Origin of the sequence: Paenarthrobacter sp. YIM B13468 (assembly GCF_042788025.1) — a bacterium.
Lineage (GTDB): Bacteria > Actinomycetota > Actinomycetes > Actinomycetales > Micrococcaceae > Arthrobacter > Arthrobacter aromaticivorans.
This window is the reverse complement of the sequence record NZ_JBHZPI010000029.1, coordinates 1-56496: the sequence shown is the minus strand read 5'-3', so window position 1 is coordinate 56496 and position 56496 is coordinate 1. Positions and strand designations below refer to the sequence as shown.

Genomic DNA, 56496 nt, shown 5'->3' with positions numbered 1-56496 from the left:
GCGTGAGGTCGGAACTCGCACTGTCGCGGGCGTTCTAACGATCGTCATCTTGGCTGTCCCTGGCCTGATCTACGCAGCCATCTTCGGACTGTTGACGCTTGGCCAGGTGATCCAGATTCTCATTGGCATCGGAGTGTTTGCCTTGATTCTGGCCGTATACATCGTAGTGCTACGGATGATACGTCGAAGAGAGAGCAAGAAGATTGCGCGCGCGCTGGCGGAGGACAAGTCACAGTCGGGAGCGATTCCTACGCCCGAGCAGCTCATGGGGTATTCCGAGGAGCTTAGAGCACAGATCATGTCCAAGCTCTCGCGAATCACTCAAGACGACATCAGCCAAGCAGAGAGGCGTGCCCGTCATTTGTCTATGTGGACAACGGTCGTGGGTTTGCTGCTGGGTATCCTCAGCTCTCTTCTTCCGCTGTGGTTCCGGTAGGGCATCACCCTGCATCCGGTCGAATCAGTCTGGTTGCCAGCGACACTTAACAGGGATGCGCTCAAGGATCCTTCACCGGACCACGCAAGTCAGTTGAGCTGTGGACCCCCGGCATCTATCAATGCCGACGCCAGAAGTGAAAGACTCCACACATGGCGAATGCTCGGGGTGGCGCGATGTCCAGTGAGCACGGAATCCATAAATACATCCTCGTTTTGCAGTGGCCAGCAACATCTGAGGCCGACTATGGTGCGCTCATCTCGATGGAGGAGGCCCTGCTTCGGTCGGATCTCCTGGATGCATACGGCGTCGTAGACGGGCACGACTTTGGCGCCGGCGAGATGAACATCTTCATCCACACCGACCGACCGCTAGAAGCCTTCCAGCACGCGATGACATCACTGAGTACTGACCGGCGATGGGCCAGCGTACGGGCGGCATATAGACCGATAAATGGAGAATGCTTTGTGATCGTTTGGCCGGAGGAGCTTCAAGTATTCTCAGTGTCGTGATGCCAGAGGTCCAGGGTGCCAAGTGAGTCCCGGACCAGTTCGAAGACTTGCAGCGTGAGGATCGATGCGTACCTGCTTTGGCGGCCGGTTTCTCTCTCCCCCGGGCTGAAGAGATTGCGCCCATTGTCCGGTTGCTCTCCGGACGCTCCAAGCGCCCGTTAGGGGATCCCTATCGCGCTGGGTACCAGTTTGGAGTGTTGCGTGCTGTGCTTAGAGTTGTTCAATAGCTCAACGGGGGGCAGCTATGCATTCAATTCGGGTCCTCGTGCCAGCGGTGTTGGCTGCTTTAGTGGCAGCCAATGGTTGCACTCCGAAACAATTGGATCCGGTCAGAGATACCGCCAGCCCACGGCTTCACCTTTCCTCCACATTGAATTGCGGAGATGCATGGAAGGCAGTCCTCCACCCGCACCTGAAGCTCCGACAGCCGAAGGCGTTTCCTCCCTTGCTTGGGAGGGCAGCCCTACCAGCCATTCCTGGCCCATCCGAGACGAGGTGAACGGGTATTCCTACGCGGACGGCGGAGGCACGAAATTTGGGGCCTGGAAGACCCCGATAACTGTGGCAGCGGGATCTGGGGAACGGACCATCACCATCGACGCTCCCGCAGATGCGCCACTCATTGTTTCTTCCGCAACAGAGTGGGAAACCAGCGAAGCGCTCCGACAAGGAGACCTCGACCTACCGAGCTCCTATACGGTCAGCGCATGTCAGGACCGGCCCACGCAGTTCCCGGGCATGACCTTGGTCCGAGGGCCAGCCTGTGTGGTTATCAGAGTGACCGAGACCGCAACCGGCAAATTCTCCACAGTTTCGGTGCCCATGTATGGGGGCACCTGCTCCTATCCACGTTAGGCGGCGGCGTACGGTAAAGGATCCCCGATCGCTACGCTATCTACATGAACCGCATTGGACAAATCACAAACATGCTCGTTGGCGAGACGATGCTGTCCACTCATTCCTCCTCCTACCTTCCCCTGCCATGATGAGGATCGGTGATTTTCTGCTCCGGGATTACGAGCTTCGCCAGCACACCCCGATGCCCGAGATGGACCCGCTGACGGAGGCAGGCGCGCTCCAAGAAGCGCAACTCCTCGGCGTTAAGTTCGACGTTCTGTCTGGCGTGGCGGGATTGTTGTTTGAGCTTCGGGTGGCCCTCCAATTGCGGGAGACGAACACCGGAGTCCTCATCGCCCATGGTGTCCGTGAGATGACGTGGTCGGGGCCCAGCCGGGACACTCCTTTGACGGCCTGGACTGTTGCGGGCTGCGAGCCGCAATCGATTGACGGACTCTTCGCGTTGCAGCTTGGAATATGGCCCGCTCCAGGTGCCCAGTTGTCGCTGAAGGCCGAGAGCGCAGCCTTTTTTACTGGGGATGTGCTGGGACTGACGGAGGCACCGCCCAACTACGCAAATCATGACCGCGAGACCCTTGGCTCCGAGGTCGCCGACTGGGACTCATTCTTCGAGCCCATCAGCGCCGTCTTTTTCGACGGTGCATCGGCAGGTCGTGGTGGTCTTGGCGGCGAATGAGCCATTGTCCCGTTGAAGGATCGGTATACGGGCACGTCTCCAGTTGCTCTGGCTGAGTGCTGACCCGAATGGAGGTCATTAACCGAATTCGATCTCGCTTATCCGCGTGCCTGGAGCGAGATTGATCGTGGCGAGACGAAGCTGGGCCATCAGAGACCAATAGCCCTCGATATCGCTGAGCTCAAGGTTGTGGATGGAGTCTTCGCCGCCTAGAAAAAGAGGGACTTTGTAGCCTGCACACTGATCGAAGGCCAAGTCTGTAGGGTTTTCGATCTTCCATTCATTGAAGAAGCCAACGCAGAGGCTGGGCTCCGGATCCCGTACTAGCTCGTCGTCGTGATAGGTCGAAAATTTCCTTGGAATCTCCAACGCTTCACCCGTTCCCGGTTCCAGAAGAAGGATCTCGGGATCAGCGTCACCGCTTCGCAGGTCAAGGACAAACTGACGGCCCAGCCAATCGAACGCGAAGGGAATCAGTGGAAAGCCGAACTCTGGGTGGGCCTCGGCTACCATAGCCGACGCTTTGCGAAATGATTCTGTTGAATGCACGCGATAGAGGCCGCCATTGAAGGTACAACCGCCGTAACGGCTGAATAAGTAGGCGACATTAATTCCGGCATTCTCGGGAGATCCAGGGATTCCATCCGTGACATCGAACCTTGTACCGAAGATCTCGAGCATGTGCACCATCATGCCTCACAAATTGAAGCGAGCGGCCCCCTGGCCAGCCACTCAGTTGTGTCTATGTACTTATGCCGAGCGCCTTATGGAGCTAGCGACTCATGAATCCTCGACGGCTAGCAGAAGCTTCCGGAACTCTTCAAGCGCCACCGTACTCTGGCGATCAACGTCAAACTCATCTTCAACTGTGACTGTGTCTGCTTCCGCGTCGAGCGGCACATTGAAGGCGTTGTACGTGAAGTATCGCCGCCCAGTTTGCAACTGTTCTATCGCCGTGAGGAGCTGAGCCCGGATATAGCCGTTCAACTCCCCAGTAAGGAACTCGTCAAGGGGTGGCCGTGGCATGTCGGCGATCACCAAGTCGTTTCCGTGTCAGAAGCACGCGTTGATTTAACCACAAGCGGTCGCGGAGAGTGCGCAGTCCGTCATTAAGAGCTGCGAAGTTCTCTCCACGCAAGTAGTTCATTAGTGTCCGCAGAAGGATCCCTTACCGGATGCTTCTGAGGTTTGGTGCCTGGTCGTTCACTGAAGTGCCTGACCAACGGCTCGCCAGACTCGCCCCGATGATCGCTTGAAGCAGACAAAGCGGTTCGGTGAGCATCGACACCACGACAACGACTTTGCACGGGGCGCAGATCGTGGTTGAGAACCACTGTCTGGGACGACAGCCTGCTATCCCCGACCTATGGGCATGACCACATTGGACCGAGCCGCGATGTAAGGGAAAGTCCGGTGCACCAATGAAGTGCCAGCTCCTAGAATGACTAGGTGGACCTGTCGCATCTCGGCGCACCGATCGGGCCGATGATTCGCGTCCACGGCGGGTTCGCCAACCGGATGTACCGACTCGACACCGACCAGGGGTCGTTCGCGGTGAAGGAGTTGAACCTTGTCGACCGCCCCTGGACCCATCCAGTCGAGGACGTGTTCAGGTTTGAACAGGCGGCCTTCGCTGCCGGGATTCCGATGCCAGAGCCGATCTCGGCCAGCCACGACATGCTTGTTCACCGGTGGGTCGAAGGCGAGAAGGTGCCCGAAGCGCCGGTGCCGGGGGCGTACGCGCGTGAGATCGGTGAGATCCTCGCGCGCATCCACGCGCTCGACGTCGCATGGAGCCATGTGTCGGTGGAGGACACGACGTCAAGGGACTGGGCCGGGCTCGCCGCGCGGGCGGCGGCGACCCGGCAACCGTGGGCCGACGAGCTCGCTTCCAATGTCGAGACGTTCCTCGCGATTGCCAACTTCGTCGAGACCTGCGAACGGCCCGGCCCCGTGGTGCTGACCCACAGGGACATCCAACCGTGGAACCTGCTTGCCCGAGAGGGTCGGCCGGTAGTGCTCGACTGGGAGCTCTCGGGGATGCTCGACCTGTCTGGCGAGCTCGGCTCGACCGCGCTGAGCCTCGCGAAGGGATCTGGCTTCGACGACATCAAGCCCGCAATTTTCCGCTCGGTTCTCGACGGCTACGTCGCGGGGGGCGGAGCGCTGCCGCCACCAGGTCCAAGCTGGTTTGTTTTCATGATCGGCGGCTGGCTGGGGCACACGAGGTGGAACATCCTCCGGTGCCTCGCCGGCGTCGAGGCGAGCACCGGCCCTGACCTCGCGCTGTCGCACGAGTCCGTGCGCAACGGGGTGCGCGGCCTCCCCGACCTGTTCAGCCGACTTCCGGAGCTCGAGGCGCTGCTCCTTGACAGTGACTCCGTCTAAGAAGCCAGCCGAAATCAGGCGTGCATGGAAAATTGCTGCATGTGCCCCGGACAAAGGAGTCTTGGGAGTGGCCGCCGAAGAGGCAGGTTTAAGCCTGCCCCCGCCCCGTCCGTAAGCCGATCGTCTTACGTGCGCCCGGTGCTATACCGAGCGATCACAGAACTCAATATATGGCGATCAAATCAATACCTTGGGGAAGTGTCCTGGTTCGATGGAATGGGGACACCACTAACCTCGATTGTGGGTGCGGCAAATCTGCGGACCTATCGGTGGGGACCAATAATACGAGGCAGGATACTGCCCGCTACACGCACTGCGGGCGATACGTTGGATCTGCGGGGCCGCTCTGGAGGAGCGCGTTGGAGACGAGGGACCACACGTTCGGATCGTTAGGAGATTGATCGTGTTCGAAAGTGTCGAGAGGACAGTAGTCCTGAAGCACAAGGTTGGATACTTGCTTCACCGGCCCAACGAGAGCTTGGCTCGTGTAAGGGGTTACGATCTCGTCGTAACGGGTCGAGATGACGGTGTAGGACGGGCCGGGTACGGTGTCGCCGATTGAGTTGAGCTCGGCCATGAACGCCGACCCGGCGTACTGGTCCGCGCAGGCCTGGCATAGGGTGCTGGTTGCGGTCGTGTTGAGAATCATCCCCGCGGGCGACGGCGCGATGAGGCCTTGAGTGCCATGGTTCGACGGCGCAATGCCGACGAGGTGGTGCACATACTTGGCGCCGCCGAGGAAGCCGATGTAGTACCGCGGCATCATCCCGCCTTGGCTGTGCCCGACCAGATCGACCTTCTTCGCACCCGTCGCGCCGAGAACTGATTTTACGAACGTCGCAAGCTCAGCTGCGGAGTTCCGAATTGCCCCGCTGGCGGGGAGATCGTTGGCCACCCCGTAGTTGAGCGCGAAGACGCAGTACCCCTGGTCCTTGAGCACTGGTGAAAGCAGCGCCCAGTTCTTGTACATTGTCTCGAACGTCCCCGGGACGAGGACTACCGGATATGGATGAACGCTCGACGGCTTGCACGTCCAGTCATTGGCTCCGGGCGGGTCTGGCGAGATCGAGTCCGCCTGAGCCGCGGGTGCGGCGAAGAGTCCAATCGTGAGCGCCGCAGCGGCGAGGACGGCGGTTAGTCGAAATTGGCGCATGGCCTGCCCTTCTCTTGGCCGCGAACCCCTATGTCCACGGCATCCCTAGTTACTTTGCAGTAACTTACCGGCGGGTTGCAATAGCGTGCCAAGATTTTGAGAAAACGTGCACCCCTCACGCGGACCTGGGCTGCCGCACAAGCGCTCGTAAGCCGATCTTCACTGGGCGGCGCAGCAATCAGCAGCGGACCAAGGTCCAGTAGAAGTCATTAGCGCCGGCCTCGGCGCACCAAGATCAAGGAAGCGAAGGCCATTGCGTAGGCTGCCAGGATGCCTCCCAGCATCGTGATGGTCCAAAGGCGAGCCCAGCTCTCCTCGTGGGTGGGCGCATGAGCGGAGCCTTAATCGATTTCGGTCATATCCCCCACCCCAGGCGTCCCCTCAACCAGGGCGTACCGCTGCATCACCGCACCCTTTGGCGAGGCGACCACCGGCTCAATAAGTTGAAGGCTCGTCGGCACCACCCCATCGGCGAACACCTTCTTCCCGCGGCCCAGGAGGATCGGATACACCCACAGATTCAGCCGGTCGAACAGCCGCTCAGCGAACAGAGTCTGCACAAAATCCAGACTGCCGATCACGTGAATGTTCTCATGCTTGCCACGGAGCTCGCGCAGCGAAGCCACCACGTCAGGACCAAGCTGGGAGGAGCCCTCCCACTCAAGCTTCAGCGACTGACGCGAGGCCACGTACTTCGGAATCCGGTTGAACAACTGAGCAATTCCACTGTCCTGGTGAGGCCAGTACGAAGCGAAGATGTCGTAGGTCCGGCGCCCGAGCAGCAAGGCGTCCATCCCCACCATCCCTGATTCGACCTGCTCGCCAACCGCATCGTCGAACAGAGGCGCCTGCCAGCCACCAAACTCGAAACCGCCCTCCGGATCTTCCTCAGGACCGCCGGGCGCCTGCGCGACGCCGTCCAGCGTAGTGAACAGGTCAATATGGATCAGTCCCATGTCGGGTTCCTTCCCTGCTGCCCGTCGTCACCCCGGCGACCGGATCATGACGAGGCTTCCACACGAACGCCCGCGAGGCAATGGGCACCAGAGAACATCGACGGCGAACCCCACCTGCCGCTCTCGCCGTGCCGAATAAGGCCTTTACCAAACCCCATTCATCAAATGTCAGACGAAATCACGGTGACCGAGGAGCCTTCTGACCCTGAAGCGAGTCTCGAGGCGAATCTTGACGGATGGGACCTATCGTTCGGATTAGTAGTGAACCCGAACATTCGGCCGTTCTCAACCATAGTCATGCGAGAACTCACAAGGGCCCGTCGGCTGCCAGGCTGTTCGGATGAATTCTCCCGGCGCTGTCGCAGTACTGGATCTTGTCCTGCAGCTCCATCTGGTTCATGAGAGAAGCTGAGGTGTGAGTATCATGCAACAGAAAGACCGAGAAATACCGCCATGCGCTTGGCATCAGACGTTTCTGCTCGGTCGAAGTCGTCAGCCGATTGCCTCAGGAAACCAACTCGTTCTCTGAGTAATTCTGCGTTCTCGGCGAGCAGCCTGGTGATTGCCACGCATAAAGGACACGGAATTCAGCGTTTGGGCCTCCGTCCGCTTGACTTGCCCATACAGTCATCATCACGGTTTTCACCAGACAGGAGCCAGTTGCGTACCTCGGCGAATTATCCAGCACGAGGCCAGCGTGGGAACCATTACGAAAAGATGCCTTAACCTTGCCCGACGCCGTAACCGTTTTTCCGGCCGTCAACTATTTCAACTATGCGGTTGGCTGCTTGCATCGCGTCTTCGTGCTCCCATACTCGCACGACCAGCCATCCGTGGGCTTGAAACAACAGGTCGGTACCTCTGTCGCGCGCTACGTTGGCACCGATCTTCGCGGACCAAAACTCGCGTCGGTTGGTCGCCGGCCTGTAGTGCTCAGGACACGCATGCCAAAAGCATCCATCAACCATAACTGCAACTCTGGCGCGTATGAAGACGATGTCCGCACTACGTCTGGATGACGGGACTGGCCGGAAGTTGACTCTGTATCCCCTACGGCCAAGAGCGCGCAGCGCTCTCCGAAGTACCAGCTCGGGACCGGTGCCTCGACTCTTGATACGAGACATTCTCCTGCTCACCACAGGGTCTGGTCCTAAATGCTGAACCTCCGCCAAGCGACACCTCCTCAGTGCATCTACACCTAGCATGCACCCGCGGACACGGTTCGCGATTCCAAGGTCGTACGTCTGAGTTCAGAGTCCTTGAATGCGGCACTGCCAATGCATGTATCGCTAGGTAACACCCTTATGCTTGGATTCAGCCGGCTTTGGGGAAGACCGAAGCTCTCTGTTTGAAAGTTGCAGCTTGTGGACATTACGCCCTCTCCCCGAATCCTCCGAGCACTGGGTGAAATTGAGTTCGCCGAGTGGCAGTGCATCGCCGAGCTCATCGACAATGCCTTTGACGATTTCACAGAGATCATGAAATCAGGAAAAGCCTGGCCTGGAGGCTTCAAGGTGAGCGTCAGCCTCCCCAATGCCAGAGGTCGTCTGGAAGACTCGGAGGTCTTGATTCAGGATACTGGCCAAGGTATGAGCCGAAGGTCTCTTGAGAACTCCGTCCGCGCGGGATGGTCCAGTAATGATAGGTGGGACAAGCTCGGCCTCTTTGGGATGGGTTTCAACGTGAGTACCGCCCGATTGGGCAACCGAACCCAGGTCTTTACGACACAGGCGGGAGACCCTGAATGGACTGGCGTTGAGATTGACCTAGGAGAGATCCGGCACGATTTTCAAGCAAAGGACCTATCAGAAGCCAAGACGGATTTAAGCGAACACGGGACCAGGATTATCATCAGCCAGTTGAAGCAACGACATGCTCAATGGCTGCAACGGAATGCCGCGCAGCTGCGGGAAGTCCTGGGACGAATTTACAGCTGGATCCTCGAGTCGTCTCCTGTTGAGCTCTGGGTGGGAGGCGTACGCGTGCAGCCGCGAAAAGCATGCATCTGGGGTGAAGACAGGTATGTGCTTTATGGTTCGGGCAAGAATGCTGAACAGATTCCAGCAGTTATCAAGATTGATCAGAAGTACAGTGCCGCTGACGCCTGCGGACAATGCGGCAACTGGCAAGAAACTGGGACGTCCGTCTGCCAAGAATGCGGTAGTGAAGACCTTCAGACACGTGAACGGCGGATCCATGGGTGGCTTGGAATTCAACGCCATCTCGATAAGAGAGATTTTGGAATAGATTTCCTCCGAAATGGGCGAAAAATCCTAAAGTTCGATAAGCGAATATTTGACTGGACGGATCCAAATGACCCTGTCGCCGGAACCGAAACCGAGTACCCAGTGGATCTCGCCCATCTCGGTGGTCGCATCGTAGGCGAGATCCACCTTGATCATGTGCCAGTTACTTACAGCAAGGATGCCTTCGAGTACAGCGACCGAAGCTGGCGGGGAGCATTAGATTACCTGCGGGGTACGGGACCATTGCTCCCAAGGTCCGCCGAACGACTAGGTTACCCGAGAAACACCAGCCCTCTTGCCCGTCTTGTTGAAGGATACAGACGCGTGGACGCCGGCCGCCGTAATCTCATTCCTGGCGACGGAAACGGCCCAATCCATGCACAAACCCGAGATTGGGCGAGGCGTTTTTGGGCGGGTGATCCCGAATACCAAACGGATGCAAAGTGGTGGGATGCGGTGGAAAGCCATGAAAGCCGCAAGAATGCTGAAAAAGTCAGGGCCGCCACGGAGAGTTCACCGAATCAAGCTGACGAGTTTGCTGTGCTCGCCGCCCTTGGGGCGGTAGATGTGGCACCAAACATTGCGCCTCCTGAATCAACCCCTAAGTCATCGAAAGACGGCCAAGTAACCGTTCAGGATCGTCTCGATCGGCTGGCCAACTCCGTAGCAATACCCGAGTTGTCGCGCACCTTCGGCATCCCTGACTTGGGAATTCTCGAGGTCGAGGCCTATGTCTCGGCCCTAACTCCCTTGACGGATGACCTAGGTAACCCGACTCCAGTCTGGCTGAAACTGGGAGCTGGAAGATCGGCCAAGGCGTACATTGACCCAAAGCATCAGCTCTTCTCGCAATTTGGCTGCACATTCGCGGATGCGCTTCTTATGGAGATTGCCCCACTCATGAAGGTCAGAGCACAAAGCAGTTTTAGCCATTCCCAAATTGCTTCCGAACTGCGGATCACGTGCCTCAAGGATACCGCCATCGATTTTGCGACCATTAAGGGACAAGCTCACGACTTAGTGCTCGAGATTAGAACTCTCGCGGCAAGGCAAGTGGAGGAGGAGCCGCAACGTGCTGTGCAGCACCTAACACCGGACGAACGCACAACAATTGAGAATGGCATCGTCTCCGAAGGTGGACAGTACACCGCCGACGTGTGGAAGGACGGGACTTTCCTTATGTACGCTCCACCGCTATACCTCGTGAAGCTCCTCGAATCCTGGCCGGAGGCATTCATGGATGGCAAAGTATTCCGTGGACCCTACTCTTCTCTGGCATCACCAGCGACCCAAAGATTGAGCGTCGCAAAAGTTGTTGGATACCTGAATGACCTCGCGACGGTGCTAACCGCGCAGACGACGCCCTCAACTGCTCAGCTACAGCGTACTCGCTGGAGCTGCGACTTATTGGCCGGCGAACTCTGCGAATGACCAATTTTCTTAGCGCGGGGGCACTGCTTGCAAGAGGACCAGATGGTCTGACGCTAGCTGTAGAACGCGCCCTCTGGCACCTAGGTTTTTCTGACGTTCGTGTAATTGACGGCGCCAACGACCACGGTGCGGACATCCTGGCTGTCCGCCAGCGTGAGCAGTGGGTCGTGCAATGCAAATGGTCGAGTCGCGGTCCCGTTGACCGCTCGGGGGTTGACGACATTGAACGTGCTAGAACCAGGTATGGCGCAGATCAGGCTGTCATTGCAACCAATACAAGTCTCAATCGGCCAGCCCGCGATCGTCTCGACGCCTTAGCCGGGGTAGGCCTCAACACGTTCGTGTGGCATGGAGCAACCCTCAGCAAAATATGGTCTCAGATGCCGGACCAAGTACCGCGAAAATACAAACTTCGTCCGTACCAAGAAGAAGCTGCTTCGGCTATCGAGCGCGACCTCGAGCGATCAGGACGGGCACTCCTAATCCTCGCCACAGGGCTCGGCAAGACTGTCGTGAGTGGCGAAATAATCCATCGCTACCTCGAAAAGAAACGAGATGCTCAAGTACTCGTAGTAGCCCACATGAAAGAACTTGTCGATCAACTCGAAAAGGCTCTTTGGGGGCATCTCAACAAGGCAACAGTCACTCAGACTCTCCACAGCGACAGCCGGTTATCCGCAACGTTACCGCTGCCCGGAATCACGATAGCAACCATAGATTCCGCTTTGACGGCCACTAAATTGGGATATGCGCCCGACCTAATAATGATCGATGAGACCCATCACGTTGGTGAATTTGGGATGTTTTCAGATTTGCTAGATAGATGCTCTGGGGCACCGCAGTTCGGAGTGACCGCGACACCATGGCGAGGTGATAAATTCGACATATCCGATAGATTCGGGCCCCCGTCGTACACGCTCGGTATAGCTGAGGGCATGACTGAAGGCTATCTCACAAAAATTGATTATCGAATGTTTGTGGATAATTTAGATTGGGACTTCGTTCGATTAGCTAGTGAACACGGGTACTCCATTGGCGAACTAAACCGTGCCCTATTCCTGCCACAGCGCGATGATCAGATTATTGATGAATTAAGAACCGCTTGGCAGCAAACATCAAATCCTCGGGCAATCCTCTTTTGTCAAACAATCGACCATGCCGAGCGGATCGCGCAGCTCCTTCGAACGTCAGATCCAGCCTGGCAAAATGCCGCATTTTTACATAGTGGTCTAACCCGTCAGAAACGTCAAATTCTACTAAATGCGTTTAGGATGGGCCGCGTTCCGATTATTACATGCGTGGATGTATTCAACGAAGGCGTAGATGTTCCCGATGTCAACCTTATTGGCTTTCTGCGAGTTACGCATAGTCGAAGAATCTTCGTTCAGCAATTGGGAAGAGGACTGAGACTGCGGGAAGGAAAAGACTCACTCAAAGTATTGGACTTCGTTACGGATATCCGTAGAGTGGCAGCAACTCTGAATCTAAAAAGGGCTCTTGGAACACTCCGACAGGAAGAGCTCGAACTCCCACAAGGCTCGTCAATTACGTTTAACGACAGCACTGCAGGCAGCCTCTTAGATTACTGGATCAAGGATGCCGCAAGTCTGGAAACCGCCGCAGACGAGGTTCGCCTGAATTTTCCGTCACCTATCGGATTGGACTGATAATGACTACTCTAGTTCCCACGGCCGTAGAACTCAAAGTAGTGAAACATCTTTTCTCGGAGGCAGAACGTCTCGACTGGCCGAGCATGAATCTCTCCGAGCGTTCCCGCCAATACAACGTTTGGCTGCAAGACGCCCAAATCGGTGGTGCCCTCCGCCAATTCATGGCTAGTGAGCAGGCCCGTGTTTGGATTAAAGATGGACCGATGAAGGAGTATGTTCGCGCCCTCCACGGCCATGGAAAATACGCAGGGTTAATACAAGAGCCCGCGCCCCCCGTGCAAGAAATCGTTTCGCGAGCTCTAGGCGGGGGCTGGGAACTGGTTGACGGTAGTCAAAGAGTCAAACCACTGCGAGTTGCAATCCGCAAGGGCGACGAAACTGCCGTCTTCGCATGGGGACTCGTTCGCGACTACAAGCATCTACTTTGGGCCGCCCTGTCCGCTACTGCCGAAAATGACTCGAAAAATTGGGTACTCTGTCTTACCTCTTCATTCACTAATCCAATCCCGAGAAATGTCGAGCTCCATAATTCACGTATAGCTAGACGATGCGGCCTAAGGGTCATACACCTTTCCTTGTAAGGTGTAATTGATGATGAGTCAGGAAGCTAAGCGCAGCGGAGACGTTGTCGAAAGTATATGGTTGGGGCTTGATGAGCGTCTAGGCCACATCCTTGCCTTACGGCAAGATGGTTTCACGCTTGAGTCAATAGCAAATCAATTGCACGTCACTCGTGAACGGATCCGCCAATTAGAAAATCAGGGTCGTCGGCAACTTAGTGTGGCATTTGCCCTAGCCTTACCCTATGCTGCAGAGACTTTCGAATCTTTAACTAACGAGTCCACACTGCTCGATATAGGCGAAGCGCAACGAGCAATCCGATCGGAGTGTCGACCGGGGACATTATCGCTTCTTCTTCATCTCGGGTTCAGTTTCTGCAAGGTTTGGGGTGAGCCAGTTGAAGGCTGGTGGACTAATGACCACAAAGCTTTCCTCCAACGTCTCATGACTGTCATAGCATCCGCACCATTTCTCCATGAAGACATGGCCGACATTAGCGCGATGGCTGGAATTCCGGCACACTTCCCCATTAGCGACGTCCTCGGGAGGCAATCTTCGGGAGTTCTCAAGGACATTAACGGCGACTGGATTCGAAGATCCTCCAAAAGTGCCGACTCTGCTTTTTTGTTGCTCACTAGAAAAGTGGAACCCATGGCAGCAGAGGAAATTGCTGCAGGCATCGGTGCCGTGTCTGCCAGAGCGTTGTCTGAGGCGTTGCGGAGAAGCCCTGACCGGTTCACCCAGTTAAGGCCAGAGGGAACCTGGGCTCTCAAAGACTGGCAGCATGTTGACGGTACCACGTACCGAGACGCCACCGAGGCAGTCATCGCTGCCGTCACGGACGCAGGACCGCTGAGCTTGCAACAACTCGTCTCTGAGACCATTAGGCGCTATCCGGTAACGGCCTGGCGCGTCGGACAATGCATCTTTAGTCGCGAAATCGGCAAAGTCGAAGGCGGCCTTTTCGACTTAGTTACTCGAGGCGCTCTTCCGGTCCCAGCCCAAGAACCTACCAGGCCGGCGCACATGGCTGACTCGGGCAATCTTCTAGGACTTCGCCTCGGAGTTACCCGTGACGTTCTCCGTGGTAGTGGCATAGGCGTAAGCACGTGGCTGACATGGAAGCTCGGCCTTCATTACTATCCGTCGCAGATTGAGTTCGATGGTGACTACCCGGTGATTGTGCGGCGTCATTCGAGCGGCGCAAGTATCTCAAGCCTGCGCTCTTTCGTTGTGGATTCAGGACTGCGGGAAGACTGCACAATCTTTGTAGTGCTCGATCGTCATCTGATGCAGGCACGGCTCCGGCACGGGCGCGACAAGCAATGTGAGCCCAGCTGATCCTAACGCCGCCGATCTCAGGGCTGCGATCGAGCACCACTAAAGGGCTGCTCGTGTCAACTGGCGTGCTAGGCCAGTCGGCGGAAGGCCAGAAATGGGAGCGAGACGGTGGTCCTGACAAACTTCCGTAAGAAGTCGGGCTAAGATCAAGGGATGCGTTCTGTCGAACTTTTTGCTGGTGCCGGTGGGCTTGCGTTGGGATGTGAACTGGCAGGTTTCAAGTCAATTAGAACTGTCGAATGGGATAAGTGGGCTTGCGACACCATCCGAGAAAATAAAGCGAACAACTATTCGCTCGTTCGCAATTGGAACGTCGTAGAGTCTGACGTGCGGAACGTCGACTGGTCTGATATCGGTGATATTGATTTAGTCGCTGGCGGTCCTCCCTGCCAGCCCTTCAGCATGGGTGGCAAAGCGCGTGCAGCGGATGACAAACGCGATATGTTTCCTGCGGCGATAGATGTCATTCGAAAGTTACGTCCTCGGGCCTTCATACTTGAAAATGTACGCGGCCTGACCCGATCAGCTTTCAGCAATTACTTTTCCTACATCCAGCTAAGACTTGCCCATCCCTTGATCACTGCAAGGGATGGTGAAATATGGTCTGATCATTATGCTCGGCTTCAGGCCGAACATACCTCGGGCCACAGTGACGAACTTGAATATCACGTTATTCCGACCCTGGTGAATGCGGCCGATTATGGAGTTCCCCAGCAGCGTCACCGCGTCTTCCTAGTCGGCTTTCGTGCCGATCAGCAAGCTGAATGGTCGTTTCCCGCACCAACGCATTCTTACGACTCCTTGCTGCATTCGCAGTGGATCTCAGGCTCTTACTGGGAACGCCACAAAGTTCCTCCAATAAAAAGGCCGGTATTGTCGGATCGAGATAATCGTAGAGTAAAAATACTTGGGGAGCTCCAGACTGCCGACACGGACCTTCTTGCTTGGCAAACAGTCCGCGACGCGCTCGTTGGTCTTGAGGAGCCAGCAGCTAACGGCTCAAAGAAGCATCTGAATCATGTTCTGCAGTCAGGGGCAAAGTCCTATCCCGGACATACCGGCAGCCCTCTTGACCTGCCGGCTAAGACGCTTAAAGCTGGTGGCCACGGCGTCCCGGGGGGAGAGAACATGCTGCGCAGGATCGATGGGTCTGTCCGCTATTTCACAATCCGAGAGAGTGCCAGGCTCCAAACGTTCCCGGATAGGTACGAACTTCACGGTTCCTGGGGTGAAGCTATGCGCCAGCTCGGCAATGCTGTACCAGTCAGGTTAGGACAAATCGTGGCTGCTAGTGTTGCTGAGCATCTCTTGAAGGCCGGATTCCGTTCGCAAGCCGACGCCCATATTTTGCGAGAGCTCTCCGCGATATGATCAATGTAGATATCCTTCAATTGGACGACCTCAAATTCTCAATACATTGCTATCCTGCGATATATCATCTGGACTAACATCAAGGAGGCACTTAAATTGGCGCGCATTCGATCGATAGAAAACGGTAAATCAACCGTCCATCCGCACCCTACAGAGGCTCACTGCACATGGCATATTGCATATGCGGACGATGGCTCTCGTTTGCTCACCTTGAATACGTATGGATCACTCGATAGGAAAATTGCTGGGAAACTTAGTCAGACCCTGCAATTCGATCAAGAGTCGGCCGCTACGCTCCTTGAGTTGATCTTGCAAACGTACCCAAGCCTAGGGAAGGAAGTGCGTTCTCCGTCGCAGAAATGACGTAAAGCGCATGCGACCAGAGCGACGGCACCACATCATTATCGTCCGGCGAAAATGTCAAGCGCTGATACGTGGAGTCCGGTCGCCCTTGAACAATCGACTCGGGGTCAGTCGTAGGCCAGCGTATGCATCGCCGATGGTATCCTCCTAGCCTGAGGTCCACAGTTCATCACTGCCTTGTACGGCGCTACTGCCATGCACGGCGCTCGGTCCGCCTGAGCAGGCAAGACCTTAAGTGGTTTCCTCTGTCGAGTACTTTTTTGACTACAATCGCTCCGAAGTCAGGACTGCTGGCGAGCACCAGCGAGCCGATAAAGTGTGAAGACTTCGGAGCGCACACAATGGAGCGCTCCAGCTCAACAATGTCCGCCCATAATTGCTCAAGCTGCTTTTTCCCAAAGAGTAGACACGCTGGTAGAGCGGAATCTGGTACTGCATCCTACGCTCCAAAACGCCGGCTAGCGTTCCATTCTCCACGTGAACCATTCATGCTTTCTTGAGTGTTGGTCGTAATGTGATGACATTACAACCCGATGCCAATGCTTATACAGGGCGGTAGCCCACGGCTTTGGCACGCGCTCGTTATACATCCGTCTTCGAAACCTCCGGATGTAAGGCTGGGGATCGCGGGCACACCGGTCATGGCGTGGTAGAAGATGCGCGACGCACAGGCGAAGGTTTTGTCGTAGATGTACTGCCCTGCTGACCATCAGCCCTCGCCCGCTGCACCAAAAACACCGACCCCAGCACCAGCACCGCCCCAACCAGCTGCCACACCGACAACGCCTCCCCCAGGAACACGAACCCAAGCACGGTAGCCACAAGCGGGCTCAGGAATCCCAAGAATGAGACCACCATCGTCGGCAGCCGTTGGATCCCCCGGAACCACACGGCATAGGCGACCAGCGCCCCGATGACGCTGAGGTAGGCGAAGCCCCCAAGATTGGACGCAGAAACCGATCCCGGTAGTCCTTCAATCAGCAGCGTCACCGGCACGAGCAGGACCCCGCCCATAGCAAGCTGCATCCCGGTGAACCCAAGCAGCCCCACGCCGTCGGGCCTCCCCCACCGTTTGGTGAGGACGATTCCGGCAGCCATGCTCAGCGCACCCGCTATCCCGGCAAGCACACCAATCACGGTCAGCGTCGCGTCGGAGCGCAAGACGAGCAACCCGACCCCGGCGGCTCCAACAGCGCAGGCAACCACGTGCGTCATACGGATCCTCTCCCCCAACAGCGGCACGCCAAGGAGCAGCACGAACAGTGGCTGAATCGACCCGACCAAGGCTGCCAGCCCACCCGGAAGCTGGTACGCGGTGAAGAACAGGAGGAAGAAGAACAGCCCGATGTTAAGTGCGCCCAGCGCCGCGGCCTTGAACCACCAAGTTCCCCGGGGCCACGTTCGGGTGACGAGCATGAGCACAATACCCGCCGGTAGGGCCCTCACTGTGGCGGCCAGGAGTGGCCGGTCGGCAGGGAGGAACTGCGTGGTCACCAGATAGGTGGAACCCCAAACCATCGGCGCGAGAGCGGTGATGAAGAGGTCACGAGGAGAGGCCTTAGCCATTGTTCACTTCCATACATTTCGATCTCGAACTATTTAACATAAGACAATCTAGGTGCTGTACTGTTTGAGGTCAAGCATGGGAGGGCAATGAACCGCGACGCAGTGGACACGATTCTTGACCAGTGGAACAGGGAGCGCCCCGATCTGGACGTCAGTTCCATGGGCGTCTTGGGCCGGCTCAGCAGGGCGAGTCGCCTGGCGTCACTCGATGTCCAGAAATTCATGAACCAGTTCGGGCTGGAGCCGTGGGAGTTCGACGTCCTGGCAACACTGCGTCGGTCGGCGGCTGAGGCTCCGCTGACGCCCGGCCGACTGGCGAGCCTGACCATGGTCGGCTCCGCAGCCATGACCAATCGTGTGGACCGCCTCGTAAACCGCGGCCTGATTCACCGCGAGACCAACCCTGAGAACCGCCGTCAGCTCCTCGTCAGCCTAACGCCCGAAGGACTAGCCCTCGTTGACGAGGTGGTTGAGCATCATGTGGAGAATCAACAGCGAATGCTGGAGGGGCTATCCAAGACAGAACAGGCACAGCTGGCGAACCTCTTGCGCAAGTTCCTGCTGTCAAACAACGACGGCGAGCCAAGTTAGCCACAAAGCAGAGTGGGACCCGCTTCTCCAAGCGGGTCCCACACCTTTCCTACTTCAAACAGCCGACAGGAATCACCCCAGCCCCACCGGCAAGTTTCCCACCGCCATATCCATGATGTTCAGCCCCTCGTCCACCAGGGCACTCCCCTGCGGCAGCGTAACGCTCGCCACCTCGAACGCCGGCGGAATGTCGATCTTCGTGGCGAACACGCGAGCGGGCTCGTCCACCCGCACCACCGTCGACGGCCCACCGATGTAGGCCTGCGTGTGCCTCTGGTGATAGGCCGACGAAGCAACCACAACGCTGGTATCCGAAGCGACTCCGGAGAGCCAGTTCGGCAGAGAAAGCGTCACCTGCCGGCTCTGCCCATTAGTGAAGTGCACGGTCGCGACGCCCGAGGACACGTTGCCGGTGGAGAACCCCGTCACCAGCAAGGTCCGCCCCTTGCCGGACACAGCAACTTCCTGCCCTGCAGCCTTCAAAGTATCCGGAGTCCCCACCGCCGTCGGATGCCAAACGGATGACACCCCAAACGCCGAATACCGCTCGCCCGAGCCAAGTCCAGCCGCAGCCAAAGCCTCCTCCGAGAACGTCCGCCGGTCAGCCGTAACAGCGCCATTCCGCGGGTTGGCCGCATTCGCCACCGACGTCTGGTTCACCGAAGAACCGAAAGGCAGCGCAGCAGGCGCAACCCCGGGGCCCTGGTAAGCGCCGATGTTCGGAGCCCCAACAGAAGAGGCACCAGAGGTGGGGTTACCGAAGAAGTCCCTGCCGCCGTCGTCGTTAATCTGCACACCGGCACCAAGCAGCGGCGACCCGGAAAGCAGCCGATACCCCGGAACAGAAAGCGTAGTCTGCCCACTCCCGCCAGCAACCAACCGAGGGTCACCCAGCACCGAACCAGTCTCGCCCGCGAGCGGCAAGATACCGCCGAAGTACGCGTTGTTCGCATATACAGCCGACGCGACTTTCAAACCACCGCCCGGTGCCACGAAGAGGTTGTTGCGGACCTCGCGCGGGCCGGTCATGTCGTCCAGGAAGGCGCGCGACGGGCAGTAGAAGGTGTTGTTGTAGATGTAGTGCTTGCCCGTTCCGCTGCTGCTGCCGCCCAACCGACAGTCGTCCTGGGCGATGTTGTACCGCAGCACCACGTTCGCCGCGGTGGCACCGCCGCCGCAGTTCGAGACGCAGTTCAGGTAGAAGCCGCCCGCGTTCCCGTACGAGTAGTTGTACTGGAAGAGGCAGGTTCCCACGATCTTCATGTCGCAGTCCCAGGCCGTGGAGTCGTACACAGAGGTGGTGCTGTTGCCCACAACGTTGAACTGGAATACAGGGTTCTTGGAGTTGTACGGCCACATGCCGGCGAAGTTGCCGCCTTCATAGGGGTGTGCGCCTTGGCCGAGGTTGAGTCCGCTGTTGTATTCGATGAGCGGCGCGTCGGAGTTGTGGAACACGATCGCGTCGCCGCCCACGTCGTGGATCTTGTTGCGCGCGACGTAGACCTTGGTGTTGTAGCGCTCGGTCGTGTCGGGAGCGGAGATCTTCACGCCACCGCCAGCGGCATCGTTCACCTCGTTGTCAGTGATGGTGATGCCGTCCACGGAGCCCTTGCCCCAGGTGCGCACCATGATGCCGGCCGACTGGGCAAACCCAGCGCCGTTCGTAGCCTTGTTGCGCCAGCCGGCTACGTCTTCCACATGGTTTCCAGTGACCACGATTCCGGCGGTCTGTGCCGTTCCGCTGTTCTCGAAGAGGATGCCCACCCTGCGCACGGGAGTGTCCGACGGGTTCACCACATGCAGTCCGCTGACCGTCCAGTGGCTGGCATTGGTGATCTGGATGGCCGCCACCGCGCCATTGCCGTTGATGGTGGGCTTACCGCCATCGCCATAAGAGGACAGTGTGATCGGGTGTTCCGCGACGCCGGTGCCCGCCGGCGTGAGCGCGCCTGTGCAGTCCGTGCCGGCCCGGAAGAGGACCGATTCGCCGGCGTTGAACGCGCCGTGGCCGTTGAGTTGGGCGATCGAGTTGAACGGGCTGGTCTGGGTGCCATCACCGGGAGTAGCGGCTGAGCAGTCCACGTAGAACTTGGCATCGCTGATCTGCACAATCAGCGCCCCGATCCTGCCCGTGGTGGACACATCAAACGGGCCAGTGCCGGTGGCGACCAGCTCCGTCGACCCGCCTGCGGCACCAGCAGGCACCACGAAGGTGATGGTCGCAACGCCGGTGTCGTCAGCAAGGGCGTCGGCCACGTTTTCGTCCCGGAGGGTCAGGCTAACGGGGCTCAACGGCTGCAGGTCACGAACGACGACGGTAGCCGGGGTCCCAGGGACAAGCGAGTTGAGGTTCGTCCCGGCTGAGCCCTCGACACGCAGCGGCGCGGCGAGGAATGCGTCGGAGCAGTTGATCTTGGCATCAGCCCAGTCGGCGTGATCGTTTCCGTTCCCTTCCGGGCCGGCCTCCACCTTCAGCTGCAGCGTGGTGCCGCCCCTGAGATCCACGTTGACGGGCAGGGCTCCGTCGGTTCCCTTCCGCTCCCCCGCGAAACGCTCCACGCCGTCCACCAGGACCTTGAAGTCCACACGGCCGCGGTCACCCTGGGTATCGTCCACACCCACCTGGGCGAGGAACTGCCGGCACTGCCCGCCGAGGTTATACGTAATGGACGACGCCGCGTGGGTGCCAAGACCCTTCGCATACACGGTGCCGCCGATGGTCAGCGGTGCGCGGCTGGCGTCCGCGAGCGCTTGGCCGCCGTTGCTCATGTCCAGTTCAGCGGGACCCCAGCCGTTGGTCATGCTTGACCATGGAACGTCGCTGGCATAGGCGACGCCGGTGGGCGGCGGAGGCAGTTCGGCTCCGGTTGCGGCAGGGCTGGCTGCGACTCCAGCGGTTACCAGCGTGGCGGCTGCCAGTACCGCGGATGCGGTGGTTGAGGCCAGACGCCTGGCCAAGGGTTGTGGGTGCAAGTGAGGCTCCTCATTGAGTGGGTTTCCTCAAGGAGTCTCTTGTGGTGGCACTGCGAAGAGCAACGAAATGCACAGGACTGAACACGCGGTCTCAGCGCCCTTAAAGCCTCACCTTGTAGACGTGGTGGGTGGATTCAACCGGGAAGTCATCCGTGAACTTCCCGTCTTTCACGGCGATGGTGCGGTTCTCGTTCACCACCTCAATCGTCTTGGGAGTGACACCCGTTGGCAGGGTGAACGTCCGCTGCCCGGTTTGCGCGTCCTGCGTCATCGCGAAAATGTAGGCGTCCCCGTTGTAGCTTTTCAGCATGGTGTCCAGCCCATCACCGAAGTTCCACACATAGCTCTGCGTGTTCAGAACCGGCGCCAAAGCCTTCACTTCCGCGTTGACCTCACCCATGGCTTGCACCTGATCCCGGGAGCACGCGGTGTTGTGAATGCGGACATCGGCGAGCGCATCTCCGGACATGCACGGGTTGTCGTCCCCACCCCCAGGTGACTGCGTGAACCACACGATTCCGCGCGACTCGTGGATGAGCATCGCCCACACCTGGGCCTTTACCCGGTCCGGCGTCATCTGGTCGGAGAGGTCATGCTCCCCTTCAGGACTAAGCACGGTGGGGACCATCCAGATGGGCGTGTAGACACCCCTGGCGGCGTTGACCTCCTGCATCACCTGCATGGCTTTCGCGTACGCGGACGACGTCTGGCAAGTGGCCGTCGTCGTCGGGTTGTATCCCTGGGGTGTGCGGAGCCGCCAATCGCGGCAGGCACCTGCGTAGTAGTAGTTGGACGTCGAGGACACGTCCACGGTCTCCCAATAACGCTTGGTGATGTCCATCGGTGCGTCGTAGCTGATGAGGGATGGAGTCCAGTTGGCGTAGGTAAACCGGCCCTCTTCCTTGGCCTTCAAGTCTTTGATCGTCTGGTTCATGTGGGCAACGCCCTCGTCCCAACCGAACCTGCCGTCCACCTCGTCGTCAACGTAGTTACCTGGTAGTTGCGCCCAGTTGTCGGGTGCGTTCTTTGGTTTCATCAGCGAGAACATGCCGTGCTGATCGAACAGGGCATAGTCAGTGTCCGGGTTGAACTGGACGTAGAAGTTGATGCCATGCGCTTTGTCGAACTGCATCTGTTCACCATTCGCGGATGCGTACCAAACTCCGATGGGGAAGAAGTTGGGATCATCCCACCCTGCGGCGTCGGCCTTGCTGAACTTCTTATAGAAATCAGGACCACCGTCCCAGGGAATCCTAGGGAGTTTGGCCAACACCGCCGGGGGCGTTGCGGATGGCGAGCCTGTGGATGACGCGGGCGCCGTGCCTGTGGGGATTGCTGACGGGCTCGACGGCGGGGCGCTGGGATCTGCTGTTCCGGTGCAGCCGGTGAGTAACAGGACGGCAACCGCTGCTGCCGCTGTGAAGTAGCGAACCCGCCTCATTGCTCCTCGATTCCGTCCCGATCGTGAAACCTGTCTATAGGATGACAGGGCTTTCCTCCAGCCCCTAACAAAACTTCGGCGATCCGGCTAAGCTCCGGTCCATCGCGTGATGGCTATGTTGCTAATGGGGGTAACGGTGATGTTCCGATCAAGGTGGACTACTGATGCGCAGCTCAAAGCGAGAAAGGCCCGACGTCGGCGACGCCCACTTTTCGTGGCCACGGCCTTGGCAACTGCCGCGGTTGTGGTTGCCGGGCTAACAAACGTTCCTGCCCAGGCAGACATGTCCGCCACCCGGGCTTTGAGCGTCCCCAGCAACAACTGGGATTACGTCACCATCAATACCAGCTACTTTCACGACGTTCTTGCCCGAGACACAGCAGGCGATCTGTGGGTGTATCCGGGTGACGGCCTTGGCGGCTGGAAGAAGCCGCGTTTCAAGATGGGCGAGGGCTGGAATGTCATGACCGCAATCGTCGGTCCGGGCAAGTTCCAAAGCGAGTTCACGGATGACCTCCTGGCCCGGGATGCCAATGGCGATTTGTGGCTCTACCCTGGCACTGGCGCTGGAATTCTCAAGCCGCGCATGCAGGTGGGCGTCGGCTGGAACGTCATGACTGCGCTCGTGGGACCTGGGGACTTCAACGGCGACTACATGGCAGATCTCATGGCCCGTGATGCCGAGGGGCGCCTCTGGCTGTATCCAGGAGATCACCAAGGCGGGTGGCTCCCCCGGTTCCAAATCGGCGAAGGCTGGAACGTGATGACGGCCCTTATCGGTCGCGGCGATTTCAACGAGGACCGGAAAATGGACCTCCTTGCCCGGGACACCAGCGGCGGCCTTTGGCTTTACCCCGGAAACGGAACCGGCGGGTGGCTCCCGCGGATGCAAGTCGGCGAAGGCTGGAACACCATGACAGCAATCATCGCCACCGGCAACTTCGACAACAATTACGAGGGATACGCGCAGATCATCGCCCGGGATACCAACGGCATACTCTGGCTCTATGCCGGGATTGGAAGCCGTCACCTGGAGCCGCGGAAACAGATCGGAGAAGGCTGGAACATCATGACGGCACTGGTCTGATCCCACTTCGCGTTTCGCTCGCAGCCCGACTGGGCTTGTCATTTCGGAAATTTCCGACATATCATCGTCGAGTGCTTCCTGACGTCTTCGGCGCCCTCGCGAACCCTTCGAGGCGTACCATCCTCGACAGCCTCCGCGAGGGCCCATTGACGGCGGGCGATCTCACTGGCCGCCTGGACCTCAGCCGCTCTACAGCGTCCGAGCATTTGGCGGTCCTGCGGGAAGCCGGCCTGATCCGGGAAGAACGGCAAGGCCGAAACAGGATCTACCACCTCGAGGCCGCGGGCCTGCGGGATGCCAGCAATTGGCTGAAGAACTACGAGCAATCTTGGAACCAGCGGCTCGACGCCCTGGCCGAACTACTTGATGAGGAAAATACCCCATGACCGAGAACGCCATCCGTCTTGAACGCACCTTTCCCCACTCCCGCGAGTCCGTCTGGGCTGCGCTGACAACGCCTGAACTCCTCGCCCGCTGGTGGGCTGCCGGCGACATCGCACCCGTGGTGGGCCACCGCTTCACCATGGACATGGGCGGTTGGGGTCAGCAGCAATGCGAAGTCACCGCCGTCGAACCCGGCACCTCCATCACATTCGTCTTCGCAGAGGGCGTCTTGGACACCACCATCACCTGGACCTTGGAAGCCACCGAAACCGGCACCGTCCTTCACTTCGAGCACGCCGGCTTCAACCTGGACACCCCCATGGGGCGGCAAGCCATTGAAGGCATGGGCAATGGCTGGCCAGGCCTCCTGGCCCGCATCGACCAAGTGTTGGTCAGCGTTAGTTAAGGCTCTTCCAGGAAGGCTTTGGTACGGCCCCAAAGATAATTTCTCGATAATGCGAAATGATCCGTAACTATTTGCCTGGTGACAAGGTGATTTCTTGTATTTGTGCTAGGAAAGCCTGTTTCAGTGGTCGATCCCCAAGGATATGTTGCCTATGGACACTAGAACTAAATTGATTTGACTAACCCTAAATGGACCCCATAAGTTAGCAATGCACTCAAAATGAGTGCATTGCTAAGAGGTTTCATGAATTCACCGATGAGTGGCATCGTCCTCACGAGCAATAATCAAGAGAATTGGCTCAGAACGGACTAGCGCGCAATTATGACCCTGAGACTGGATAACATCTCGAAGTCATTCGGAAACATTAAGGCCGTCCACGAGTTGAGCTTTAGCTGCGCTCCAGGGACGATTACCGGGTTCATCGGGCCAAATGGGTCCGGGAAATCCACCACGCTCAGAATGATCGCGGGCCTGACCCGGCCGGATGCCGGCAGCATTACGATTGCTGGCTCGCCCTTCCACGAACTGCTGAACCCAGGGGAACAGATAGGCTTCCTGCTCGATCCTTCGGCGCACCATCCCGGCAGGTCGGCCCGCGAAACAGTCACTTTGACTGCCGCAATGATGGGGCTACCCAGGCAAAGGGTGGATGCAGTTCTTGAGTCGGTAGGTCTTGCCAGTGCGGGTCGTAGAAAAGTACGCTCCCTGTCCCTGGGCATGCGCCAACGCCTTAGTTTGGCCATCGCACTTCTGGGAAATCCCAAGTACCTCGTCCTGGACGAACCAGCCAACGGGTTGGACGTCGAGGGAATGAGCTGGCTTAAGGCATCCATCCGGCGCTTCGCCGCAGACGGTGGGGCGGTTCTCATCTCAAGCCATTTGCTGAATGAGCTTGAGTCCTACGTAGATCGCGTAGTCATCATTAACCGCGGCCGCGTGATCTCCAACTCCTCCATAGGAGACCTGGGAGGAACGGAAGTCACTGAAGTCGATGGCCCTCAGAGGTCTGAAATCAGGCGGGTCCTACAGGCCGAGGGAATTGCACTGGCCGAGGCCCCTCATTCCGCGAATGAGCGAATCTCAGTTATGTCGTCCCCTGAGCACGTCGGTGAAATCCTTTGGAGGAATGGCATCCAAGTGAGCCTACTGCACAGAAAGCCCGTGGAATCGTTGGAAAGTTACTACAGTGTACTGACTTCCCCGGAGTTTGCAGCGGTCTCCAGGACGGAGGAGGGGAAATGAGCGGCATCAGCAGTCCGGTATCGAACCCCATCGGCGTTGCCGTCTACGTCGAAATGCGAAAACTCATCAATACCCGCAGCTCACGATGGCTTCTCTTCAGCATGACGCTTCTCGGCATCCTGATGATCGTCGCGTTCGTGGCCGTCTCAGCAAGCCGCAATGAGCCGATTGACATGTCCATGATGCTTGCAGCGTTGGCCTTGCCCGCTGGCATAGGTGCGCCAATTATTTCGATTCTCGCGATTACCTCCGACTGGCAGCACCGGGACAACGTGAAGTTCTTCGTATTGCAGCCAAGGCGGGGAGTGTTGCTTCTGGCAAAGTACATCGCTGTGGCCATCTTTGGTCTCGCCACAATGCTGGTGATATGTGCTGTGGCATTTGCCGTGTCGGCAGGCTTCTCCGTTTTCACGAGCTCGGACATCATGTTCGGAAGCCTGAGCAGGAGTGTCTGGCTACTGGTTTGTGCCACCCTGGTTGGCGTCATGTCCGGGGCTGCGGTCGCTTCCGCGCTCCTGTCTACGCCACTCGCCATTGTCTTTGTGCTGTTTCAGTCTTTTGTGTTCGACTCGTTGATTGGCCTGGTCGCTGGCGACGCCACGCCATTTCTTCAGTCTGCCACGTTCACCAACGTTCTGACTGAAGGTGGCAACGCTGCAGCTGCTGCATCTTCAGCTGTCTTATGGATTCTTATTCCTTGTGTGATCGGTATCTGGAGAAACCGAACCAAGGATGTTGTCTAATTCGTGTTACGCGGGAATGGAGTAAGTCGATGGAAACCAGCGCACAACAAGATCGTGTGATCGCCGAGGCTCAGACCTAATTGCCTCGGCTCTAGCTAACAGGAAGTCTGACGCTAAGGGCTTTCATTCCGGGCCGTATTCTTCTTCGAGTTCGGCGAGAACCTCAGCGGCCGTCCGGCTTCCGCCGTCGGCGAGGCGTCGAAGTTCCTCAACATCGCCACGTTCTGAGGCAAGCTCGATGAGGAGGTCCACGGCGTCGGTACTCCCCCGCGCGGCAAAACGACGCAGTTCCTCAAGGTCACCCCGCTCAGCGGCCAGTTCCACAAGCTGGTCTATGGCGTCCTGGCTGCCTTGGTCTGCCTGCGCCCGAAGTTCAGTCAACTCATCGTCGGTCATGGTGTGAACATTCCACATTTGCCTGCCGTCCGGAAGGCCGCGTTGCCATATGCAGGCTGACGATTTGGATACTGGTGGGCCGCGCCATTTCACAATGAGCCGGACCCGAGGTTGCGGTAGCCGTGCTGGTGGATGAACCCGAGGAGCTAGAAAGCAAGGGGCTGTCGGCCCTGTTCGGGCCGACAGCCAAGGTATTGCTTAGAGGGTGGTCAGCAGTTGCTGCATCTCCTTGATTTCGGCTTCCTGCGCCGTAACGATGTCTTTGGCCAATTGCACCGCATCAGCATTTTGCCCGCCGGTGGTTTCGGTCTGGGCCATCACCACTGCACCCTTGTGGTGGGCGATCATCTGGGTCAGGAACAGCTTTGCGGCGTCTGCACCTTGGGCTGCTTGGAGTTTCGCCATGTCGTCAGCGCCCATCATGCCTTCCATGCTGTGGCCGCCGGGCATCTGCGTCGACTGGTTCCAGCCGGACAACCAAGAGGTCATTTTCTCGATCTCCGGTCCCTGAGCGTTTTTAATACGGGTGGCGAGGGCGCTGACTTCGTTGGGAATGCCCTGCTTGGCCAGGATCATGTCGCTCATTTCCACGGCCTGCGCATGGTGGGGAATCATCATCTGGGCGAACATCACGTCCGCTGCATTGTGGTCGCCCACAGCTTGGGAGGACTCAGACGCAGCGGGGCTGGAGGAGCTCATGGCGCCGTGATCCATCCCCGGCATGGAGGTCGCGGACGATCCGGGGGTTCCGGTACTGCAACCGGCAAGGGCCAAAGCCGCCGCGAGGGCAACTGCAGACAGGGGCAAGAGCTTTCGGGTGTTCATAAATGGTCCTTCACAAGGAGGGGTGGGCGTCGAGGCGCCCACGCGAAAAGTTTTGGTGATGCCCAGCAGAATCCGCTGGGCAGTGGCTGCCTGCGGGCAGCAGAAGAGCAGGCCCGGTCATCCGGGCAGCCCAACCATGCGGGCAGCCTGTCATCGGGCGTGAGGTGCCCGTTTATGTCCTGCTGATCGACAATTCACCCGGTGAAGGACTTCCGGGCAGGTAAGACCACAGTGTGCCGGAAGACTCGGCCTGGAACTGGAAGGTGGAAGGCGCTGTGGTTGTGTTGTCCCGAAGCGGCGCAGCCAGACCACCGGTCCCGACTGATGGGATGCACGAACCGCCCGCCACATGCGCCGTTGGGCAGTTCCCGGAGCAGGAACACTGCGCCAGCGGCACCGTGCCTGATTCTCCGCCCATGAACTGCGCCGCGCCCATATGACCGGTGTGAGCGGCGGCATCTCCAGTGGCGGCGACGGCCGTAGGGGCCGAGTCCGCCGCGGTGGTGATGACGCCCGTGTGCATGGAGTGGGGGCCGATCATGATGTGCATACCCAGCAAACCGGCGATCAACGCCAGCACTGCGGCCAGAAGGCCTGCCCTGAGGAAGAATCTGGTTATGGCCGGATGTGGTTCCACAGCAGTCCTTCCTTGTCCGTGACGAGTCAACGATGGTGCCGAGTCAACGATGGCCGGTTTCAGCCTACCGGTCCATGGCAGCCCGCCCTGTGCAGGGTGCCGGGGCCGGTGGCTCTGCTAACGAACCTCGGAGGGGTTCAGTTTCACCCGGCGCAGCAGCTGGGCGTTCAATGCAACCACGATCGTGGAGACCGACATCAGTACCGCCCCGGCGGCGGGAGATAGGACGATCCCCGCGAAGGCCAGCACGCCTGCAGCCAGTGGTACGGCGATGATGTTGTACCCGGTTGCCCACACCAGGTTCTGCCACATCTTGGTGTAACTAGCCTTGGACAGATCCACCATGGACAGGACGGCACGTGGGTCGTTTCCGGCGAGGATCACTCCGGCCGATTCCATGGCCACGTCCGTGCCGGCTCCGATGGCGATGCCAACCTCAGCCCGGGCCAAGGCGGGAGAGTCGTTCACGCCATCGCCGACCATCGCGACCTTCAATCCACGGGACTGCAGTTCGGCGACTTTCTTGTCCTTGTCCGCCGGGAGGACTTCAGCGAAAACTTCGTCAATGTTCAATTCGGATCCAACGGCGTCGGCCACCTGTTTGGCGTCACCAGTGATCATGCCAACTCTCACGCCCCGGCTTTGCAGGGCCTGGACCGCCTGCCGGGATTCCCAGCGGATCGCGTCTTCCAGGCTGACCGCGCCCAAGATACGGCCCTCGTCAACCACGTGCAACACGGCGGCGCCCCTATCCATCCAGGCCCGGGTCGCGGCGCTGAGCCATTCAGGTTCAGTGAGGCCCAGTTCCCGGAGCAGGGCCGGACCGCCTACCTGGACAGTCCGGCCGTCAACGGTTGCCCGCACGCCCCTGCCGGTCATTGAGCTGAAACCCGTCGCTGCCGGCTGCTGAAGTCCCTTCGCGTTCGCGGCCCGAACGATCGCGCGGGCCACAGGGTGTTCGCTATCGGACTCCACGGCCGCGGCCAGAGCCAGCAGCTCCTCGACGGTGGTGCCTTCAGCGGCGACGGCGTCCTTGAGTGCGGGCTCGCCCTCGGTCAGGGTTCCGGTCTTGTCGAACAGGACGACGTCGATGGTGCGCATCCGTTCCAGGGCCATCCGGTTCTTGATCAAGACCCCGGCACGTGCGGCCTGTTCGGTTGAAATCGCGATGACCAGCGGGATCGCCAATCCCAGGGCGTGAGGGCAGGCGATCACGAGCACGGTGACGGTGCGGGTAACGGCTTCCGGCAGGTTGCCCATCAGGAACCATGCAATGAAGGTGATGACACCTGCGATGGTCGCGAAATAGAACAGGAATGCCGCTGCCCTGTCCGCCAGCGCCTGAGCCTTGGACGATGAGGCCTGCGCTTCAGCCACAAGACGCTGGATCCCAGCGAGTGCGGTGTCATCCCCGACGGCGGTGACCTGGACCCTGACAGGGTTGTCGGTGGCGACAGTTCCGGCAACCACAGAGTCCCCTGCCACCCGGAGGACGGTCTTGGATTCCCCGGTGATCATGGATTCGTCGAATTCGGCCTGTCCGTCGACTACTGTGCCATCGGCCGGCAAGCGGGCTCCGGAGCGTACCAGTACAACGTCACCAGCTTGCAGGGCTGCGACGGGCACGGTTTCCAGGCCCGCTCCAGTGATGCGTTCGGCCTCGTCCGGCAGCAGGGCCGCGAGTGCATCCAACGCGCCTTGGGCGGAACCGAGGGCTCGCATCTCGATCCAGTGTCCGAGCAGCATGATGGCTACCAGCAACGCCAGTTCCCACCAGAAATCCAAGTCGAAGTTTCCGATCCGCAGGCTGGTTGCCCACGAAGCGACGAACGCGACGCTAATGGCCATGGCAATCAGCAGCATCATGCCGGGTTTGCGGGACTTCAGCTCGCTGAGTCCTCCCCTAAGGAACGGCTGGCCCCCGTAGAGGAAGATTACAGTGCCCAGTACCGGTGGAATCCAGGCGGATCCGGGGAACTCCGGAGGCATGTAGCCCAGAAGGTGGGCGAACATCGGGCTGAAAAACACCACTGGGACGGATAGGGCCAGAGTCAGCCAGAAGCGGTCCTTGAACATGGCCGTGCTGTGCCCGGCGTGCTGGCCGTGGCTATGCACTGCGTGGTCGTCCTGACCCCGCGCAGCGCCGTGGCCTTCATGGCCACCATGGCCACCGGAATGGTCCTGATGTTCGCTGTGTTCTCCCGAGGTAGCTCCGGGTTGCTGGTGATGGTGGTTGGTGTGGTTGTGGTCGGCTTCGCTGACCGGTGAAGCCGGATGGATGTGCTCTTTCATGTGTGCTCCTCCAGAAACGATGGCACGCATCGCCCTCTCAGGCCGCGATGCGTGGACTAGCGGGTGACCGTGAAACCGGCATCCCTGACAGCGTCATGGACCGCAGCCAATTCGTGGGATCCGGTTATCAGCAGGCGGGAGACTCCGCCGGCGACGAGCTCGATCGCGGCGGCGTCAACGCCGTCCACGTCCTTGACCGCGCTCTCGAGGCGGCCGACGCAGCCTCCACAGGTCAGCCCTTCTACGCCGAGTTCAACATCCGTTGAAGTGGGCGGAGCGACGCGCGCTTCCGTGGAGCAGCAACCGCAGCCGGAGGAGGAGGAGGACGTCGCGGTCAGCGGCAATTCAGTGCGGGAGGATATTTGCATGTCAGTTCCATTCCTTTGCAGATTTGCGATGGAGTGCTGGGGTTGAACGGCTGTGAAAGAGGGAGAACCCTCCGGGACATACCACTTCACTGACAACACCATGAATATACCCCTAGGGGGTATATTCATGCAAGGTTCCCCAAGCGTGATACGCCTCTCTCCCAAGAGCCGCTTTGAACACGCCCGTCCTGCGGCCCTTGAGCAGGTGCAGCCTTGGAGGCATCCTTGGAGGGAGAACGTGTTGGAGGCTGCGATGGACTCGTCAGACACAGGCGCACAGCCGGTGACACCCGCCGGGTTGCTGGCCTCGCTGGCTTATGTCGACAACGTTGGATTCCATGGGATCGCAACGACTCTCACCGGCCCGGACCCAAAGATCGACCGGAACTGGGCTGCATTAATCCGCAACGCACACATCGCCGTCGCAGCGACTACTTGGCCGGTGGACCTTCAGGCCGCTGCCAGCCGGTTCACGCGTGCGGCCGACGAGTTGATCGCTGTTCTTGAAAGGCGTGACACGGCGGCCGTTGCCGAGCCTGCCAAGGAACTCCACATCGCCTACCATGCGCTGAGCGACGCAGGCTGGAGCCATCTTGCAGCGGCTGCGGGAATGAAGACCGAAGGCGACCACGACCACCACGGACACGGGCACTCCCACTAAAGACCGCCCCTGCGGCAGCTAGCTTCGGGTGGCCAAAACTGCGTTGATCTGATCGCGGATCTCATCTCCGACTTGCTCATCGGTGAGACCACTATTGGCGGAAGAGCTCATGCTGACGAACATGATCGCCGAGATGACGCGGGCAATTTTCCCTGGGTCCCGAGCCGTCAATTGCTCATCCCGGTCCAACACCTCCGCGATCGCGGCTTCCGTGCGGATGGTCAGCGCAAGTGCCTCCGCATGGTGGGGTTCGGTCGGATCGCCGAAGACGATCTCTTTCAGGTAGGTCCGGCCGTTCTCGATCTGGACCCGGTTGCATTTGATGATGGGCCGGATGATCGCCATGATCCCGTCAAGGACAGCTTCTTCCTGTTCCGCGGCGGCGACGCCCGAGTTGAGCGCTTCGGCGTATTTGACGTTGTGGACCAGGAGAAGCAGCTCCGCCTTCGTCTTGGCGTACAAGAACAAGGTTCCCGATCCGACGTCGGCCTTTTCCGCCACTTGCTGGGTGGTGACCTCGTCTACGCCGTACTGGGTGAAGAGCTCGCGGGCCGCGGTGGTAATGCGGTCAAGCTTTTCCTGCTTATTCCGCTCACGTCGGCCAAGGGTCTGGGGCACAGCCTGCATTCAAATACCGTATCAGCGGCCCAGGAATTCGAGGGCGACGGGGACGAACTCCTGGTGGTACTGGAAGATGCCGCCATGCCCTGAATCCGGGTAGATGACCAGCTCACTGCCCGGAATCCGGAGATGCATATCGTCGGAGAGCCGGGACGGAACCATGCGGTCATTGTCGCCGTTGGCGATGAGTGTCGGCTGGGTGATGGCGCCCAGGTTGGCCGGTTCCGCGCGGCCCCACTTCTTGATGGCCTTCAGTTGCGTCTGGAAAGCCTTGGTTTTGATCGGCGCGTCCCGGTTGGCGGTGCGCTCGTTGAGGCGCTGGATAAATGCCCTCGCGGCAGACTTGCCTGCGGCATTGCGGTTGAAGAACAGGAATTCCTTGGGGTCCTGCCGGGTCAGTGTGGCTCGCAGGACGTCGTAGTAGGTAACGCGAGCCACCTTGTCGATGCCCTTCCCACCTGCAGGACCAGTGCCGGCAAGGACGAGCTTGCGCACCAGCTCCGGGTATTTGACCACCAAAGCCTGGGCAATCATGCCTCCGAGCGAGAATCCAAAGAGGTCTACTTTCCCGTATCCGATCGCCTTGATGAAGGTTGCAGCGTCCTCAGCCATCTCCTCGATGGTGCCCGGAACGTTGCCGGTTGTGGCACCGACACCACGGTTGCTGAAGGTGATTACGTGGTGCTTCTCTGCGATGGGATCGATGATGCGCGGATCCCAGTTATCCATCGTCGCGGCGAGGTGGACCAGGAAAACGACGGGGATTCCACCCTTCTGGCCCAGCTCACGGTAACTGTAGGTGACGCCGCCAGCGGTGACTGTGCGGACCGGTGCGTCCTTGTAGGCGGTGATGACGTTGCTCATGATGTTTGTTCCTGACTAGTTGAGTATTCGGTTTGATCAGTGGCTGACGACTGTTTTGCCGCGAACGCCGCCCTTGTCCAGCTCGGCAAGGACGTCCGGCGTCTGGTCGAACGGGACTACCCGGCCGACGACGGGACGGATTTCCCCGGCGTCGATAAGCGAGGCAATCTCCCGGAGCTGGCTGCCGTTGGCGCGCATGAAGAGGAACTCGTAGGTAACGCCGAGACGACGGGCTTTACGCCGGATGCCGGCACTAATGAGCGCCACAGCGCCCTTCATCACGGCGTTTGCTCCGAGCTCTTGGGCAAAGCCGGAATCCGGCGGGCCTGAGATGCCGATGGCCTTACCGCCCGGCTTGAGGACCTTCAGCGACCGCTCCAGATTCTCGCCGCCGAGGCTATCCAGAACGAGGTCGTAGCCCTGGAGGATCTCCGCAAAATCCTCCGTCCGGTAATCAATCACCACGTCCGCCCCGAGCTCGCGGACAAAGTCCGCGTTTCCGGCGCTGACCGTCGTGGCAACGGTGGCCCCTAGGTACTTGGCCAGCTGGATCGCGATGGAGCCCACTCCCCCGGCTCCCGCATGGATCAGGACCTTCTGGCCCGGGCCAACTTTGCCGCGTTCAACGAGCGCCTGCCAGGCGGTCAAGGCCACCAGTGGAAGTGATCCAGCCTCGTCCATGCTGATCGACGCCGGCTTGATGGCAAGGTCCGCCTCGGCCACAGCGATCCGCTCAGCAAACGTGCCGATGCGGTCCTTGTCCGGACGGGCGAACACCTCATCCCCCGGCTTGAAGGACCGTACTTTGGCACCAACACCGACCACGACTCCGGCGAGGTCATTGCCAAGGATCAGCGGCAGCCTGTACGGGAGAACCTGCTTGAACTCCCCTTGCCGGATCTTCTCGTCCAACTGGTTCAGGCCGGCTGCCTTCACCTGCACCAGCACGTCATGTTCGCCGACTCCGGGCTCCGGAACGTCAACCTCTTGCAGGGGTTCTTTGTATTTGTGGAGGACGAAGGCTCTCATTGGTGCTCTCCTGATTAGATAACTGAGTTGACTCAATTCTGAGTGCACTCAGTTCTTAAGTCAAGAGCACCTCCTGACCTGCTTTGGGTTGGCCGCGGGCCCTTTGCAGCTGATTGGGGTTGATTTTGGGCCACCCTGATCCAAAGAGGGTCGTGAATCCACGGGCGCCTGGGTTAATAGGGCTGCCCGGCAAAAGGCACGAAAAAGGAGACACGTTGTGCCTCCTCACTTTCAATCTATACGGCACTGGGGGGCTTGCCGCAAGGCCCGGGGGTTGCTGCAAAATTGAGAGCCGACGCCGGGAGTACGCGCTGTTTCAGACGCGCGGTTCCGGCGCCATCAGCCCAGAAAGGAGCTGACAGCGTGCCTCTTACAACCAGCGCATTCAACCTTCCCGAGCACCTCGCCCCCAAAGCAGATCCAGCCCTGATTGCTGCCGATGAGCAGCACTTCGCAGCCATCGCTGAAAGCCTTGAGCAGACCATCTCCGAGCTGTCCGATCAGCTCGATGCCATACGCAAAGCCCCAAGCCGCTTCGGTCAGGAGGCCGTGGAGAAGGACGTTGAAACCCGGCGGCTGACGGGGAGGCTGCGTGCACTGCGTCGCTTCGGACTCGACCTTTGCCTGGGTCGTGTTGTCCCTGCCGGCGACACAGAACCGCTCTACATTGGGCGACTCGGCCTCACGGACGGTGACGGCCGCAGGCTGCTTGTCGACTGGCGCTCCCCCGCCGCCGAGCCGTTCTTCGGAGCCACCCACGCCAACCCCATGGGCCTGGCAGCCCGACGTCGTTATCGCTGGACCCGCGGCAGGATCACCGACTACTGGGACGAGGCTTTCACCGCGGACCCGGCCACGGCAGAACTGCCCGGCGGCACCGCGGCGCTTGAGGATCTTTCGGCGTTCATCGCCAGCCTTGGCAGCAGCCGCTCTGCGCGGATGCGGGACGTGCTGGGCACCATCCAAGCGGACCAGGACGCTATTATCCGCGCATCTTCCCGGGGTGCGTTAGTGGTCGACGGCGGTCCCGGTACAGGTAAGACTGTGGTCGCCTTGCACCGCGCCGCGTATCTCCTCTACGCGGACCCCCGGCTCGGTCACCGCAGGGGCGGCGTGCTGTTCGTCGGCCCTCACCGACCGTTCCTGGCATACGTTGCAGATGTCCTCCCCAGCCTTGGTGAAGAGGGCGTGCAGACCTGCACCCTGCGGGACCTCGTGCCTGAGGGCGCCGACGCTGCCCTCGAGGACAACGAGGTTGCCGGCCTGAAATCTTCGGCGAATCTGGTGAAGGCGATCGAGCCGGCGGTGAGGTTCTACGAGTCACCGCCGAAGGAGGGCATGGAAGTCGAGACGCCCTGGGCCGACGTCTGGCTGAGCGCAGATGACTGGGCGGAGGCGTTCGACGTGCCAACACCAGGCACTCCCCACAATGAGGCGCGCGAGGAAGTCTGGGAGGAACTGCTCACCATCTTGGTGGACAAGTTCGGTACGGACGAAGTTCCCGAGGACTTGCTTCGGCGGTCCTTTGCGCAGAATCCGGATCTGGTGGAAGCGTTCAGCCGGGCATGGCCGCTCCTTCATTACACGGATCTCGTGGCCGACCTCTGGCGGGCGCCGGCGTACCTGCGTCTGTGCGCCCCTGGGCTCAGTGCCGATGAACTGGGAAAGCTTCAGCGGGCCGATCCGAACGCCTGGACTGTGTCGGATTTGCCCCTCCTGGACGCAGCCCGCCAACGGCTGGGCGATCCTGAGGCGTCCAAGCGAAGGCGACGCCAGACGGCGGAAGCCGCTGCCGAGCGTGAGCTCATGGACCGCGTGGTGGAAGACCTCGTGGCTGCTGACGATTCGGAAATGCTGGTCATGTCCATGCTGCGCGGCGAGGACATGCAGGAGAAGCTCCTGGACGAGTCAGTGTTGATCGCGGACCCGGACCAGCTCGCGGGACCGTTCGCCCATGTGGTGGTGGACGAGGCCCAAGAACTGACCGACGCCCAGTGGCAGATGCTCCTGCAACGCTGCCCGTCCCGGAGCTTCACGATCGTCGGTGACCGCGCGCAGGCCAGGCACGGATTCACTGAGTCCTGGCAGGAACGGCTGGACCGCGTCGGGCTGAGCAACGTGAACCTGACCCATCTCAGCATCAACTACCGCACGCCCGAGGAAGTCATGGCCGAGGCTGAACCCGTTATCAAGGCCGCCCTCCCCGACGCCAACGTCCCCACGTCCATCCGGAGCAGCGACCTCCCGGTCATCCACGGATCCGTTGCAGACCTGGACTCAATCCTCACCACGTGGCTCGATGCGCACGCCGAAGGAATCGCTTGCGTCATCAGCAAGAACGACGCCGGACACAGCTCGCTCCCAGCGTCGCCACGCCTCCGCTTGCTTGCACCGGAACTATCTAAGGGACTGGAGTTCGACCTCGTAGTCCTCATTGATCCGGAGGATTTCGGTACGGGCATCGAAGGAGCCGTGGACCGCTATGTCGCGATGACCAGGGCCACCCAGCAGCTGATCATCCTCACTACGGCTGAGCGGACCCACGGCACCCGCTGAGGAACGCGAGCTACATTCCGGGGATCTCCTGCGCTTCGTGGACTTCGATCTCGCAGCCACCGGGCATGTTCAGGTGCGGGTGGACTTTGGCGAGCTCGACGGCGGCATCCATGTTGTCGGCTTCGATGATGCTGTAGCCCGCCACTTCACGCTGGCTGGGCGACGTGCTGCCATCGGAGGCCACGCGGACTCCGTTGGCCAGCGGCGTGCCGAAGTCCACCAGGCGATCGCCCACCTTGGCACCCCAGGCGTTCCACTCCCCCATGACGGCTGCCATGTCATCCGGTGACGGCGGGGCGGCCTCTGCGGGGGTCATGGGTGCGTGATAGATGAAAACGAACTTGGACATGATGGTCCTTCTTTCCTGCTTTTGTTCTTGGGTTGAGGAGGGTTTAGAGAGTGACAGTGCGGCCGGTGAAGGCTACGAGCCGTTCCAGGCTGCTGGCTGTCTCCGCCGTCGGCTGCTCTGGCGCGAAGCTGCCGCCGGAGCGGACCTGCTCGGAGATGGTCTGCCGGGCAAGTTCCGTCACGTAATCGCTGACGACGTCGGACACCTCCACTTGCTGTCCCGTCGCCTTGGCGAAGTCCCAGGCATGGACGAGCAGTTCGAGGTTCAGGATTCCGGCAACCGTGGTTGCCGGCAATTCGGCGAAGCCCATATCGACGGTGCCTTCAAGGCCGCAGTTGCTGAAAGCTTCCAGCGCGGGCTGGGCCAGCTCAGCAATCCGCACCTCCGGGGACTCTTCCCTAGGGTCCACGGGTGCCGCACCGAGCGCACGGCCGATGCCCTTCAGCGATCCTGCCAAGTGGTCCAGCAACTCGCTGACGTTGAAGTCCTCGCATGGCGTTGCCTTCGCTGTGTCTTCGGGAGTGACGTTGCGCAGAACGCCAAGAAGGATCGCCAAGGATGCATCAGCCGAGCTCAGCTGGTTGATGGGATCGGGTGCCCATGCCCACTCGTCGCGGCCAGCGCCGTCCTTCGCTGAAGCCTCAGCCAGCAGACGATCCAGGTAGTGGTTCCAGCCCATCGCGTGGGATGTTTCCTGCTCCTCGGTGAGTCCCTCATGCAGGAAACGGAGGGAAGTACCGTCGGCGTCGGGCTCCAAAGTGATGCTAACGGTGGAGGCACCTGGCGGCAGATCTCCTCCGCCTTCCCAGCCCCACGTGAAGACGACGCGCTTGCCCGGTTCGATTTCCTGGAAGGTTCCGGAGGCATTGTGGCCGGGAGTAACGGTCCAGCGGAAATCCCCACCGATTCGGAGGTCCACCCGGGCTGCGACCGTTTGCCAGCGCCGTAGTCGTTCCGGCTGGGTGATGAGGGCGAAGGCCTCGTCGGCTGTGACCGGCAGGTGGATGGTTTTATCGAAACTCATGTGCGTCCTCGCCTTGGAAGTGATTAGTGGTCGGGCTGTTGTTGATGCTGGTTGCCCCGCCGTTGGGCAAGAGCGGCAGCGTCGGATGCAAGGAGGTCCAGTTCGTTGGTCCAGAACTGGGAAACAAGATCACGGAGTCTGCCCATCCCCTGGGGATCGAGCTTGTAGTACCTGTTTCTCCCTTCCTTGCGGGCCATCACCAGGCCCGCTTTCTCCAACAACAACAGGTGCTGTGAAACCGCGGATCGGCTGACGTCGAAATGAGCCGCCAAATCGCTGACCGCCTGTTCGTTGCCCGCCAGAAGGTGAAGCAGCCGACGCCGATTCGGCTCGGCAGCTATCTCCAGGGCATCCAACACAAGTAATACGTTAGTGATCACTAACGTATTAAGCAAGGGGTGTTGACCTTGTGGGCGGCCAGCAGCATGAACTGGGCAAGGTTCTGCCGCAAACCAAGCACAGCCCTTGTCGAACCGGTGGTGTGGCGGGGAAATGTTCTGCCGGGCATTGCGGGCATGTAGGAGGCCCGGGCAGGAGGGGATCCTGCCCGGGCGGTCTTGAGGTTTACGTGCCTGGTTAGGCTGCGGGGACGCTGTTCTTCCACGCGCTCCAGGCTGCGTAGCTGCCGTCGAGTTCGACGACGTCGTACCCGGCGCGGCGCAGGGCGCTGGCGGCCACGGAGTTACGGACGCCCGACTGACAGTACGTCACGATGGTGCCCTCGGCGGGGAGCTTGTCCAGGTGCCACATCACGCGGCCGCCACTGAGCTGGTAGGAGCCGGGGATGTTGCCCCCGATGTGCTCGCTGCGGTTGCGCACATCCAGAACCATGGCCGGGTCGAAATCCTTGAGGTCCTCGGCCTGGATTAGCTTGGGCGTGAACGCGGGAAGGCCCTGGATGCCGGTGACGTAGCCGGCGACGTTGTCGATGCCCACGCGTATCAGGTGGTCCCACATGTCGTGCGCCTGTTCCTGATCCCGGGCCAGCAGCACGAGAGGGTTATTGTCCGTCTCCGGGTTGACGACCCAGGCGCCGAAGCTGGCAACGGACTTGCCGGCAGGAACGTTCAGGGACCGGACGACAGTGCCTTCGTGGACCTCGCTGTTGGAGCGGGTGTCGATGAAGGTCAGAGTGTCAGCAGCCAGCCCCGCTGCGACGGTGTCGGTTGACAGCTCAGGCAACGGGGAGCGTTCGCCCATAACGGCAGGGCCTTCACGGTTTTCGCGCTTCATCCGGCCGAAGTAGGCGTGCGCGTCGGGCTGGCCGTCGAGGAGTTCGTCGATGAAGCCCTGTTCATCGTTGGCGGCGAGGTATGGGCCCCACCAGGCGTAGAGACGTTCGTAGCCCACGGTGGATGACGGAATGGCGCCGAGGGCCTTGCCACAGGCACTGCCTGCGCCGTGGGCGGGGTGGACCTGGACGTAATCCGGAAGGGTCAGGAACTTTTCCCGCAGGCTGGCGAAGAGCTGCTTGGCCCCTTCGAAGCGCGTGTCGATGCCGCCGGCTGCTTCGTCCAGCAGGTCCGGCCGGCCAAGGTCGCCGGAGAACACGAAGTCGCCGGAGAGCAGGTAGCCGGGCTGGTCGCTGAACGCGCCGTCGGTCACCAGGAAGGACAGGTGTTCCGGGGTGTGCCCGGGGGTGTGGAGGGCCTTGATGCTGATGTTGCCCAGGGTGATGGTGTCGCCTTCGTAGAGCCGCTCGCCGTCGAACCCGTACTGCCAGTCCGCGCCGCCCTCGCCGGAAACATAGATAGTGGCGCCGGTGGCTGCGGCCAGTTCGCGGGTGCCGGAGAGGTAGTCGGCGTGGATGTGGGTTTCGGTGACGGCCACGATCTTCATGCCGTTCTTCGCGGCCAGGTCCTGGTAGACGGCGATGTCGCGGCGGCCGTCCACCACGATGGCTTCACCTTTGGCCTGGCAGCCAATGACGTAGCTGGCCTGCGCGAGGTCTTCGTCGTAAATGCGCTCGATAAGCATCTGGTGCTCTCCTTCAGTGAAAGGGGATTTGGAGGTTGTTCTGAAACGAGTTTGGATATCCTGCGGGGTCTCATGTAGCGGGAGCTATGGGCATGCTCGACCCAGGGGTCAGGTGTGCTCGTGGCCAGCACCGGCGCGGAGCTTGTGGTTTCGTTGTGGGTTGTTAGCGGACGGGTTCGCCGGCTTGGCGCCAAGCGGCCATGCCGCCGCGCACGGAGTAGGCGTCGTACCCCTTGTCGGCGAGGAGCCGGGCGGCGGACGCGGAGCGTACGCCGGAGGCGCAGATGGCTATGACCGGTCCGGTCTTCTGGATCCCGGAGGTGTTGGTTTGCAGCCGGTCCAGGGGAATGTGCTTGGCCTGCGGCGCCCGGCCGGTCCGCCACTCCTGGGTAGACCTGACGTCGAGGAGTGTGGCGCCAGCGGTCAGGAGTTCTTTGGCCTGCGCCACCGAAATGGTCTTGTATGGCTTGTTGAAGGCCTTCTTGAGGGAGTCGATCAGTCCCATGGTGTTCTCCTATCGGGTTGAGTCAGGCGGTGACGGTGCCGGCGGTGACCCATGCCGCGACGGCGAAGATGAGTACCGCGAATGAGATGCGGATGTGTTTGTCGTGCAGCCGACGGGCGAACCGGGCCGCGACGATGGACCCCAGGACAGCAGGGACCGCGAATGCCAGGGTGGTGGCCCAGTCGATGGTGTAGCCGGCGGCGTGAGCGCTAAAGCCGGCGGCGGAGTTGACGACGATGATTGCCAGCGAGGTGCCGATCGCCTGTTTCATGCGCAGACCCAGGAAGATGGTCAGTGCGGGTGTGATGAGGAAGCCGCCGCCCACGCCGAGCAGTCCAGTCAGGAACCCGACAAGCAGGCCCACTCCCACGGCCTTCGGGGCGCAGGACCGGAACGCCCGGTCTGGCCCGGTGCTGCAGGATCCCTCAGTTTCGCGGGATTTCATGAGCATACGGATGCCCGCGGCCACCATGATCACGGCGAACGCCAGCATCAGGATGTTGGGATCCAGCAGCTTGCCCACGGCCGCGCCGGTCCAGGCTGCCGGGATCCCGGCAGCCCCGACCAGCGCGATCACGGGCCAGTTCAGGCCCTCGCGGATGCGGGGCAGCAGGGCGGCAAGCGAGGATACGCCCACTACTACCAGCGAGGTGGGAATGGCCTGGGCGGGGATCATGCCCACGCCGTACACCAGGGCCGGCACGGCGATGATGGACCCGCCACCGCCCACTACACCCAGTACGACGCCGACGACGAGCCCCAGACCCAGGGCCGGGATCATGCCGCGGCGTCCTCTACGGCCGTCTGTGCGGGAAGTTGCAGGATGGCGCTTTCGCGAGTGGGTTCCTTGGTTGCCTTGTTCCATGGCAATGCTGAGATGGCTTTGCCCATGGCGCAGGTGTTGGTCGCGGCCGAGAAGGTCAGGCCGGCGCCGATAACGCCGGCAACCGTCCTGATTCTTGGGGAGACGAACCGGCCGCCGGCAAGGCCCAGCATTACGAGGGAGCCTGCCATCAGGCGGACCTGTCGTTCGAGGTCCCAGCGGCCCTTGCCCTTGACCACGTCACCGCCGGCAGCAGCGAACCCGGGTGCCCCGCCGGTGAGCACGTAGGCGGTGTCGATTCCGGCCGAGGCGAGGCGTTGGCGTGCCTGCTCGGCGCGGACGCCGGACTGGCACACCAGGACAACACGGGAGCCCAGCCGGGCTGCGAGTTCGTCGGTGTGCTCGGACAGCAGCGGAAGCGGCACGTTGTAGGAGCCGCGGATGTGCATGGACTCGAATTCGGCAGCGGAGCGGACATCAATGACCACGAGATCCTGGTGTTCTTTGATCCAGGACTGCAGAGCTTCGGGAGCGAGTGCGGTAACGGCTGACGCCGGGTAAGAAGAAGTCATGACTGGCCTCTCGAAAGGGGTCGGGTGGATACCCCACCGAGTATTACAGATACCCCCGGGGGTAGTCAAAACACCCACGGGGGTATAGGCTGGAGTGAAAGCTTCAGACGCCCCCCTCCTTGGAGAGACCCATGCAACTCAATCCCTCAGAAATGACCCCCGTCATCAACCGACTCAAGCGCGCACAGGGGCAGCTCGCCGCCGTGACCCGCATGCTCGAAGAAGGCCGGGACTGCAAAGACGTCGTCACCCAGCTCGCCGCCGTATCCAAGGCACTCGACCGGGCGGGGTTTGCAGTTATCGCCACCGGGCTTGAGCAATGCATCGTCCAGCAGGACGCGACCATGGACAAGAAAGAACTGGAAAAACTCTTCCTATCCCTGGCCTGACCACCCCCGCCGGGGCAACGCTTTACCGTCACCAGCGGGCCCTCGCCGACCGCGAGAGCACGACGATGTAGCCGGGTTCATAGATGGCGCAGAGCGGTGTCGGATCTTTCGGTGCACGTCGAAGATCAGATCCCCCTCGCCGAGCTGGCGCGGGGCGGTCCAGGGGGCAGCAGAAACCATCGCGTTCATCGAGCGCATGAAACCGGACCGTCCACGCATTAAGCAAGGGGTGTTGACCTAGTGCCTGCCCTGGGACAACTCCCGTTTGCGGGAGCTGCGATGCCGCGGCCCCCTCCCACGCCGTCGTCGTTGCAACAAGGCAGAGAGTGGCAAAGCCAAGCGGGAAACCACAACAGCGGCGAGAGCCACCAGAGTCACCAGAATGGCGATGGTAACCAGCAGCAGCCACAGTTCCGGCACGGGCGAGCCACTAAGAATTTCCGGGGTATTTTCGAGTCCAAGCATCTACTTCTCCTGCAATCCGGGGCGTAACTATTGCAGTGGTGAGTACGAGTGAATGCCGGAACGTGTCGCGGAAGGCCAGATTCTTTGCGTCGGTTGTCTTATCGTGTGTCCGCCGTGGGCTTCCGCCACATCACGGCGAGCACCAACACCAGCACGTTCAGGCCCAGCATCACCAGGACCATGAGTCCCCAGTTCGCTTGGTTCACGCCCGAGCCATATAGAACGCCAATCAGCACAGTGGCAGTGATCGCTCCGAGGTAGCGGCACGTCTGGAAGATTCCGGCAGCTACACCTCGTTCTTCCGGGCGGGCCGAAACGTAGAGCCCTTGGTTCGAGGCCGTGCTCACCATTCCGTAGGGTATGCCCATCATTGCAGTAAGCACGAACACCAACGGCGCCCACAGCGACAACGTGAGCGCACCAAGACCCGCTGCGGCAACAGTCAGAACCAGCACGCCTGTGATCAGGACGGAACGCACGCCGAAACGCTCCATCAGCCGCACCGTCAGTGGCGTCACCACAACCGACAACGCCGCAAGGGGCAGCATGAGCAGGCCCACCACACCGGCGTCGTAATGACCTGCCTCCTGCAGCAACTGCGGCAGTCCGAAGAAGGCAAAGTAGTAGACGCCGCTGAAAACGATGAACAGCAAATACACCAGCAGCACCGGCCGGTTCCTGCCCAGCAGGCGGAGGTCCAGGAACGGAGGCCGGAAGCGCAGCTCGCGCCAGGCAAAAAGTGCGCCGATCAATGTCGCAGCGCCCAGGAGCCACCAGCGGTAGGCCGGCATCACGTTGAGCAGCGCCATCATCGCGAGCATGAGCGACGTAACAAATGCGAGGATGCCGGGGATGTCGGAGTCGCGGATCAGCGCCGATAGCTTGCCCGTTTCGCGGCCGGAGTCAGCTGGCGCAGCCTTGTGCACCACAACGAGTGCAACCAGCGCGATTGGCACGTTGATCGCGAACAAGGCCTGCCAGCCGACCAGGCTCACCAACAAACCGCCCACCACCGGACCCACGGCAGCGGCCGACGTGTTTGCCATCTGGATCCTGCCCAGCGGCCTCGTCGACGGCAAATTGGCGAGCTTGCTCAGCTGGGTGACCATCACGACGGCCGAGGGATATGCGGTCGCAGTCCCCACAGCCATCAGCGCGCGGGCCACACACACCAGGGCGAAGCTGGGAAGGAACGGTGCGATCGCGCAGGTGACCGCCACCAGGGCCATGCCGAACGTGAACAACCGGCGAGGGCCGAAGCGGTCAGCGAGCCTGCCCATGAGCGGCTGTCCGGCCGCGGAGGCGAGGTAAAACGACGTGATCACCCAGGTGACGGTGGCGACGTCGAGCGCGAAATCCTCCCGCAGGACCACCAACGCCACCGCAATCATGGACGAGTTCAGCGGGTTCAGCGCCGTCCCGAGGCTCAGTGCAGCAATCGCGAGGCCGGGCCGGGGTCTATTCGTCGTCACTCACCCAAGTTTGCTCCATAGTTGCTTCGGGTTACGAAACGCGTTCGCGGGGCGGACATTCCAGGCGGGCCCTACTCCTCGAAGTGCGTCGTAACCTTCCCCGAGGACACGGCGGCGATGATCGACTGGGCCAAATGCCGCAGCTTGATGTTCCGGTTGCTGGAGGCAGTCCTCAGGATGGTGAACGCTTCTTCCTGGCTGCAGTGGTTCTGCGCCATGATCGCACCCACCGCCAGGTCGATCACGGTGCGCGATTGCATAGCAGCGGCAAGATCATTCCGCGCATCGCTGAGTTGCGCGATCTTCAGCGCGAGGCGTAGCGACTTGGCGGCGTGCGATGCGAATACCTCGGCGCGTTCCACGTCATCGTCGCTGAATGCATGGGTCCGCTCTGAGTAGAGGTTCAGGGCAGCTCGGGTATCGCCCTCGACCAGCAGCGGCACGCTCAGGATGGACCGAAGCCCCTGATGGGAGGCGGCCTGCACATATTCGGGCCAACGGTGTTCGCGAAGAAGGTCCGGGACCAGCACGGAGGTCAGCTTGTCCATGGCCGTAAGACACGGCCCTTCGAAGGCGTTTTGGAGTTCGTCCATGACGCGGGCCCGGTCATCGCTGCTTGCGGCCGTGGCTGACTTCTTGCGCCGAAGGACCGTGATGCCGCAATAAACAGCGGTGTTGCGGTGTGAGAGGCTCTCTGCCGAGAAAGAAGCCAGATCGCCGAGAAAAGCCTCGACGTCTTCGCTACCCAGGACGAGGTCCAGAAAATATCCATTCTGGAGAGCTTCCTGCTCGGGGCGGGGGTTGACCATGTGGCACGTTCCTACTGACTGAAAAGCGTCCCCAGCAGACAGCAAAGGAGCGAATATCGCCGCCCTCTGCAAAACGGTCTGAAGACACCATATCGTTCAACGATCAACGGTACAAAGTGCGGCACGACATGCGTTAACCAGCAGATTCATGAACCAAATCGGACCCGGTTTGTCAATCCGGGCAGGGTGTCACATCGAACAGAAAGTAAGTAGGCTTACTTTATTATCCGAGTCCGGCCACCGGACGATTCGTGCAAAGGAGAACATCTGATGGGCGTTGAAGACAGCATCCGCAAAGCCGCCGAAAACGCGATGGAAGACCTGGCTAGCACGTCTGACCCCGTTGACAAAGGGCAGGTTCCGGAGCCGAACGAGAAGGATGACGACATCCAGGTCCACTCCTCCATCAGCGAAGGTTCCAACGCGATGGACTCCGAATCGCCTGACAAGGCTGCTGAGACAACGCAGCGTCACAATGCGACCGCAAGCGACGCCGGCGAACGCCAGAACGAGCCAGGACTCGACGCCGGTGCTGGCCAAGGCATGGAAACCGACGATGACCTTCCGGCCTCCACGGGCGACGTCCCCGGACCCGCAGGTCTGCCGGATGGCACCCCGGATGAACTCAGGGCAGACCCCTCCGAAGGTGACCAGGACCCGTCGACGAGCATGGGTCGAGGCTAATCAGGGGTGCGCTCATTGGCCTAGCCCTGTGGCTTCCTGACCTTGTTCGGGCCGAGTTCAACTCTTCTGCAGCCTATTTGGGGTGCAAAACGGCCGCCTTGGATTCAAAGAAGGTCGGGAAGCCACAGTCTTGCGCTCAGGGCCGCGGGGACGCCGTGGAACCCCGCACTACAAGCTCCGTTCCGAGCTCGATCCGCTGCGGCAACTCCTCGTCGCCTTCAAGATGCCGTAGTAGCGCCCGCATAGCTGTCTCAGCCATCTGCACCACGGGCTGACGGACCGTGGTTAGCCCGGGTTCGACCCATTCAGCGGCAGGGATATCGTCGAAGCCGATGATCGAGAGATCTTCCGGGATCCGCAGCCCGGCAGAACGAGCGGCACGGTAGGCACCGAGGGCTTGGGCGTCGTTGCCGGTGAAGATGGCTGTGGGCCGGTTATCCAGGGCCAGGAGAGTCTCAGTTCCCCGGGCGCCGGATTCCGTGGAGAAATCACCGGGCACCATCAACGAAGAATCCGCGTCGACACCGGCCCGGCGGAGCGCAGCCAAATAGCCGTCCTCGCGGGCTCCGCTGCACTGAAGGTCCTCGCGGCCGCCGATCATGCCAATACGCTTGTGGCCGAGTTTCAAGAGGTGCTGGGTTGCCGAGAAGGCACCGTCCCAGTTTGCAGCACCAACAGTCGTGAGGTCCGGGCCTGGCTGGCCTACGGGATCGATTAGGATCACGGGGATTCCGAGCGCCTTGATGCGCTGGATCTGCTTCGAGTCCAGTTCGTAAACCGCCAGTATCACGCCGTCGGACTTCCGCTCGGCGAGGTTCGCCAGCCACGGCCGAATCCGCGATCCGTCCAGGGACAGGCTGCTGACCACAGTGCCGTATCCGGCTTCCTGGGCAACGCGCTCAACGCCCTCAATGATTTCGCACGCCCATTCCGAAGCCATGCCTGGGAACACAAGATCCACCAGACCGGCCTTCTTGCTCCTTTTGGCCGGGCGACGGGCGTAGTCCCGCTTGGCGATGATTTCTTCCACCCGGGCGCGCGTTGCCGCGGCGACATGGGCATGCCCGTTCAGGACTTTGGAAACCGTGGGTACGGACACTCCGGCTTCCCGGGCGATCTCGCCGATCGTCGCCCGCCCAGAGTCCTGCTTGGTCACCATGGAACGCACCCCTTTCGGCCGGGATCACCTCCCCGCAGCAATAGTTTCGGAAAGGTCCCAGGCTTGGATTCGGCCGCACATGCCGTAAATCCTGCGGGTTTTCCGTTCGCCTATCGTAGTCCTCGAGTCCTGCAAGTAGAAACTTTCCATCGACTCGATAGAGTCCAAGTTGTCCTTGGTGAGCCCGGCCTGCCGCGCCGCTCCATCGTCCACATAGCCGCGCCACGTTCCGGCCCTGCCACTCACCAATCGAACAGCCGCGGCATGAAACCCGGCCAGTGCGGAAACTCCGGATGTGATGACACCATGCTTCAACTCCAGATAGCCCTCCAAAGCCAGGTCACGACGACGACGCGCAGCCGCCTCGGCAGCCGCATCACCGCCGTCGGCGTCCCTTGACGGAAGCGAAGCGGCGCGCGAGTACGCGTCGACGTCCACTAAATGCTCTGGCGGGAACGTCATCACCGCATCGCCGTTTTCAGGCAGCCCGGCATTCTGCATGACAATGAGCACCCTGAGGTTCCCGGAATCGTTGATGGCGCGGTGCACAGTTCCGGGCGTGAACCAGACCACCACGCCTGGCGTCAGCGGCGTAACGGTGAAGCCGCGCGAATCCAGGGTCTCCAGACGGCCGGTTCCTTCCACAACTACGTATGCCTCCGTCGACGCCGTGTGCACGTGAGGGGATCCGCCGGCCATGCCGTCCTGACTTGGCCAGTTGTAGATGCTCACTTCTGACACTGCAGTCGCGCCGGGAAATGAAGTCCACACTAGGCCCAACCATCCAGTGCGTCGCGAGCTGCGCCGGCGAGCGCACTGGCCGAGTCTGCATCGATATCGCCGGCGGAGATCACGACGGCGTACCTGTACTTGAGCGGTTCGCCGACCTTTAGCGGGACTACTTCGCTGAAGAACGGAGCCGAACCCAGACAAGCGAACATCGATGAGCGGGCGAACCATTGGTTGGGCGCACCCGCGTTGGATTGGTCCTCCACGAACATGACGGTTGACTTCCGGCAGGTGACGTCGTGTTGGCCGGTGAACGCGATCCATGGTGATCGCGTGCCCATGAACTCGTCGGCTCCGGTGCCGGCTTCAGAGCGGAACTCCCCGCCTGTGAAGGACCTCGGACCGCGCCAGAACAGACCGCCGTACCCGGCGTTGTCCCTGCCTTCCGTGGTGGGGCTTCCGAGACCGATCTCAGCGCCCGAAACGTTGGTCATCTCCGTTTCGAATAGGAGCGCCCACGAGTTTCCGGATGGCAGCAATTGGATGGCGAAGCGGCGCTGCTCGCGGATGAGTGGCGTGCCTTGTTGGCCCGGTTCTGTTGGCTGTGAAGTCCAGAGCAAATCCTCAGCGGCGGTAATCGTAGACGCCGATTCCTCGATGTAACTGAAGGCTTCATGGTTCATGGCCCCGTTGTTGTCCAGGTTCGCGTAGCCGGTCTCGCGGGTGTAGGTCGCACCACCCCAGAAGTTGTGCTCGCCCACATTCGGCAACGCCCAAGAGAGTCCCTTGTGCCAGACGTGGTCCCATGGACGGGAGATGGTGACCTCATCGCCCTCCAAGGTGGTGAGGGGATGGAAGAAGGGACGCGGGCTTTCGTACTGCTCATCCGTGGGGCGGTATGTGTAGCTTGCAATGTCCTGGCCGCCTGCCGTGAATGTCAGGGAACGGCCGTCGTCGGCATAACTGAGGGTGGTGGTCTGGGCGGTCTGGGCTGAGGTGGTCATGGGTTCTCCGTTGATTCGGTGCGGGTTCAGGAGCGGGCTGTGGAGGCCAGGACGCGGCTGCCGCGGCCCTCTCCATCCATGCCTGCGTAGAAAGCGTGGCCGGGAACGATCTCGCCGCGCCGCACCGGCTTTCCGGTGAACGCGGAGGCGTAAATTGCGGCAGCGAACTCAAGTGTCTGCCTCGCTGAGTCCGCGCCCGCTGGAAGCGGGAGTCCGGCGTCGAGCGCGTCATACATGGCCAGGAATTGTGCCGAGTGGCCGCTGCCTCGTTCCAAAGGTTCGGCAGTCCAAGCAGCCGTCACTTGGTCCTCATGGCCGGGTGCCGCAGTGATGGTCCAGTCCTTGGTGCCGTAGCCGTACAGGTGACTGAGCTCGATGGTGGCGAACGCGCAGTCGACGCGGATATCCGAGGTTTCCCGGGGCGAGAGCAGGGAGTTGATGACCGTTGCAGCAGCGCCATTTTCGAAGCGAACCAAGGCAGCTGAGAGGTCCTCGGTTGACGTTGCCCGGGCCTGGCGCGAGGCGATGGCAGTGACTTCTTCCCACGGGCCAAGCAGGTGCAGGAGGAGATCGAACTGATGGATGCCGTGGCCCATGGTCGGACCGCCGCCTTCGGCCTTCCAAGTGCCGCGCCATGGCAGGTCGAAATACTCATCCGGCCGGTACCAGAGGGTATCGCAGCGGGCAACGAGCGGACGTCCAAAGGCGCTTCCACCGATCAAGGCACGTGCTGCGGCCGAGGCATCACCAAAGCGGTGTTGGAATACGCAGGAGAACTGCGCGCCGCCTTGGGCTTCGGCGTTGTTGAGGCGGTCGAAGTCCGCAAGGCTGAGGGCCGGCGGCTTCTCGGACAGGACATGCACACCTGCTTCGAGGCATTCGATGGCTTGATCGATGTGCATCATCGGCGGAGTACAAAGGTGCACGATGTCCGGTTTGGCTTCGGCGAGCAGGTCCGTGAGGCTCTGGTATCGGCCAGCGATTCCATGTTCATTGGCAAAAGCCTGCAGCCGCGCGTCGTCGACGTCGCATGCAGCCACCAGCTCTGCCCTGTTTTCGGTGCGGGCCAGGTTGGATGCGTGCACAGCCGCGATCCCACCCGTTCCCACGATGGCCACTCTGTACGTCTGCATATGAGGGTTCTCCCATAGTTTTTGGCTTAGATAATGTCCGAAAGTTTCTGATCTATTGTGGTGCAAACTACCCGCTTGCGCACCGCACTTCGTCAACGCTATGAAGAATCTGCTCGTAAATCAACACATTTCCACCCTAGAAACTAATCAGAAGTTTCTGATAGTTTCTAAAAATCGCCAATCAACCCAAGGAGAAGCCTGTGAGCAGCGGCGCCGCTGAACAGCAAGCACTTGCCCGCGTCCCCGATCCGGACGTCGTGGAACACCTCATCAGCGAAATGACCTTGGAAGAAAAGCTCGCTCAACTGGTAGGCGTTTGGGTCAACGCTTCCAGCGACGGCGATTCCGTGGCACCCCTGCAGAGCCAGATGGCAGGCGATACGCGTTCCTGGGACGAGGTCATCTCCCACGGGCTGGGCCAGATCACGCGCATGTACGGCACCGTCCCAGTGGACCCATCCGAAGGCGGCCGGCGACTTGCCGCCGCACAGGAACAGATCATTTCAGCCTCCCGATTCGGCATCCCTGCGCAGATGCATGAGGAATGCCTGGCCGGTTTGGCGGCGTGGAAGGCAACAGCTTTCCCGGTCCCACTGGCGTGGGGTGCCACGTTCAACCCAACTTTGGTCCGTGAAATGGCAGTCAGAATTGGCTCATCGATGCGGAGCCTGGGCGTCCATCAAGGCCTTGCACCCGTGCTCGACGTCGTCCGCGATTTCCGGTGGGGCCGCGTTGAGGAAACCATCGGCGAGGACCCCTACCTGGTGGGCACGATCGCTACCACTTACGTCCAGGGGCTCGAATCCGCCGGTATTGTCGCCACCCTCAAGCACTTCGTGGGCTACTCGGCGTCCCAGGCAGGCCGCAACCACGCCCCCGTCTCGATGGGCCCGCGCGAACTCGCCGACGTTATGCTGCCGCCGTTTGAAATGGCGATCCGCCACGGCGGGGCCCGTTCCGTAATGCACGCATATACCGACGTCGACGGCGTACCTGCCGCCGCGAACCACGCCCTCCTCACTGGGCTGCTTCGTGAGGAGTGGGGTTTTGCCGGCACGGTAGTGGCCGACTACTTTGGGGTCGCGTTCCTGGACGTCACGCACGGTGTGGCGGCCGATTCCGGTGACGCCGCGGTGCTGGCGCTGCGGGCCGGCGTCGACGTTGAACTTCCAACTGTCAATTGCTTTGGCGAGCCGCTGGCCGCACGCGTTCGCGAGGGTGCCGTGGACGAATCGGTTGTTGACTTGGCGCTTCGACGAGTTCTTACCCAGAAGGCCGAGCTGGGTCTTTTGTCGCCGGACTTCTCGGCAGCGCCCACTGCCCTTTCCGGCCCAATCGAGCTGGATCCTGCCGAGGATCGGCAGTTGGCCCGTGAGCTCGCGGCGCAGTCGCTGGTGCTGCTGAGCAACCGACCATTTGCGGGTTCGCCGGCTTTGCCACTTTCCGGTTCGGAAACGCTCGGCATTGTTGGACCGTTGGCTGACGACCCCTTCGCCATGCTGGGCTGCTACTCCTTTGATGCCCACGTGGGGGCTTCCCATCCGGACGTACCGATGGGCATTTCCGTACCTACAGTTGCTGGCGTCGCTTCCTCGCGCTTCCACTCCGTGGTGAGTTCCGTGACAGGGAATTGTGAGTCAGCCACTGAGGCTGAGATTTCCGCAGCCTGCGAGGTCGCCGCCTCCGTTGATACCTGCGTCGTGGTGGTTGGCGACAACGCCGGGCTATTCGGCCGGGGCACGTCAGGTGAAGGAAACGACGCCGCCGATCTCCGCCTCCCCGGGGACCAGCACCACATGCTGGACCGGGTCCTCAGCGCCTGCGCCGAATCCCGGACCCGTTCCGTTGTGGTGGTACTCAGTGGCCGGCCGTATGCACTTGGCGACTTCGTGGAACGCGCCGATGCGATGGTGCAAGGCTTCTTCCCAGGCGAAGAGGGCGGCGAGGCAATCTGGGACGTGCTGACCGGCGTCGTCAATCCCTCCGGAAAGCTTCCCGTTTCTGTACCCCGCTCCCCCGGCGGACAACCAGGAACCTACCTTCACTCTCGGTTGTCCGGACCTACCGAAGTCAGTGCGCTGGACCCATCTCCGCTGTTCGGCTTCGGGCACGGTTTGTCCTATACGAGCTTCGAGCTCTCAGACCACCAATGCAGCGCTCCCGCGATGACGACGGCGGACTCGGTCACCATCAGTTGTACGGTGACGAATACCGGTGCCCGCGCTGGCGCTGAGGTAGTGCAGCTGTACTTGGAGGACCCGGTGGGCGAGGTTGTTCGTCCCGTCCGCGAGCTCATCGGTTACGCCCGGGTGGAACTGGGAGCCGGCGCGTCCGGCGTCGTGGATTTTCTTGTCCACGCCGACCGGACATCCTTCACTGGGCTGGACCTTGCCCGTGTGGTCACGCCTGGCTTAGTAAAGCTGCATATCTCCACGTCCAGTACCTGTGATGTCCAAACCCATGAGGTGATCCTGCATGGGCCGCGGCGCGTTGTTGGGTTTGAACGGGAGATGCTGACGCCGGTGGAGGTGCGGGTATTGGCGTAATTGCGGTCTGTAGGCTGTGGAGGTGCACCCACTTTCTACCGCCAGGCTGCGGTTCCGCGAGATGACGCCAGCCGATCTTGAGGTTATGGCCGACATGCTCGGCGATCCTCACGTCATGGCGTACTACCCCACTCCGAAGTCACGGGAAGAAGCTGCTGCCTGGATCTCCTGGAACGTGGCCAACTACGCCCGCGACGGGTACGGGCTGTGGATTCTGGAAACGCACGACGGCGGTTTCGTGGGCGACTGCGGGTTGACCTGGCAAACAGTAAATGGGCGCCGCGAGCTGGAGGTCGGCTACCACGTTCGGTCGGATCTCCAGGGTCGAGGCTACGCCAAGGAAGCTGCCCAAGCCTGCGTTTATTTTGCCCGGGACGAGGCTAGGGTGGAACGTCTCGTGGCCATCATCCATCCCGACAACATCGCCTCCCGGCGAGTGGCCGAACACATCGGGATGACCCATATGGAAGACGACCTCGCGGGCTCGATTGTTCGGACAGTGATGGGGATTGAGCTGAACTCAGGGGCTTCCTGACCTTGTTTGAGCCAAGCTCAGTCCTTCTGCAGCCTATTTGGGTTGCAGAAGGCCCCTCTTGGATTCAAAGAAGGTCGGGAAGCCACACCCTGAGCGTCAAGCGATCCGTGCGTCTGTGTCAGGATCTTGTCGCTCGCCGAGCATTCCAGCGATTCTGCCTTCGAGAGCAGCAACGGTCGGCTCCGGAAGGACGATCAGGCCATCCAGTTCCTTGCGCGCACGCTTGTACGCCGTCTGCCGTTCTGCCGGGGTAGCAGCGGAGTCTTCTGCAATACGCAGCAGCTTCCTCGCCGTTGCCAGTCTTTGACGTTCCGGCCCGGTGAAGTTGCTGTCCTTGATGCGTCTGGCTTCGCGTTCGGCCACATCGAAAGCAAGTTCGAAGCTGTGGACAGCAGCACGATACTCAGCCAGCCGGGCCGGCGTCGTTATGTCCTGCGGGGTGGCCGGGCGCAGTCCGTCCGCTTCCTTTTTGGCGCGGAGGAAGGCTACCGTTAGCGGCTCGCGAACGTCAGTCATCAATGGGTAATCGATGAGCTTCCCAACGTCCAGTTCGTAGTCCAGCCACTTATGGTTCACGGCATCGTGCGTGGCCATCAGCGAGACAACCTCGGCTTGGTTGGCCTGCTCGTGCACCGCAAGCTGGTTCTTCAGCTTGTACAACTCCACCTTTCGGCGATGGCGCTCCTCACTGGCTTTGGACCACGATCTTGCCCACCCACCGGCCATCCCGCCAAGGGGGAAAATGAGCCACCAGTAACTGCCAAGGAAGTCGAAGAGGGGTTCCACAGGTTCATCCTCCCACTTCCAGGCCCACCTCGTCCGTGGGCTTAGGCTGAGTCAGCGGCGCGTGAGCATGAGAGATTCTTATTCTCAACCCGTTTATTGATAAGCCAGCCTGTATCACTCGATAGGCTCCTTCCTGACCAGCTTTTTCCTTTGGAAGGACACACATGCCAATCACCAATGACCACAACGACGTGGCATCCGGCACAGAATCCACTCAGCCCCTCAACGTCGTCGTTGCGGGTTCCACCAGCGCCGCCGGGCAAGCCGTGGTCGGCTCGCTGGTTGCCGCGGGAGCCCGTGTAGCCGCCGTCGATCTTGACGCTGCCCGCCTTGAAGCACTCGCTGCCTCCCACGACGGTGTGGTGCCGTACACCTGCAACCTTTCGGCCCCGGAATCGGTCGAGGCCCTGGCAGATTCCGTCAGGGGCGAGTTTGGATCTGTGGATGGTCTTATCCACCTTGTGGGCGGATGGCGTGGCGGCGAAGGAATCGTTGGCCAGAAGGACGAGGACTGGGACGTCCTGCACACCAGCATCATGACGACGCTCCGGAACACTTCGCGTGCGTTCTACTCCGACTTGGAAGCATCGCCGCATGGGCGCTTGGCCATCGTCTCGGCTGTCGCTGCCGCCAAGCCCACAGCATCCGGCGCCAGCTACGCTGCAATTAAGGCAGCTTCCGAGGCTTGGGTCCTTGGTGTCGCAGACGGCTTCGAGGCAGCCCAGTCCGGCCACAAGACTGAGCCCAAGGAACAGACATCGGCCGCAGTGGTGTTCGTGGTCAAGGCGCTGCTGGACGATGCCATGAAGGCAGCTGCTCCGCACCGCAAGTTCCCGGGCTACACCCACGTCAACGAGCTTGGCGACCACGTCTCTGCGCTCTTCTCGGCCCCGGCTTCCCACCTCAACGGAGCCCGCCAGCACCTTAGCTAAGGCCCGACGTCGTACCCTGTCGCTAGCATGTCCGTATGGACCAGCGACTGCATTTCATCACGTTTGCCACCGCAGATCTCGATCGAGCCCGTTCGTTCTACAAGGACGGGCTCGGTTGGGATCCGCTGATGGACGTTCCCGGGGAGATCATCTTCTTCCAAGTCGGTCCGGGCTTGATGCTTGGTCTGTTCGATGCTGAAAAGTTCAACCAAGACCTCAACAGCGATATTTCGACCAGCAGCACAGTTTCGACGAGCAGCGTCAGCGGCGTGACGCTTTCGCATAACGTCGATAGTGCGGCCGAAGTGTCCAGCACCATCGACCAACTGGTATCTGCCGGGGCAACCGTGGTGAAGCCCGCCCAGGCTAGTGCTTTCGGGGGCATTTTCCACGGCCATGTCAAGGATCCGAACGGCATCGTCTGGGAGATCGCGCACAACCCGGGCTGGAGAATCGACGACGACGGCACGGTGGTTTTCGGATGAGTGTCTTCCCGCCCACCTTCGCTGAAGATGTCATCAACCACGACGTCCGGTCCCAGTTCGATGCATTCCTTGACGAGCACCGTCGTGCACTTTACGAGTCGCTGGACGGGTTAACGGAAGAGCAAGCACGGCGCTCGTTGGTCCCGTCGCGAACAACGCTTTTAGGGTTGCTGAAGCACGCCACGTTCGTGGAAAAGGTGTGGTTCGATGAGGCCATCTCATGCCGGTCCCGGAGCGAGATCGGCATCCCCGCCACGCCTGACGAGTCGTTTATTCTCGAGGACACCGACACGATCGCAAGTATTCAGCAGGCACATCGCGAAGCGTGCGAGGCCTCGCGGCTGGCTGCTTCGGCTTTAGGGCTGGACGAGCTCGTGCTCGGAAATCGACGTGGCCCGCTCCCCTTCCGCTGGGTGTATCTGCACATGCTGCGCGAGCTCGCACAGCACTGCGGCCACGCGGACATTCTGCGGGAGCAAGTCACCAGCAGATAGCCGCTATTTCCCGCGTTTCCTGGTTCCCAATGAGAGGGAGCTAATAATGTCAGACCCTGGTGAGAGGGTTTATTCATGGGAAGCATTGGGGAGATTCTGGCGCGTCGGGCAGCAGTGACTGGCGCCTCGCTACGCCCCCGACGCGTTCCCCTCGGAAGCCACTCCGGTGCTGCCCACGGGCAGGACGGCTTTGAAAGCCCGACGGCGGCAGTCACCGCTTCGGACAGCCCAAGGGCCATGGCGCTGCTTCGCGGCATCAAACCACTGCCCGTCCCCGAGCCCGATGAAACGGACCGTGACGATTTCCCCGGGCACGGCGTTTCCCACGGGCTTGAGGACGCGCGGGGAATTGAGGATGCGCGGGGAATTGAGGGGGCGCTGGGAATTGAGGGGGCGCTGGCTGACAGCGTTGAGGCGTTGGAAAGCCTGCGTTCCTTCACCGTGGCTGGTGCCCTGTCGTTCGGGTTTGCGGAAGCCGCGGGGTTCGCCGGGCGGGTGGAGGAGATCTCCCGCACCGTGGAATACCTGCAGGTCATCGCGGCGCACGCCGTGGAACGGACCCGTACCCAAGCCCAGCAGGCACGGCCCTCCTCCGCGGCGGGCACGGGATGGCAGACAGGCTGGACCGACCCCGCAACCACAGACCCAGCAACCACAGACCATGCCGTCCCGGCCCCCACGACAGGACCAAACCCGGCCACCGCCACCGCCACGGCTGCAGGGTCTGCTGCTGCCGGTGGATCCGCTGCTGCTGCTGCTGGATCCGCTACTGCTGCAGGTTTCGCCACCGCCACGGGTTTCGATGCTGTCGCTGGATCCGCTGCTGCTGCTGTTGGATCCGCTACTGCTGCTGGGTTCAGTGGTGTTGCTGCGGCGGACGCTGCCGCGGTGGCCGATGACGGGTACCGGGACGCCGCGCAGTTCCTGCGCGCCCGCCTGCGGATCGGCATCAGCGAAGCCCGGCGCCGGCTCGCCCTGGC

Annotated in this window: 54 protein-coding genes and 2 pseudogenes (1 of these 56 only partly in view); 25 read left to right on the top strand and 31 right to left on the bottom strand. The window is 60.7% G+C overall.

Translation table 11 applies throughout. The annotated features are described in order from the left end of the window. The 3 genes from ACFX4T_RS22580 to ACFX4T_RS22570 form a co-directional block, all read left to right on the top strand. Window positions 1-436, top strand: partial view of a hypothetical protein gene (locus ACFX4T_RS22580; RefSeq protein ID WP_377654300.1) — the 3' portion only. The gene continues 80 nt to the left of window position 1, outside the view; the window shows 436 of its 516 coding nt (coding positions 81-516); the start codon falls outside the window, past its left edge; its stop codon occupies window positions 434-436. 152 nt (window positions 437-588) lie between these two features. After that, entirely contained in the window at window positions 589-948 is a 360-nt protein-coding gene (locus tag ACFX4T_RS22575) for a hypothetical protein (protein WP_377654298.1), read from the top strand. 982 nt (window positions 949-1930) lie between these two features. After that, window positions 1931-2482 (top strand): hypothetical protein, encoded by a 552-nt coding sequence (locus ACFX4T_RS22570; protein WP_377654296.1) that lies wholly within the window; start codon window positions 1931-1933, stop codon window positions 2480-2482. 78 nt (window positions 2483-2560) lie between these two features. On the opposite strand, the gene ACFX4T_RS22565 is transcribed toward ACFX4T_RS22570, so the two are convergent. Beyond that, a complete protein-coding gene (locus ACFX4T_RS22565; protein WP_377654294.1) occupies window positions 2561-3163 on the bottom strand; it encodes a T6SS immunity protein Tdi1 domain-containing protein in 603 nt (200 codons plus the stop codon). A 99-nt stretch (window positions 3164-3262) separates the two neighbouring features. Beyond that, the gene (locus ACFX4T_RS22560) at window positions 3263-3523 is read right to left on the bottom strand and encodes a hypothetical protein (protein ID WP_377654292.1); all 261 of its coding nucleotides are present in this window, start codon (window positions 3521-3523) and stop codon (window positions 3263-3265) included. A gap of 408 nt (window positions 3524-3931) precedes the next feature. Between ACFX4T_RS22560 and ACFX4T_RS22555 the strand changes: the two genes are divergently transcribed. Next, window positions 3932-4870 carry a phosphotransferase family protein gene (locus ACFX4T_RS22555; protein ID WP_377654290.1) on the top strand — a complete coding sequence of 313 codons (939 nt, stop codon included), beginning with the start codon at window positions 3932-3934 and terminating at the stop codon, window positions 4868-4870. 304 nt (window positions 4871-5174) lie between these two features. Here the strand turns inward: ACFX4T_RS22555 and ACFX4T_RS22550 are convergent, their stop codons facing one another. The 3 genes from ACFX4T_RS22550 to vsr form a co-directional block, all read right to left on the bottom strand. Next, the gene (locus tag ACFX4T_RS22550) at window positions 5175-6023 is read right to left on the bottom strand and encodes an esterase/lipase family protein (protein ID WP_377654288.1); all 849 of its coding nucleotides are present in this window, start codon (window positions 6021-6023) and stop codon (window positions 5175-5177) included. 341 nt (window positions 6024-6364) lie between these two features. Next, complete coding sequence (locus ACFX4T_RS22545) at window positions 6365-6979, bottom strand: dihydrofolate reductase family protein (RefSeq protein WP_377654286.1); 615 nt, start codon at window positions 6977-6979, stop codon at window positions 6365-6367. Window positions 6980-7701: 722 nt separating this feature from the next. Then, window positions 7702-8103 carry a DNA mismatch endonuclease Vsr gene (gene vsr / locus ACFX4T_RS22540; protein ID WP_377654284.1) on the bottom strand — a complete coding sequence of 134 codons (402 nt, stop codon included), beginning with the start codon at window positions 8101-8103 and terminating at the stop codon, window positions 7702-7704. 240 nt (window positions 8104-8343) lie between these two features. Between vsr and ACFX4T_RS22535 the strand changes: the two genes are divergently transcribed. The 5 genes and pseudogenes from ACFX4T_RS22535 (at window position 8344) to ACFX4T_RS22515 (ending at window position 15599) form a co-directional block, all read left to right on the top strand. Continuing rightward, window positions 8344-10656, top strand: coding sequence for an ATP-binding protein (locus tag ACFX4T_RS22535; RefSeq protein WP_377654282.1), 2313 nt, complete (start codon window positions 8344-8346; stop codon window positions 10654-10656). Next, window positions 10653-12323, top strand: coding sequence for a DEAD/DEAH box helicase family protein (locus ACFX4T_RS22530; RefSeq protein WP_377654281.1), 1671 nt, complete (start codon window positions 10653-10655; stop codon window positions 12321-12323). Before ACFX4T_RS22535 ends, ACFX4T_RS22530 begins: the two co-directional genes overlap by 4 nt. A 594-nt stretch (window positions 12324-12917) precedes the next feature. Continuing rightward, a pseudogene (locus tag ACFX4T_RS22525) lies at window positions 12918-13091 on the top strand (sigma factor-like helix-turn-helix DNA-binding protein); the annotation flags it as partial. 447 nt (window positions 13092-13538) lie between these two features. Next, window positions 13539-14228, top strand: coding sequence for a hypothetical protein (locus ACFX4T_RS22520; RefSeq protein WP_377654330.1), 690 nt, complete (start codon window positions 13539-13541; stop codon window positions 14226-14228). A gap of 153 nt (window positions 14229-14381) precedes the next feature. Continuing rightward, entirely contained in the window at window positions 14382-15599 is a 1218-nt protein-coding gene (locus tag ACFX4T_RS22515; protein ID WP_377654280.1) for a DNA cytosine methyltransferase, read from the top strand. Window positions 15600-16601: 1002 nt separating this feature from the next. On the opposite strand, the gene ACFX4T_RS22510 is transcribed toward ACFX4T_RS22515, so the two are convergent. Beyond that, on the bottom strand, window positions 16602-17528 hold the full coding sequence (locus ACFX4T_RS22510; protein ID WP_377654279.1) for an EamA family transporter: 927 nt from the start codon (window positions 17526-17528) through the stop codon (window positions 16602-16604). A gap of 87 nt (window positions 17529-17615) precedes the next feature. Here ACFX4T_RS22510 and ACFX4T_RS22505 point away from each other — a divergent pair, with 87 nt between their 5' ends. After that, entirely contained in the window at window positions 17616-18119 is a 504-nt protein-coding gene (locus ACFX4T_RS22505; RefSeq protein ID WP_377654277.1) for a MarR family winged helix-turn-helix transcriptional regulator, read from the top strand. Window positions 18120-18191: 72 nt separating this feature from the next. Here ACFX4T_RS22505 and ACFX4T_RS22500 read toward each other — a convergent pair whose 3' ends face one another. Both ACFX4T_RS22500 and ACFX4T_RS22495 read right to left on the bottom strand, forming a co-directional pair. Beyond that, window positions 18192-21092 (bottom strand): NPCBM/NEW2 domain-containing protein, encoded by a 2901-nt coding sequence (locus tag ACFX4T_RS22500; RefSeq protein ID WP_377654275.1) that lies wholly within the window; start codon window positions 21090-21092, stop codon window positions 18192-18194. A gap of 100 nt (window positions 21093-21192) precedes the next feature. Next, window positions 21193-22533, bottom strand: a complete 1341-nt coding sequence (locus ACFX4T_RS22495) for a hypothetical protein (RefSeq protein ID WP_377654273.1) — start codon at window positions 22531-22533, stop codon at window positions 21193-21195. A 214-nt stretch (window positions 22534-22747) separates the two neighbouring features. Here ACFX4T_RS22495 and ACFX4T_RS22490 point away from each other — a divergent pair, with 214 nt between their 5' ends. From ACFX4T_RS22490 to ACFX4T_RS22470, 5 genes are all read left to right on the top strand, one after another. Further along, window positions 22748-23620 (top strand): FG-GAP repeat domain-containing protein, encoded by an 873-nt coding sequence (locus ACFX4T_RS22490; RefSeq protein ID WP_377654271.1) that lies wholly within the window; start codon window positions 22748-22750, stop codon window positions 23618-23620. A gap of 71 nt (window positions 23621-23691) precedes the next feature. Beyond that, entirely contained in the window at window positions 23692-24006 is a 315-nt protein-coding gene (locus tag ACFX4T_RS22485) for an ArsR/SmtB family transcription factor (RefSeq protein ID WP_377654269.1), read from the top strand. Beyond that, window positions 24003-24410: an SRPBCC domain-containing protein gene (locus tag ACFX4T_RS22480; protein WP_377654267.1), complete on the top strand. Its 408-nt coding sequence runs from the start codon at window positions 24003-24005 to the stop codon at window positions 24408-24410. The genes ACFX4T_RS22485 and ACFX4T_RS22480 overlap by 4 nt, the downstream gene beginning before the upstream one ends. 321 nt (window positions 24411-24731) lie before the next feature. Beyond that, window positions 24732-25652, top strand: a complete 921-nt coding sequence (locus ACFX4T_RS22475) for an ABC transporter ATP-binding protein (protein WP_377654265.1) — start codon at window positions 24732-24734, stop codon at window positions 25650-25652. Then, complete coding sequence (locus tag ACFX4T_RS22470) at window positions 25649-26395, top strand: hypothetical protein (protein WP_223948252.1); 747 nt, start codon at window positions 25649-25651, stop codon at window positions 26393-26395. Before ACFX4T_RS22475 ends, ACFX4T_RS22470 begins: the two co-directional genes overlap by 4 nt. A 123-nt stretch (window positions 26396-26518) precedes the next feature. Here ACFX4T_RS22470 and ACFX4T_RS22465 read toward each other — a convergent pair whose 3' ends face one another. The 5 genes from ACFX4T_RS22465 to ACFX4T_RS22445 all read right to left on the bottom strand — a co-directional run bounded on the left by ACFX4T_RS22465 (window position 26519) and on the right by ACFX4T_RS22445 (window position 30913). Beyond that, the gene (locus ACFX4T_RS22465; protein WP_377654263.1) at window positions 26519-26791 is read right to left on the bottom strand and encodes a hypothetical protein; all 273 of its coding nucleotides are present in this window, start codon (window positions 26789-26791) and stop codon (window positions 26519-26521) included. Between the two features lie 198 nt (window positions 26792-26989). After that, window positions 26990-27616: a DUF305 domain-containing protein gene (locus tag ACFX4T_RS22460; protein ID WP_377654261.1), complete on the bottom strand. Its 627-nt coding sequence runs from the start codon at window positions 27614-27616 to the stop codon at window positions 26990-26992. Window positions 27617-27788: 172 nt separating this feature from the next. Further along, complete coding sequence (locus ACFX4T_RS22455; protein ID WP_377654259.1) at window positions 27789-28253, bottom strand: hypothetical protein; 465 nt, start codon at window positions 28251-28253, stop codon at window positions 27789-27791. A gap of 117 nt (window positions 28254-28370) precedes the next feature. Next, window positions 28371-30545 (bottom strand): copper-translocating P-type ATPase, encoded by a 2175-nt coding sequence (locus ACFX4T_RS22450; protein ID WP_377654257.1) that lies wholly within the window; start codon window positions 30543-30545, stop codon window positions 28371-28373. Between the two features lie 56 nt (window positions 30546-30601). Then, window positions 30602-30913, bottom strand: coding sequence for a heavy-metal-associated domain-containing protein (locus tag ACFX4T_RS22445; protein ID WP_377654255.1), 312 nt, complete (start codon window positions 30911-30913; stop codon window positions 30602-30604). Between the two features lie 253 nt (window positions 30914-31166). Here ACFX4T_RS22445 and ACFX4T_RS22440 point away from each other — a divergent pair, with 253 nt between their 5' ends. Beyond that, window positions 31167-31574 (top strand): hypothetical protein, encoded by a 408-nt coding sequence (locus ACFX4T_RS22440; RefSeq protein WP_377654253.1) that lies wholly within the window; start codon window positions 31167-31169, stop codon window positions 31572-31574. An 18-nt stretch (window positions 31575-31592) separates the two neighbouring features. Here ACFX4T_RS22440 and ACFX4T_RS22435 read toward each other — a convergent pair whose 3' ends face one another. From ACFX4T_RS22435 to ACFX4T_RS22425, 3 genes are read right to left on the bottom strand one after another with little or no spacing between them, the layout of a single operon-like run. Then, window positions 31593-32201 carry a TetR/AcrR family transcriptional regulator gene (locus ACFX4T_RS22435; RefSeq protein WP_377654251.1) on the bottom strand — a complete coding sequence of 203 codons (609 nt, stop codon included), beginning with the start codon at window positions 32199-32201 and terminating at the stop codon, window positions 31593-31595. Window positions 32202-32213: 12 nt separating this feature from the next. Further along, on the bottom strand, window positions 32214-33059 hold the full coding sequence (locus ACFX4T_RS22430; protein WP_377654249.1) for an alpha/beta fold hydrolase: 846 nt from the start codon (window positions 33057-33059) through the stop codon (window positions 32214-32216). A gap of 36 nt (window positions 33060-33095) precedes the next feature. Next, entirely contained in the window at window positions 33096-34088 is a 993-nt protein-coding gene (locus ACFX4T_RS22425) for an NADP-dependent oxidoreductase (protein ID WP_377654247.1), read from the bottom strand. A 363-nt stretch (window positions 34089-34451) separates the two neighbouring features. On the opposite strand from ACFX4T_RS22425, the gene helR reads away from it, so the two are divergent. After that, on the top strand, window positions 34452-36644 hold the full coding sequence (gene helR / locus ACFX4T_RS22420; protein WP_377654245.1) for an RNA polymerase recycling motor ATPase HelR: 2193 nt from the start codon (window positions 34452-34454) through the stop codon (window positions 36642-36644). 10 nt (window positions 36645-36654) lie between these two features. On the opposite strand, the gene ACFX4T_RS22415 is transcribed toward helR, so the two are convergent. The 7 genes from ACFX4T_RS22415 to ACFX4T_RS22385 all read right to left on the bottom strand — a co-directional run bounded on the left by ACFX4T_RS22415 (window position 36655) and on the right by ACFX4T_RS22385 (window position 41894). Then, window positions 36655-36993, bottom strand: a complete 339-nt coding sequence (locus tag ACFX4T_RS22415) for a YciI family protein (RefSeq protein ID WP_216924715.1) — start codon at window positions 36991-36993, stop codon at window positions 36655-36657. 43 nt (window positions 36994-37036) lie between these two features. Then, window positions 37037-38017 (bottom strand): TIGR03086 family metal-binding protein, encoded by a 981-nt coding sequence (locus tag ACFX4T_RS22410; protein WP_377654243.1) that lies wholly within the window; start codon window positions 38015-38017, stop codon window positions 37037-37039. A gap of 23 nt (window positions 38018-38040) precedes the next feature. Continuing rightward, the gene (locus tag ACFX4T_RS22405; RefSeq protein ID WP_377654241.1) at window positions 38041-38397 is read right to left on the bottom strand and encodes an ArsR/SmtB family transcription factor; all 357 of its coding nucleotides are present in this window, start codon (window positions 38395-38397) and stop codon (window positions 38041-38043) included. A gap of 196 nt (window positions 38398-38593) precedes the next feature. Then, window positions 38594-39994: a rhodanese-like domain-containing protein gene (locus tag ACFX4T_RS22400; protein WP_377654239.1), complete on the bottom strand. Its 1401-nt coding sequence runs from the start codon at window positions 39992-39994 to the stop codon at window positions 38594-38596. Window positions 39995-40157: 163 nt separating this feature from the next. Continuing rightward, window positions 40158-40499: a rhodanese-like domain-containing protein gene (locus ACFX4T_RS22395; RefSeq protein ID WP_377654237.1), complete on the bottom strand. Its 342-nt coding sequence runs from the start codon at window positions 40497-40499 to the stop codon at window positions 40158-40160. Window positions 40500-40521: 22 nt separating this feature from the next. Continuing rightward, entirely contained in the window at window positions 40522-41280 is a 759-nt protein-coding gene (locus ACFX4T_RS22390; RefSeq protein ID WP_377654235.1) for a sulfite exporter TauE/SafE family protein, read from the bottom strand. Next, a complete protein-coding gene (locus ACFX4T_RS22385) occupies window positions 41277-41894 on the bottom strand; it encodes a rhodanese-like domain-containing protein (RefSeq protein ID WP_377654233.1) in 618 nt (205 codons plus the stop codon). Before ACFX4T_RS22385 ends, ACFX4T_RS22390 begins: the two co-directional genes overlap by 4 nt. Before the next feature lie 131 nt (window positions 41895-42025). Between ACFX4T_RS22385 and ACFX4T_RS22380 the strand changes: the two genes are divergently transcribed. Further along, window positions 42026-42283, top strand: coding sequence for a metal-sensitive transcriptional regulator (locus ACFX4T_RS22380; RefSeq protein ID WP_377654231.1), 258 nt, complete (start codon window positions 42026-42028; stop codon window positions 42281-42283). Between the two features lie 237 nt (window positions 42284-42520). On the opposite strand, the gene ACFX4T_RS22375 is transcribed toward ACFX4T_RS22380, so the two are convergent. The 3 genes from ACFX4T_RS22375 to ACFX4T_RS22365 all read right to left on the bottom strand — a co-directional run bounded on the left by ACFX4T_RS22375 (window position 42521) and on the right by ACFX4T_RS22365 (window position 45029). After that, window positions 42521-42748: a hypothetical protein gene (locus tag ACFX4T_RS22375; RefSeq protein WP_377654229.1), complete on the bottom strand. Its 228-nt coding sequence runs from the start codon at window positions 42746-42748 to the stop codon at window positions 42521-42523. Between the two features lie 98 nt (window positions 42749-42846). Beyond that, entirely contained in the window at window positions 42847-44220 is a 1374-nt protein-coding gene (locus tag ACFX4T_RS22370) for an MFS transporter (protein WP_377654227.1), read from the bottom strand. A 71-nt stretch (window positions 44221-44291) separates the two neighbouring features. Continuing rightward, window positions 44292-45029 carry an ANTAR domain-containing protein gene (locus ACFX4T_RS22365; RefSeq protein ID WP_223948234.1) on the bottom strand — a complete coding sequence of 246 codons (738 nt, stop codon included), beginning with the start codon at window positions 45027-45029 and terminating at the stop codon, window positions 44292-44294. Window positions 45030-45299: 270 nt separating this feature from the next. Here ACFX4T_RS22365 and ACFX4T_RS22360 point away from each other — a divergent pair, with 270 nt between their 5' ends. Next, on the top strand, window positions 45300-45713 hold the full coding sequence (locus ACFX4T_RS22360) for a hypothetical protein (protein ID WP_377654225.1): 414 nt from the start codon (window positions 45300-45302) through the stop codon (window positions 45711-45713). Window positions 45714-45849: 136 nt separating this feature from the next. On the opposite strand, the gene ACFX4T_RS22355 is transcribed toward ACFX4T_RS22360, so the two are convergent. Genes ACFX4T_RS22355 through ACFX4T_RS22340 form a run of 4 tightly spaced genes read right to left on the bottom strand, consistent with a single transcriptional unit; the run spans window position 45850 to window position 49738 of the window. After that, window positions 45850-46872: a LacI family DNA-binding transcriptional regulator gene (locus tag ACFX4T_RS22355; protein ID WP_377654223.1), complete on the bottom strand. Its 1023-nt coding sequence runs from the start codon at window positions 46870-46872 to the stop codon at window positions 45850-45852. 24 nt (window positions 46873-46896) lie between these two features. After that, window positions 46897-47604, bottom strand: coding sequence for a cupin domain-containing protein (locus tag ACFX4T_RS22350; protein WP_377654221.1), 708 nt, complete (start codon window positions 47602-47604; stop codon window positions 46897-46899). A gap of 38 nt (window positions 47605-47642) precedes the next feature. Next, complete coding sequence (locus ACFX4T_RS22345; protein WP_377654219.1) at window positions 47643-48605, bottom strand: PmoA family protein; 963 nt, start codon at window positions 48603-48605, stop codon at window positions 47643-47645. Between the two features lie 26 nt (window positions 48606-48631). Further along, window positions 48632-49738, bottom strand: a complete 1107-nt coding sequence (locus ACFX4T_RS22340) for a Gfo/Idh/MocA family protein (RefSeq protein ID WP_377654217.1) — start codon at window positions 49736-49738, stop codon at window positions 48632-48634. A gap of 200 nt (window positions 49739-49938) precedes the next feature. Between ACFX4T_RS22340 and ACFX4T_RS22335 the strand changes: the two genes are divergently transcribed. Beyond that, the gene (locus tag ACFX4T_RS22335; RefSeq protein WP_377654215.1) at window positions 49939-52284 is read left to right on the top strand and encodes a glycoside hydrolase family 3 N-terminal domain-containing protein; all 2346 of its coding nucleotides are present in this window, start codon (window positions 49939-49941) and stop codon (window positions 52282-52284) included. Between the two features lie 61 nt (window positions 52285-52345). Next, window positions 52346-52819 (top strand): GNAT family N-acetyltransferase, encoded by a 474-nt coding sequence (locus tag ACFX4T_RS22330; protein WP_377654328.1) that lies wholly within the window; start codon window positions 52346-52348, stop codon window positions 52817-52819. A 96-nt stretch (window positions 52820-52915) separates the two neighbouring features. Here ACFX4T_RS22330 and ACFX4T_RS22325 read toward each other — a convergent pair whose 3' ends face one another. Then, on the bottom strand, window positions 52916-53605 hold the full coding sequence (locus ACFX4T_RS22325) for a hypothetical protein (protein ID WP_377654213.1): 690 nt from the start codon (window positions 53603-53605) through the stop codon (window positions 52916-52918). 164 nt (window positions 53606-53769) lie between these two features. On the opposite strand from ACFX4T_RS22325, the gene ACFX4T_RS22320 reads away from it, so the two are divergent. The 4 genes and pseudogenes from ACFX4T_RS22320 to ACFX4T_RS22305 all read left to right on the top strand — a co-directional run. Then, window positions 53770-54537, top strand: coding sequence for an SDR family oxidoreductase (locus ACFX4T_RS22320; protein WP_377654211.1), 768 nt, complete (start codon window positions 53770-53772; stop codon window positions 54535-54537). A gap of 35 nt (window positions 54538-54572) precedes the next feature. After that, the gene (locus tag ACFX4T_RS22315; protein ID WP_377654209.1) at window positions 54573-55022 is read left to right on the top strand and encodes a VOC family protein; all 450 of its coding nucleotides are present in this window, start codon (window positions 54573-54575) and stop codon (window positions 55020-55022) included. After that, complete coding sequence (locus ACFX4T_RS22310; protein WP_377654207.1) at window positions 55019-55516, top strand: DinB family protein; 498 nt, start codon at window positions 55019-55021, stop codon at window positions 55514-55516. Before ACFX4T_RS22315 ends, ACFX4T_RS22310 begins: the two co-directional genes overlap by 4 nt. 75 nt (window positions 55517-55591) lie before the next feature. Next, a pseudogene (locus tag ACFX4T_RS22305) lies at window positions 55592-56496 on the top strand (hypothetical protein); the annotation flags it as partial.

Bases quoted from the DNA above. Each gene is read 5' to 3' on its own strand.
- ACFX4T_RS22575 (WP_377654298.1), top strand. From the start codon at position 589: ATGGCGAATGCTCGGGGTGGCGCGATGTCCAGTGAGCACGGAATCCAT.
- ACFX4T_RS22570 (WP_377654296.1), top strand. From the start codon at position 1,931: ATGATGAGGATCGGTGATTTTCTGCTCCGGGATTACGAGCTTCGCCAG.
- ACFX4T_RS22565 (WP_377654294.1), bottom strand. From the start codon at position 3,163: ATGCTCGAGATCTTCGGTACAAGGTTCGATGTCACGGATGGAATCCCT.
- ACFX4T_RS22550 (WP_377654288.1), bottom strand. From the start codon at position 6,023: ATGCGCCAATTTCGACTAACCGCCGTCCTCGCCGCTGCGGCGCTCACG.
- ACFX4T_RS22545 (WP_377654286.1), bottom strand. From the start codon at position 6,979: ATGGGACTGATCCATATTGACCTGTTCACTACGCTGGACGGCGTCGCG.
- vsr (WP_377654284.1), bottom strand. From the start codon at position 8,103: ATGTCTCGTATCAAGAGTCGAGGCACCGGTCCCGAGCTGGTACTTCGG.
- ACFX4T_RS22530 (WP_377654281.1), top strand. From the start codon at position 10,653: ATGACCAATTTTCTTAGCGCGGGGGCACTGCTTGCAAGAGGACCAGAT.
- ACFX4T_RS22520 (WP_377654330.1), top strand. From the start codon at position 13,539: ATGGCAGCAGAGGAAATTGCTGCAGGCATCGGTGCCGTGTCTGCCAGA.
- ACFX4T_RS22515 (WP_377654280.1), top strand. From the start codon at position 14,382: ATGCGTTCTGTCGAACTTTTTGCTGGTGCCGGTGGGCTTGCGTTGGGA.
- ACFX4T_RS22510 (WP_377654279.1), bottom strand. From the start codon at position 17,528: ATGGCTAAGGCCTCTCCTCGTGACCTCTTCATCACCGCTCTCGCGCCG.
- ACFX4T_RS22505 (WP_377654277.1), top strand. From the start codon at position 17,616: ATGAACCGCGACGCAGTGGACACGATTCTTGACCAGTGGAACAGGGAG.
- ACFX4T_RS22495 (WP_377654273.1), bottom strand. From the start codon at position 22,533: ATGAGGCGGGTTCGCTACTTCACAGCGGCAGCAGCGGTTGCCGTCCTG.
- ACFX4T_RS22480 (WP_377654267.1), top strand. From the start codon at position 24,003: ATGACCGAGAACGCCATCCGTCTTGAACGCACCTTTCCCCACTCCCGC.
- ACFX4T_RS22475 (WP_377654265.1), top strand. From the start codon at position 24,732: ATGACCCTGAGACTGGATAACATCTCGAAGTCATTCGGAAACATTAAG.
- ACFX4T_RS22470 (WP_223948252.1), top strand. From the start codon at position 25,649: ATGAGCGGCATCAGCAGTCCGGTATCGAACCCCATCGGCGTTGCCGTC.
- ACFX4T_RS22465 (WP_377654263.1), bottom strand. From the start codon at position 26,791: ATGACCGACGATGAGTTGACTGAACTTCGGGCGCAGGCAGACCAAGGC.
- ACFX4T_RS22460 (WP_377654261.1), bottom strand. From the start codon at position 27,616: ATGAACACCCGAAAGCTCTTGCCCCTGTCTGCAGTTGCCCTCGCGGCG.
- ACFX4T_RS22450 (WP_377654257.1), bottom strand. From the start codon at position 30,545: ATGAAAGAGCACATCCATCCGGCTTCACCGGTCAGCGAAGCCGACCAC.
- ACFX4T_RS22445 (WP_377654255.1), bottom strand. From the start codon at position 30,913: ATGCAAATATCCTCCCGCACTGAATTGCCGCTGACCGCGACGTCCTCC.
- ACFX4T_RS22440 (WP_377654253.1), top strand. From the start codon at position 31,167: ATGGACTCGTCAGACACAGGCGCACAGCCGGTGACACCCGCCGGGTTG.
- ACFX4T_RS22435 (WP_377654251.1), bottom strand. From the start codon at position 32,201: ATGCAGGCTGTGCCCCAGACCCTTGGCCGACGTGAGCGGAATAAGCAG.
- ACFX4T_RS22430 (WP_377654249.1), bottom strand. From the start codon at position 33,059: ATGAGCAACGTCATCACCGCCTACAAGGACGCACCGGTCCGCACAGTC.
- ACFX4T_RS22425 (WP_377654247.1), bottom strand. From the start codon at position 34,088: ATGAGAGCCTTCGTCCTCCACAAATACAAAGAACCCCTGCAAGAGGTT.
- ACFX4T_RS22415 (WP_216924715.1), bottom strand. From the start codon at position 36,993: ATGTCCAAGTTCGTTTTCATCTATCACGCACCCATGACCCCCGCAGAG.
- ACFX4T_RS22410 (WP_377654243.1), bottom strand. From the start codon at position 38,017: ATGAGTTTCGATAAAACCATCCACCTGCCGGTCACAGCCGACGAGGCC.
- ACFX4T_RS22400 (WP_377654239.1), bottom strand. From the start codon at position 39,994: ATGCTTATCGAGCGCATTTACGACGAAGACCTCGCGCAGGCCAGCTAC.
- ACFX4T_RS22395 (WP_377654237.1), bottom strand. From the start codon at position 40,499: ATGGGACTGATCGACTCCCTCAAGAAGGCCTTCAACAAGCCATACAAG.
- ACFX4T_RS22390 (WP_377654235.1), bottom strand. From the start codon at position 41,280: ATGATCCCGGCCCTGGGTCTGGGGCTCGTCGTCGGCGTCGTACTGGGT.
- ACFX4T_RS22385 (WP_377654233.1), bottom strand. From the start codon at position 41,894: ATGACTTCTTCTTACCCGGCGTCAGCCGTTACCGCACTCGCTCCCGAA.
- ACFX4T_RS22380 (WP_377654231.1), top strand. From the start codon at position 42,026: ATGCAACTCAATCCCTCAGAAATGACCCCCGTCATCAACCGACTCAAG.
- ACFX4T_RS22375 (WP_377654229.1), bottom strand. From the start codon at position 42,748: ATGCTTGGACTCGAAAATACCCCGGAAATTCTTAGTGGCTCGCCCGTG.
- ACFX4T_RS22365 (WP_223948234.1), bottom strand. From the start codon at position 45,029: ATGGTCAACCCCCGCCCCGAGCAGGAAGCTCTCCAGAATGGATATTTT.
- ACFX4T_RS22360 (WP_377654225.1), top strand. From the start codon at position 45,300: ATGGGCGTTGAAGACAGCATCCGCAAAGCCGCCGAAAACGCGATGGAA.
- ACFX4T_RS22355 (WP_377654223.1), bottom strand. From the start codon at position 46,872: ATGGTGACCAAGCAGGACTCTGGGCGGGCGACGATCGGCGAGATCGCC.
- ACFX4T_RS22345 (WP_377654219.1), bottom strand. From the start codon at position 48,605: ATGACCACCTCAGCCCAGACCGCCCAGACCACCACCCTCAGTTATGCC.
- ACFX4T_RS22340 (WP_377654217.1), bottom strand. From the start codon at position 49,738: ATGCAGACGTACAGAGTGGCCATCGTGGGAACGGGTGGGATCGCGGCT.
- ACFX4T_RS22330 (WP_377654328.1), top strand. From the start codon at position 52,346: ATGACGCCAGCCGATCTTGAGGTTATGGCCGACATGCTCGGCGATCCT.
- ACFX4T_RS22320 (WP_377654211.1), top strand. From the start codon at position 53,770: ATGCCAATCACCAATGACCACAACGACGTGGCATCCGGCACAGAATCC.
- ACFX4T_RS22315 (WP_377654209.1), top strand. From the start codon at position 54,573: ATGGACCAGCGACTGCATTTCATCACGTTTGCCACCGCAGATCTCGAT.
- ACFX4T_RS22310 (WP_377654207.1), top strand. From the start codon at position 55,019: ATGAGTGTCTTCCCGCCCACCTTCGCTGAAGATGTCATCAACCACGAC.